The sequence below is a fragment of the Paracoccus methylovorus genome (genome assembly GCF_016919705.1).
In the GTDB taxonomy this organism is placed as follows: Bacteria; Pseudomonadota; Alphaproteobacteria; order Rhodobacterales; family Rhodobacteraceae; genus Paracoccus; species Paracoccus methylovorus.
Genome location: NZ_CP070368.1, coordinates 724519 through 779843 on the forward strand (window position 1 = coordinate 724519; position 55325 = coordinate 779843).

A 55325-nucleotide genomic window follows, 5' to 3' on the forward strand; every position below is an offset into this window, starting at 1 on the left:
TTGATGGCCGATGACGTGGGCGACGTGATCTGGCGGGTCAGTGCGGCCTGATCGCGGCTTGCCGGGTCAGAACCACTGGCCCGGCTCCATCAGCCCGAACTCCATAAGCTGCTGCGAATCCCAGCGGAAGGGATGTGAATTGCGCCAGTGAAAGCTGCGGATATGCTCGCGCGAGCCGGGGTTCTTCGCCAGCGCCTTGGCGACCCGGAAGGATGCGATGGCAGCGGTCAGATTGTTGTGCCAGGGGCAGGCATAGGTGTTGTATTCCTCGACGTTGAAGCGGTGATCGGGCAAAAGCCGCAACCCCGGCTGGCTACGAAACAGGGCGATACGGTCGATCCGGCGGCGGTCGGGGGGCAAATGTTCTTCAAAGCGCCAGCGCAACCCGCCATGAAAATCCAACTGCCGCTCTTTGTAGCAGCCATCGGGTCCCATGCGGCCAAGTGCGTAATAGCCGGTGCGGTCGAACATCGCCTCGTTCATGCTGACTGCGTCGGGAAAACGCTCCAGATCAGGGGCATAAAGATCGACCACATAGGCCAGCATGGCGCGCCGGCGTTCCTCGGCGTGAAAGGCCAGCATCTCGCCCACCGTCCGGCTTTCCGAGAAGGGATAGAACAGGAATTCGGTATTATAGCCGTAGTAAAGCCAGGTCTCGGCGGGTGCTGCCTCGATCACCGCATTGACGGCATCGACATGCGCGCGGGCGCGGCGGGAATCGTGGCGCAGGTTGACGATGCGATTTGCACCCGATTCGGGGATGGAACGGGCAGGCAATGGCTCGGGCGACAGCGCCAGGATCAGCTTGAACCCGGCGCCCAAGTGATGCGCCAGTGTCTCGGGAACCGCGACCTCGTCCTCGATCAGCAAAAGCGCGATGGGTCCTTTTTCAAGCCGGTCGCTTGCGCCGCTGAGAAAGTTGCCCAGGGTGGGAAAGCTCATTGCAGGGCCGTCTTGATCTGCTCCAGTGCCTGTGCCCGCGCGGCAGGGTTCAGCGCCGCCTGATCGAGCAGTGCGGTCAGTTCGGATTTGAGTTCGGGCGAAAGGCTTGATCCGTCGATCATGCTGCGCACCTTTGCGGCGTCGAACCCCTCGGGGGTAAGGGCCGCATCGATTTCGACCGCTTCCGTAGCAGCGGCGCCGGCATCGCGCGTTGCGCTGGCGGCTTCGCGCGCGGCTGTGCCTGCGGCGATTGCGGCTGCCTCGGCTTGCTCAGGGGTGGTGTTGGCTGTTGCGGCGGCATCGGCGGCACGGTCGGCCGCAGCTATGGCGGCCTCGGCTGCAGCCTCGGCCTGATCGGCGGCAGAGCCCGCCGCACCGACCGCCGCCTGCCCAGCCGAGATCGAGGCATCTGCCGCCGCATCCGTCGCGATGGCCGCCGCATCGGCCGCGGCATCTGCCGCCGCATTGGCACTTTCTTGCGCCGGGGGCGTGGTCTCGGGGGCTGGCTGGATGGGGGCTGGTGTCGTGCTGCCGGTCAGCCGGGTCAGATCGCCCCCGCTCCACAGCCACACACCTCCGAATGCCACGGCAAGAATCACGATCACGGCCAGGAATTTCTGCATCGGTTTCTCCGTCGGGGCAGCGGCGTTTCAGTTCTTTTATGTCATGTTGAGGCAGGGGCGAAAAGCGCCCTGGCGACGCAGGGGTCTTATGTGCGCACACGCCTGCGTCAACGGCGTCGTGAAACGGGCGCAACCGCCGTCAAACCTTGGCCCCAAACGTCGAATCCGGTTGAAAATTTGCCCGCGCAGGACTATCTAACCGCGCGATAGACCGGCAATACAAGGATGACAGCCATAGCCCGCAGACCGCATAACGCTCCGCCCACTCGTGATACCGGCCCCCGCGTCAATGATCGCATCCGAGTCGCCGAAATCCGCCTGATCGGCCCCGAAGGCGAGAATGTCGGAGTTGTGACACCCGCCCGCGGTATGGAGCTAGCACGAGACGCAGGGCTGGACCTTGTCGAGATTTCCCCGAACGCCGTGCCCCCGGTCTGCAAGATCATGGATCTGGGCAAGTTCAAATACGAACAGCAAAAGCGCGAGGCCGAGGCCCGTAAGAAGCAGAAGATCATCGAGATCAAGGAGATCAAGTTCCGTCCCGGGACCGATACCCATGACTACGAGGTCAAGATGCGCTCGGTCATGAAATTCCTGGCCGAAGGCGACAAGGTCAAGATCACCTTGCGTTTCCGTGGCCGCGAGATGGCGCACCAACAACTTGGCGTCGAACTTTTGAACCGCGTTGCCGCCGAAGTCGGCGAGGCGGGCAAGGTCGAATCGATGCCCAAGCTGGAAGGGCGCCAGATGGTCATGATGATCTCGCCGAAATAAGGGGCTTTGGGGATGGCGGCCGAGGTGACGATTCTGGTTCTGCGCGAACCGGGCGCCGACCCGGCGCTGCCCCTGCCCGAATACCAGACCGCGGGCTCGGCCGGCGCCGACCTACGCGCCGATCTGGGCGGGGATGAGCTGTTGCTTGATCCCGGCCAGATCCGCCTGGTACCCACCGGGCTGCGCGTGCAGATCCCCCCGGGTTATGAGATGCAGATCCGCCCCCGCTCCAGCCTTGCGCTGAAGCATGGGGTGACCTTGCCCAACACCCCCGGCACCATAGACAGCGATTATCGCGGTCCGCTGGGGGTGATCATGATTAACTTGGGGTCGCAGCCCTATACCATCCACCATGGCGAACGTATCGCTCAGGCCGTGGTCGCCCCTGTGACCCGCGTCGCCTATGTCATGGCCGGAGAGCTGGACCAGACGGCGCGCGGAGAAGGCGGATTCGGTTCGACCGGGCGGGCGTGAGCCCGTGCTGATTCTTGTCCTCATGCTCGCCATGCTGGTCGCGGCGCGTTTGCTCGGCTGGCCGGAATGGCGGGGCTGGGCCGGCGTCGCGGCGCTTTGGCTTGCCGCCATCGCTGCCTTGGTTCTGGCCCCGGGCAGTGCTGCTGCACGGCTTGTTGGCGGCGATGCCCGTGTCTGGACGCTGGCGGGCGGCGTGGTTGCGCTTGTCCTCGGCTACCGCCTGCTGTTGCGCCAGATGCATCGCAGATCCGTTCCCTTGCCCGAAGCGTCCAATATCCCGAACCCGCCCCAGCTCTCCGGACCGCTTTCGGACGCCGAGCTTGACCGCTATGCCCGCCATATCGTGCTGCGCGAGTTGGGCGGGCCGGGGCAGGCGGCGCTGCGGCGTGCGCGGGTGCTGGTGGTGGGGGCAGGCGGGCTTGGCGCGCCGGTCTGTCTTTATCTGGCCGGTGCTGGTATCGGACGCATCACCATCGCCGACGAGGACCGGGTCAGCCTGTCGAACCTGCAACGCCAGGTGATCTTTCGCAGTGCCGATGATGGCCGCCCCAAGGCCGAGGCAGCGCGCGACGCCATGCAGGCGTTGAACCCCCATGTCGAAATCACCGCGCTGAACCGGCGTATTGCCGAGGATGACGCCGCGCTGATCGCCGAACACGATCTGGTGCTGGACGGCACCGATACATTCGCCGCGCGCCATGCGGTGAATGCCGCCTGCGTGGCGGCGGGTGTGCCGCTGATTGCCGGCGCCATCGCGCAATGGGAAGGGCAGGTCACCGTCTGGGACCCGCGCCATGATGCGCCCTGCATGGCCTGCCTTTTCCCGCAGGCCCCGGCGCCGGGGCTTGCGCCGGCCTGTGCCGAGGCGGGCGTCGTCGGTCCGCTGCCCGGCGTCATCGGCAGCATGATGGCGCTGGAGGCGATCAAGCTGATTGCCGGGACCGGAGAGCCGCTGCGCGGTCGGATGCTGATCTTTGACGGGCTTTATGGCGAGAATCGGGTGATGAAAATCTCGCGCCGCGCCGATTGCCCGGTCTGTGGCTCTGGACATTTCCGCGCAGGCTGAAACACTCGCGGCCAACCGGAAAAGGAGGCTCGCATGAACCCCGAACTGACCCATTGGACCGGCCCGCTGGGGCTGCCGCGTTTCGACCTGATCCGCGACGAGGATTTCCCGCCCGCTTTCGATGCCTGCCTGCAACTGGCCGGACAAGCGGTCGAGGCGATTGCCGCCAACCCCGCTCCGCCCAGCTTCGACAATACCGTCGCGGCGCTGGAAAGCGCCGAGGAGCCGCTGAACCGGCTTTGCGCGATCTTCTACACCCTGACCGGGGTCGATTCGAACCCCGCGCGCGAAGACCAGCAACGTCAGATCGCCCCGCGTCTGGCCGCGCATGGCAGTAAGGTCAGTATGGACCCGCGGCTTTTCGACCGGGTCGAGGCGGTGATGCAGGATGCCGATGACCTTGCGCCCGAGGATCGGCGGCTGACCGAACTGACCCTGCGTGGTTTGCGCCGGGCGGGGGCGGGCCTGACTGGTGCGTCGCGTGAACGTATGGCCGAAATCCGCGAGCGGCTGGCGGTGCTTTCGAACGACTTCGCCCAGAACGTGCTGACCGACGAGCGCGACTTTACCATGGCCGTGTCGGACGACCAGCTTGCGGGCCTGCCCGAATGGCTGATCCGCGCCATGCGGGCGGCCGCGCGGGAACGCGGGCTTACCGGGCAGATCGTGACGCTCAACCGCTCATTGATCGTGCCATTTCTGGAATATGCAGCCGATCGCGGGCTGCGCGAGGCGGCATGGCGCGCCTGGACCGCCCGTGGCTCGGGGCAGGGTGCCGGCGGCGCTGCGACCGACAACCGCCAGGTCGCCGCCGAGATCCTGAGCCTGCGGCACGAACGCGCCCGGTTGCTGGGTTACGAGGATTTCGCCAGCTACAAGCTGGAGCCCGAGATGGCCAGAACCGCCGCGAATGTCGAGGCGCTGCTGACCGAGGTCTGGGCCGCTGCGAAGACCCGCGCCGATGCGGATGCCGCGCGTCTGGCCGAAATGCTGCATGAGGATGGCGTGAACGGCGCGCTGGAGCCTTGGGACTGGCGCTTTTACGCGGGGCGTCGACGCAAGGCCGAACACGATCTGGACGAGGCCGAGGTCAAGCCTTACCTGACGCTTGAGGCCATGCTGGGTGCGGTCTTCGATACCGCGCAGCGGCTGTTCGGTATCGAGATGCGCGAATTTGTGGCACCGCTGTGGTCGCCCGATGCCCGTGCATGGGAAGTGACGCGAAACGACCAGCCTCTGGCGGTGTTTGTCGGCGATTATTTCGCCCGGCCCAGCAAGCGGTCGGGGGCGTGGTGTTCGTCCTTGCAGCAGCAGCACAAGATCGGGCAGGGGCAGCGGCCCATTGTTACCAATGTCTGCAATTTCACCCCGCCCGAGGCCGAGGGCGCGCCCGCCTATCTGTCGTGGGACGATGCGCATACGCTGTTCCACGAATTCGGTCATGCGCTGCATCATATCCTGTCGGATGTCAGTTGGCCCTCGATGTCGGGCACCTCGGTCGCACGGGATTTCGTTGAACTGCCAAGTCAGCTTTTCGAACATTGGCTGGAACAGCCGCAGGTGCTGGACCGCCATGCGCGCCATGCCGAAACCGGCGCGCCGTTGCCGGCCGGCCTGCGCGATCGCATCCTTGCGGCGGGCAATGCCGATCAGGGTTTCGCGACTACCGAATATCTGGAAAGCGCGCTGGTCGACCTGGCCTTTCACCGCGGGGCCCCGCCCGCCGATCCGATGGCGCGACAAGCCGAGGTTCTGGCTGGTTTGGGCGCACCTGCGGCCATTCCGATGCGCCATGCCACGCCGCATTTCGCGCATGTCTTTTCCGGCGACGGCTATTCCTCGGGTTATTACAGCTATATGTGGTCCGAGGTGATGGATGCCGACGCGTTCGAGGCCTTCGTGGAAAAAGGCGATGCCTTCGACCCGCAAACCGCGCGGCGGCTGGAGGAGTGGATTCTGTCCAAGGGCGATTCCCGTCCTGCCGATGAGCTTTGGCTGCAATTCAGGGGACGCAAGCCCGGAGTGCAGGCGCTGCTGAAAGGCCGTGGCCTTGTGACTGCCACCGACTGATACCCGTCGCGAATGTCAGGCCGGGGACAGCATTCGCCCTGTCCTTGGCGCGTCCGGTCGCCGATGTTGACCGGACGGGTATTTCTGGGCTTGGCTGGCTTTCCGGGGCCTTAGTCGCGCGTCTCGTCGGGATCGACGCCCCAGATCGTCGTCTTGGGCACCCAGCCCTTCTCTCCACCGCCCGAGACCCGGCACCAGTCGACGGTGCATTCATGCAGCCGCACGATGGCGCCCGCCTCGGCCCGGGCCACCACGTTTGCGCGCGGTTCGGGGCGGGACAGCAGGTCCAGCATGTCCTTGGTCACGATGGCGGTGCGAACGCCCGACAGCAGTGAGTAATGCACCCAGCCGCCGGCGCCGTCCTGATCCTCGACCCGGCGCCAATGGCCGAACTCGGCCACGACGCGCAGGGGCATGCCGGCATGGCGGAACACCCAGTCTATGCGATGCGACAGGCTTGGCCCCCGGCGGGCATTGCCCTCGCCGCCCTTCAGGCTGACAAAGCGCGGCAGCGGCAGGTTGGTCACGGTCCCCCGGTTCGGATCGCCCTTGCCGTCCTGATGGCGGCTGATTGTCGCATCCGCGGACAACCCGGGAATCTGCCGGGCATCCAGATTCTCACCCGGATTGGTGGCTTGCGCCAGCGCTGCCATTCCGAAACACGTCGCCGTCGCCAGTATCGCGGCGCCCAGCCAGACCTGTCCTTGCTTCATCTGCCCGTCCTGCTTGTTGGGGGTCTTGTGCCTGCCCCGCATCGCGGGCACTTTGCCAAAAGCCGCCCGGCTTTGGAAGAGAGGAGCGACCATGCCCGCCGTTCATGCGACCGATCCCACCCGTTCGCGCCTTAAAGTTACCGTGAGCAGGCGTCTGCCCGAGGCGGTCGAGACCCGGATGTCCGAACTTTTCGACGTTGCCCTGAACGCCGACGACCACAAGATGAGTCGCGACGAACTGGTGGCCGCCATGCGCATCTCGGATGTGCTGGTGCCGACGATCACCGACCATATCGACGCCGCCATGCTGGCTCAGGCCGGAGACAAGCTGAAACTGATCGCCAATTACGGCGCCGGGGTCGATCATATCGACGCCCATTCCGCGCGTCAGCGCGGCATTCTGGTCAGCAATACGCCGGGCGTGGTGACCGACGACACGGCAGACGTGGTCATGGCCCTGATCCTAGGCGTGACCCGCCGCATCCCCGAGGGCATGGCCGAAATGCAGGCCGGCCGTTGGCAGGGGTGGTCGCCCACGGCGCATCTGGGCGGCCGGCTGGGCGGTCGCCGTCTTGGCATCCTTGGCATGGGCCGTATCGGTCAGGCGGTGGCGCGGCGCGCCAATGTCTTTGGCATGCAGGTGCATTATCACAACCGCCGCCGGCTTCGCCCGGAAATCGAGGCCGAGTTGCAGGCGACCTATTGGGAAAGCCTGGATCAGATGCTGGCGCGTATGGATATCGTGTCGGTGAATGCGCCGCATACGCCCTCGACTTTTCACCTGCTGAGCGCGCGGCGGCTGAAGCTGCTGAAACCCAGCGCCGTGGTCATCAACACCTCGCGCGGCGAGGTGATCGACGAAAACGCCCTGACGCGGATGCTGCGCGCGGGCGAGATCGCGGGGGCAGGCTTGGACGTTTTTGAACATGGGCATGAGATCAACCCCCGGCTGCGAGAGCTGGCCAATGTGGTGCTGCTGCCGCATATGGGCTCGGCCACGATCGAGGGGCGGGTCGAGATGGGCGAGAAAGTCATCATAAATATCAAGACTTTCGCGGATGGTCATCGCCCGCCTGATCTGGTGGTGCCCTCGATGCTGTGACTGCCACGCCCGGTGTTCCGGGGCGTTTGCATCTGATGCCCTGCAAATGCCGCCCAAGTGTCGCCGTGTCGTTTTTTGCCAAGAACATGTCGCGGGAAATATCTGCACCGCTCCCGTTTCGGGCTCTAATCGCCATAATCAGCTAGAGCGCGAAACAGGGAGTCGCTTGCCATGAAAACCCATGTGAAGGCCCTTGTGGTCGGAGGCGGTGCCGTGGGCTGCGGCATCGCGTTGCATCTGGCCCGTGCGGGGTGGGAGACGATGCTGGTCGAGCGGGACGAACTGACCGCCGGATCGACCTGGCATGCGGCGGGTCTGCTGCCCCTGTTCAACATGGGCTATGCAACCACTCATATCCACGACTATTCGGTCAAGCTTTATGCCGGTCTTGAGGCCGAGACGGGGCTGAACGCCGGCTTTACCCGCTGCGGCAACCTGCGCATGGCGCAGACGCAGGCGCGGATGGACGAATACATGCTTTATTCCGCCACTGCAGAAACAGTGGGCATCGAACATGAATTCCTGACACCTGCCCAGATCAAGGAACGCTGGCCGCTGCTGCGCACCGAGGATCTGCAAGGCGCGCTGTTCCATCCGACTGATGGCTATATCAACCCCGCCGATGTGACGCAGGCCATGGCGCGGGCGGCGCGCATGGCGGGCGCGACCATCGAACGCAGGATCCAGGTCAACGGCTATGAATGGACCGGCGAGGAATGGATCGTCACCTGCGAGAAGATGATCGAAAAGGGCGGCAATCTGGTTCCCTCGGGCGAGCCGTTTCAGATCCGGGCCGAACATGTCGTGACCGCGACCGGCAACCATGCGCAGCGCACAGCCCGCCTTCTGGGCATCAAGATCCCGGCGATTCCCGTCGAGCACCAGTATATCGTGACCGAGCCCGATCCGGACCTTGCCGCCTGGCGCGCCGCCGGTAATCCCGAACACCCGGTCCTGCGCGATGCGGATGCCAAATGGTATGTGCGCGAGGAACGCGGCGGCTGGATCCTTGGTCCATATGAACGCAACGCTCCGGCGCGTTTCCTGTACGATGTGCCCGAAAGCTTCCGCGCCGATCTTTTCGCGTTGGATCTGGAACGGATCGAGCAGGAATACATGTCGATGATCCACCGGATTCCCAGCTCGGAAACTGTGGGTCTCAAGGACGATTTCAACGGCCCGATCTGCTACACGCCTGACGGCAACCCGCTGGTCGGCCCGGCACCCGGCCTGCGCAACATGTGGCTGGCCGAAGGCTTCAGCTTTGGTATCACCGCTGCGGGGGGCACGGGCCATTATCTGGCGCAGATGATGACCGAGGGCGAGGCCGAGATCGACATGGCCAGCCTTGACCCGCGCCGCTTCGGGCAGTGGATGACGACCGAATACGCGGCCCGGAAAAATGAAGAGGCCTATGAGCATGTCTTTGTCCTGCACCACCCCGATGAAGAACGCGAGGCCTGCCGCCCGCTGCGCACCACCCCGGCCTATGACCGCCAAAAGGCGGCGGGCGCGCAATTCGGGCAGGTGAACGGCTGGGAACGGCCGAACTATTACACGCCTGCCGGTTTCGACGACCATGCCGCGCGCAGTTTCCGCCGGGGCAGTTGGTGGCAATATGCCAAGGCCGAGGCCGAGGCGATTCGCAACGCCGCCGGTCTGATCGACGCCTCGGCCTTTGCCAAGCACCGCGTATCGGGCGAGGGGGCGACGGCGTTCCTTGACTGGTTCACCACCAACAAGCTGCCGAAAGTCGGTCGCATCAACCTGACCTATGCGCTGACCGAGACCGGCACGACGCGGACCGAATACACCATCGTCCGTCTGGCCGAGGATGACTACTACCTGATCTCGGCCGGCGCATGGGCGGATTACGACGGCGACCACCTGCGCAAGATGGCCGAGGAGATGGAGGGTGAATTCGGTCAGGTGATCGTGCAGGACATCACCACGCAATGGGGCGTCTTTGCCATTGCCGGCCCGAACAGCCGTGCGATCCTCAACGAACTGGTGCGCGATGCCGATCCCGCCTCGGTGCTGGGCAACAAGCGTTTCCCATGGCTGTCGATGCGCAATATCGAGCTGGGCATGTGCCCGGTCCGCGCCATCCGCGTCGCCTATACCGGCGAATTGGGGTGGGAGTTGCATCACCCCATCGAATTCGGCCGCTATCTTTGGGATCAACTGGTCGCTGCGGGTGAAAAACACGGCATGAAGTTGGTTGGTGCGCGGGCGCAGAACTGGTTGCGGCAGGAAAAAAGCTATCGCGCCTTCGGCACCGAACTGGGCCGCGATGCGACGCCGCTAGAGGCCGGGCTGGACCGATTTGTCGATCTGGACAAGGCGTTCAATGGCAAGCAGGCGATGCTGGACAAGGGTATTCGCAGCAAATGCGTCACCCTGCTGATCGACGGGCCGTCCGATGCCGATCCCTGGGGGCGCGAGGCGCTATATACCGCCGATGGCACCAAGGTCGGACGTCTGACCTCGGGCGGCTGGTCGGCGGCCTTTGGCAAATCCATCGGCATGGGCTATGTGCGCCCCGATCTGACCGAACCGGGAACCCGGCTCAAGGTTCGGATGCAACGCGAGTTGTGGGATGCGGTGGTGACCGAAGACAGCCCCTATGACCCCCAAAACAAGGTGATCCGTATCGACGGTTAAGCCGCTGAAAGAAGGCCCCGGGGCGCGGGGCCTTTTCCTTCATGCAGTGCCAAATTGGTGCCGCATTATCCCATAGCGATAAAACGGCTCGTCCTGCCGTAAACAGTTGATGAGACGCATTCCAACCTTGGCTGCCACGCGGATCGAGGCGAGGTTGTCGGGGTGGATGTCTGCAAACACCTGATGGACGCCCGAAAGGCGAAATGCGTGTTCCAGAACGGCTAGGGTCGCCTCGGTCGCATATCCTTTGCCCCATGCTGATCGGTTCAGTCGCCAGCCTGTCTCGAGTGCTGACTTTTGGGAGCCGTCAGCGGTCAGGAAGACCCAGCCGAGAAAACGATTGCCACCATCCTTGGGAAACAGCGACCAGTATCCCAGTCCCTCGCCCCAATTTGTCTGCATCCGTTCGCGAAGAAAGGCTTTATGTGCCTGCGGGTCTGTCCAAGGTCCGGGGATATATCTGGTGACCTCGGCATCGCAATCCATCGCCAGACAGGCGTCGAAATCGGCCAAAGAGCGCGGCCGCAGCTCAAGACGCTGCGTGGTGAACTGCGGCATGTTCCGGTCCATCGGAAAAAGACTCCGAAGACAGGAGCGTATTGCCGCGAGAATCGCAACCGGCGCGATGCATTCCTGCGGGGGTTTTCACCCAGTCGCTACCGACGCGCCGCCGCAAGCCGCCGATCCAGATCGTCGTGCAAGGCCTGGCGTTCCTCGGGCGCAAGGAATGCGCCCAGTTCGACCTCGCGCTTGCCGTCGGTCAGAACCAGATAATCCTTGACCGGGCCGTTCTGGCGCAGGGTGGCGCGCACCCAATAGGGGTTGGTCTGCCAGACCCGATCCGGCTGTCCGGGATCGCTGCGGATCAGGGTCAGGCGGTTCTGGTCAAGCCACATTACCTCATGCGCTGTGCCATAGCTGCGCTGAATGGCATGCCACAGCGCCCAGACCACCAGTGCGGCAAAGGGTAAAAGCCCCCAAAGCGCCGTCGAGCCGACCACTGCCAGCAGGGGTAACGCCAGTCCCGCTGTGGTCAGTCCGATCACCCAGACAAAGCCCTTACGGGACAATGAGCGGTGCGGCCAGATCTCAAGCCGAAAGCAAACGGCCCCGGAATCATCCGGGGCCGCGTCATGCCAAGTATAAGGCATCGCTGCTCAATGCGCGGGATTAATGCGCATGTGCGCGGTCCCAGTCCTCGCGCTTGGGCAGCGTCTCGAAAGTATGCTCCGGCGGCGGGGACGGCAGGGTCCATTCCAGCGTATCCGCATGCTCGTTCCAGTAGTTGGGAACGTTCACGCGCTTGCCGGCGAACAGCGTGTAGAAGACGATGCCGATGAACAGCAGGAACGAAGCGAACGAGATATAGGCCCCGATCGACGAGATGTTGTTCCAGTACGAGAACTCGACCGGATAGTCGATATAGCGGCGCGGCATGCCCTGACGGCCCAGGAAGTGCTGCGGGAAGAAGATCATGTTCGACCCGATGAACATCATCCAGAAATGCAGCTTGCCCGCCCATTCCGGGTATTGCCGGCCCGACATCTTGCCGATCCAGTAATAGACCCCGGCGAAGATCCCAAAGACCGCGCCCAGCGACATCACATAGTGGAAATGCGCCACGACGTAATAGGTGTCGTGATAGACCCGGTCCAGCGGCGCCTGGCTCAGCACCACGCCGGTCACGCCGCCGACGGTGAACAGGAACAGGAAGCCGAAGGCCCAGAGCATCGGCGTCTTGAACTCGATCGAGCCGCCCCACATCGTCGCGATCCACGAGAAGACCTTGATGCCGGTCGGCACCGCGATGGTCATGGTCGCCAGCATGAAATAGGCCTGCTGGGTCAGCGACATGCCAACCGTGTACATATGGTGCGCCCAGACCACGAAGCCCAGAATACCGATCGCGGCCATGGCCAGCACCATCGGCAGATAGCCGAAGATCGGCTTCTTGGAGAAGGTCGAAATCACATGGCTGATGATGCCGAAGCCCGGCAGGATGATGATATAGACCTCGGGGTGGCCAAAGAACCACAGGATGTGCTGGTAAAGCACCGGGTCGCCGCCACCGGCCGGGTCGAAGAAATGCGTGCCGAAGTTGCGGTCCATCAGCAGCATGGTGATCGCGCCCGCCAGAACCGGCAGCGACAGCAGGATCATCCATGCGGTGATGAAGACCGACCAGGCGAACAGCGGCACCTTGAACAGCGTCATGCCCGGGGCGCGCATGTTCAGGAAGGTGGTGATGATGTTGATCGCGCCCAGAATCGAGCTGGCACCCGAGACGTGGACGGCAAAGATCGCCAGATCCATGGAGTAGCCCGACTCGGTCGTCGAAAGCGGCGGGTAAAGCACCCAGCCCACGCCCGAGCCCGGCTGGTCGCTGCCGCCCGGCGCCAGAAGCGATGCGACACCCAGGGCCACGCCGCAGACATACATCCAGTAGGACAGGTTGTTCAGCCGCGGAAAGGCCATGTCCGGTGCGCCGATGTGCAACGGCATGAAATAGTTGCCGAAACCGCCGAACAGCGCCGGGATGACCACGAAGAACATCATGAGCACACCGTGATAGGTGATCATGACGTTCCACAGATGTCCGTTCGGGGTACATTCCGCCGCGGCGTTGGGGAAGAGACGCGCGCCTTCAAGGCACATGAACTGCACGCCGGGATGCTGCAGTTCCATCCGCATATAGACGGTGAAGCATACCGAGATCAGGCCGACGACGCCGGCCGTGAACAGGTAAAGGATACCGATATCCTTGTGGTTTGTTGACATGAACCAGCGGGTGAAAAACCCGCGGGTGTCATGATGGTCACCGTGGCCGTGAACGGCTGCGTCTGCCATGCGTGGACTCCCTAGACATGCGGCTGGCCGGCCATAGGCCGACGGACTCGCATGTTTCTAGCCCACAATCCTACCCCTCGCAATGCGAAGAAGGGACTAATAGTCGCGCCCCTGAGTGCTTTTGTCGCACGCAGGGGCGGGGTTATCCAGAATCATGATTGCCGTGTGGCGATCAGTTCGATTCGCCTTCGGCTGCGGCTTCACCGCCCGCGTCGGGCGAGTTCTGGGCCAGGAATGCCACTACGTCGGCCTGGTTCTTGCCCATCTTGAAAGTCATCTTGGTCTTGGCTGCCGAATCGTCGGTGTGCTTGATCAGCCAAGGCTTGGGATCGGTGACGTATTCGATCAACTCGGCCTCATCCCAGACCATGTCGGGGTTCTTTTCGGCGACCTCAAGAATGCCGTCGCCATATTTGAAGCCGTCTTCCGAGGCGATCTTGCGGCCGACGACCCCGTAGAGGTTCGGCCCGGTCTTGCCACCCTTGACGATGTCGGTGCCATCCGGCGCCTGGATCATGTGGCAAGCCTTGCACTTGTTGAACTCTTTCTCGCCTTTGGCCGCGTCGCCATCTTGAGCCGCAGCGGGCAGGGCGAGGGTGATGGCGGCGAGAGTGGCATAGATGCTGATCTTCATCGCGTTTCCTCTTGGGTATCGCACATTGTCTTGGGAAACGAACCTCTCCGCCTCCCGTTTGACAGGGCTATCATGCACCAAGCCGTCGGGACACAGGAAAAAGGTCGCAGGCCGGTACAGAGGAGAATATGTCGCAGGAACGAAATCAGCCGGCGAGAGGCGGAAAGTTCCGGGCAAAACTGCGATGCAGCGCCAGATCCAGATCGTTCATTCCAACCGGCAGGCCCATATCGACAAGGCTGGTGACGCCATGTCCGGAAATGCCGCAGGGCACAATGCCCGCGTAATGTTCCAGATCCGGCTCCACGTTGATGGAGATGCCGTGGAAGCTGACCCATTTGCGCAGTTTGATGCCGATGGCGGCGATCTTGTCCTCGCGCATGGATCCGTCGGGCAGCCGGGCCTTGTCGGGACGGGCGATCCAGACGCCGACGCGGCCTTCGCGGATCTCGCCTTTCAGGTTGAACTCGGCCAAGGCGTCGATGACCCAGCCCTCCAGCGCCTTGACAAAGGTGCGCACGTCGCGGCCGCGCCGGTTCAGATCCAGCATGACATAGACCACGCGCTGCCCCGGTCCGTGGTAAGTATACTGACCGCCGCGCCCGGCTGCATGCACCGGAAAGCGCGCGTGTAGCAGATCGGTGGGCTTGGCCGAGGTGCCGGCGGTATAAAGCGGCGCATGTTCGACCAGCCAGACCAGTTCCTCTGCCTCGCCGGCCGCAATGGCGGCTGCGCGCGCCTCCATGAAGGTGATCGCCTGCTGATAGTCGGTCAGGCCGGGGGCGGAAATCCATTCGGTCATACGCTTCTCTTGCATCAAGCGGCGCGACCGGGCAAGGGGCGGTGCTTAACATGAATATGCTGCATGATTATCGTGCGGATGTTGAATTTCACTAAATGCCCGACTGCCTGTATACAGGCGGTCTCATAACGCCCGGATTCTGTCATGACCTTGCCTTTTTCCCCTGTATTCGACGCCCTGCGCACGGCAGCCCGCCAACGCATTCTTATCCTCGACGGCGCGATGGGGACGCAGATTCAGCAACTTGGCATGACCGAGGCCGATTTCGCCGGTCATGGCGCGGGTTGCGCCTGCGGCTGCCATCCGCCCGCGCCGGGCGAACATCCGCAGCAGGGCAACAACGATCTGCTGAACCTGACCCAGCCGGTGGCGATCGAAGAGATCCATTACCGCTATGCCATGGCCGGTGCCGATATCGTCGAGACCAATACATTCTCTTCGACCACCATAGCGCAGGCCGATTATGGCTTGGAATCGGCGGTTTATGACCTGAACCTCCATGGCGCGCGCATTGCCCGCCGCGCCCTTGACCGCGCTACCGCCGAGGACGGGCGCCCACGTTGGGTGGCCGGCGCGCTGGGACCGACCAACCGAACCGCCTCGATCAGCCCGGATGTGAACAATCCCGGCTATCGGGCTGTTTCTTTTGACGATCTGCGCATCGCCTATTCCGAGCAGCTTCGCGGGCTGATCGATGGCGGTGCCGATCTGATCCTGATCGAAACCATCTTCGACACGCTGAATGCCAAAGCTGCCATCTTTGCCTGCGAGGAAGTGTTTCAGGACAAGGGGCTCCGCCTGCCGGTGATGATCTCGGGCACGATCACCGACCTGTCCGGGCGCACGCTGTCGGGCCAGACCCCGACGGCATTCTGGTATTCCATGTCCCACGCCGCGCCGATCACCGTGGGCCTGAATTGCGCGCTTGGCGCGGCCGCAATGCGTCCGCATCTGGCCGAACTGTCTTCGGTCGCGGATACGCTGATCTGCGCCTATCCCAATGCCGGCCTGCCGAACGAGATGGGCCAATACGACGAAACGCCCGAGGAGATGGCGGCGCAAGTGGCCGATTTCGCCCGCGAAGGGCTGGTGAACGTGGTCGGCGGCTGCTGCGGCTCGACGCCCGAGCATATCGCCGCCATCGCCCGTGCCGTGGCGGACCTGGCCCCGCGCGAGATCCCGCAGATCGAACCGCGCCTGCGCCTGTCCGGTCTTGAGCCCTTCATCAAGACCGATGACATCCCCTTCATGAATGTGGGCGAGCGCACGAACGTCACCGGCTCGGCCCGGTTCCGCAAGCTCGTGACCAATGGCGATTACGCCGCCGCGCTGGACGTGGCCCGCGATCAGGTCGAGAACGGTGCGCAGATCATCGACATCAACATGGATGAGGGGCTGATCGATTCCAAACAGGCGATGATCGACTACCTGAACCTGATCGCTGCCGAGCCCGACATCGCCCGCGTTCCGGTCATGATCGACAGCTCGAAATGGGAGGTGATCGAGGCCGGGCTGAAATGCGTGCAGGGCAAGGCCATCGTGAACTCGATCTCGCTGAAAGAGGGCGAGGAGGCGTTTCTGGAACACGCCACGCTTTGCCGCCGCTATGGCGCGGCCGTGGTGGTCATGGCCTTTGACGAAGCCGGTCAGGCCGATACCGAGAACCGCAAGGTCGAGATCTGCACCCGCGCCTATGACCTGCTGGTGAACAAGGTCGGTTTCCCGCCTCAGGACATCATCTTCGACCCCAACATCTTTGCCATCGCCACCGGTATCGAGGAACACGACAACTACGGCGTCGATTTCATCGGTGCGACGCGGCGCATCGTGCAATCGCTGCCGCATGTGCATATCTCGGGCGGGGTCTCGAACCTGTCCTTCAGCTTCCGCGGCAACGAGCCGGTGCGCGAGGCGATGCATGCCGTCTTTCTTTACCATGCCATTCAGGCGGGCATGGACATGGGCATCGTCAACGCCGGTCAACTCGCGGTCTATGATCAGATCGACGCCGAGTTGCGCGAGGCGTGCGAGGATGTGGTGCTGAATCGCAAACCCAAATCCGGTAGCTCCGCCACCGAGAACATGCTGGAGCTTGCCGAGCGTTATCGGGGCGAGGGCGGGGCAAAGGCGCGCGAAAAGGACCTGACCTGGCGCACCTGGCCGGTCGACAAGCGGCTTGAACATGCACTGGTCAACGGCATCACCGAATATATCGAAGAGGATACCGAAGAGGCGCGGCAAAATGCCGAACGCCCCCTGCACGTCATCGAAGGCCCGCTGATGTCCGGTATGAACGTGGTGGGCGATCTGTTCGGTGCGGGCAAGATGTTCCTGCCGCAGGTGGTGAAATCCGCCCGGGTGATGAAGCAGGCCGTGGCGCATCTGCTGCCCTTCATGGAGGAGGAAAAGGCCGGGCAGGGCGGCGGTTCTTCCAGCGCCGGCAAGGTGCTGATGGCGACCGTCAAGGGCGACGTCCACGACATCGGCAAGAATATCGTCGGCGTCGTGCTGGCCTGCAACAACTATGAAATCATCGATCTGGGCGTGATGGTTCCGGCCACCAAGATCCTTGAGACGGCCAAGGCCGAAAAGGTCGATATCATCGGCCTGTCCGGCCTGATCACCCCCTCGCTGGACGAGATGGTGCATGTGGCCTCGGAAATGGAGCGCGAGGGGTTCGATATTCCCCTGCTGATCGGCGGCGCGACGACCTCGCGGGTGCATACGGCGGTCAAAATCAATCCGCGCTACGGCCGCGGGCAGGCGGTCTATGTCACCGATGCCAGCCGAGCCGTGGGTGTGGTCAGCAGCCTGCTCTCGGGCCAGAAAACCGCCTATGTCGACAATATCCGCGCCGAATATCTGGAGGTCGCGAACAAGCACGCCCGCGCCGAGGCGGACAAGAAGCGCCTGCCGCTTGCCACGGCGCGCGACAACGCGCTGCGCATCGACTGGACGGGCTTTCAGGCCAAGACGCCGGAGTTTTTCGGCCCCCGCGTGATCGACGACTTTGATCTGGCCGAGATCGCCCGCTATATCGACTGGACCCCCTTCTTCCAGACTTGGGAACTGAAGGGCGTTTATCCGCGCATCCTTGAGGACGAGAAGCAGGGCGAGGTCGCGCGACAGCTTTTCGCAGACGCCCAGGCCATGCTGAAGCGCATCATCGACGAGCAATGGTTCAAGCCGCGCGCGGTGGTCGGTTTCTGGCCGGCAAACCGCGTCGGAGACGATATCCGGCTTTTCACCGACGAGAATCGCAAGGACGAACTGGCCAGTTTCTATACCCTGCGCCAGCAGGTAACCAAACGCGACGGCCGCCCGAACGTGGCGCTGGCCGATTTCGTCGCCCCCGAGGGGCACCGCGACTATGTCGGCGGCTTCGTGGTTACGGCCGGTGGCGAAGAGCAGCAGATTGCCGACCGTTTCAAGGCGGCGCACGACGATTTCTCGGCCATTCTGGTGCAGGCGCTGGCCGACCGTTTCGCCGAGGCGCTGGCCGAGATGATGCATGAACGCGCGCGCAGGCAATACTGGGGCTACTCCGACGAAAGCTTTGCCCCTGACGAGCTGATCGCCGAGCCTTATGCGGGCATCCGCCCCGCGCCCGGCTATCCGGCCCAGCCGGACCACACGGAAAAGGTGGCGCTGTTCCGGTTGCTGGATGCGACCGCCGCGACCGGGGTGGAGTTGACCGAATCGATGGCGATGTGGCCCGGCGCCTCGGTCTCGGGTCTCTATATCGGCCACCCCGAGGCCTATTATTTCGGCGTCGCCAAGGTCGAGCACGATCAGGTTCTGGACTATGCCGCCCGCAAGGGAATGCCGGTTGCCACGGTCGAACGCTGGCTGGCTCCGATCCTGAATTACATGCCGCAAGCGGCTGTCGCGGCCGAGTGAAAAGAAACGCGCAGCGGGTGCAAAAATGCCCTTTTCATCCGCTGCGCAAGCGTCTAGAAGCCGGCTTGCTACGGATGCGGTCGTGGCGGAATTGGTAGACGCGCAGCGTTGAGGTCGCTGTTCCTTAACCGGAGTGGAAGTTCGAGTCTTCTCGACCGCACCATTTATCCCCAAAATTCAAAGGCGAATGGCGCTGCCCCCCTTGCCGGGGTGCCCGGCGATCGGGTTGGCATGCGCGGTTTTCCTCCGTCGGGCGACGGCGTTTCCCTTGTCGCGCCCGTGGGATTCCTATGGCATTTCCGGTTCGCTTGCGCCTAGTCTTCGCACCGAACCAAGGGAGAGTTTCCATGTCCGAGAATTGGGGTTTCGACACCACCGCCATCCACGCAGGCAGCGCGCCCGACCCGGCCACCGGGGCGCGGCAGGTGCCAATCTATCAGACCACGGCCTATGTCTTTAAGGACGCCGCCCACGCCGCCCGACTGTTTGGCCTGCAAGAGGTGGGCTATATCTATTCGCGCCTGACCAACCCGACGGTTGCCGCACTGCAGGCGCGGGTGGCCCAGCTTGAAGGCGGGGCCGGGGCGGTTTGCTGCTCTTCGGGCCATGCGGCGCAGATCATGTCGCTGTTCCCGCTGATGGGGCCGGGCAAGAACCTGGTCGCCTCGACCCGGCTTTACGGCGGCACCATTACCCAGTTCAGCCAGACCATCAAACGCTTCGGCTGGGGCGTGAAATTCGTCGATCTGGACGATCTGGACGCGCTGAGGGCGGCGGCCGACGACGATACCCGCGCGATTTTCTGCGAATCGATCTCGAACCCCGGCGGCTATGTCACCGACATTCCGGCAGTGGCCAAGGTCGCGGACGAGGTCGGCCTGCCGCTGATCGTCGATAACACGCTGGCCACGCCCTATCTGTGCAAGCCCATCGAGATGGGTGCGACGCTGGTCGTCCACAGCCTGACGAAATACATGACCGGCAACGGCACGGTGACCGGCGGCGTGGTTGTGGATTCGGGCAAGTTCGACTGGTCGGCTTCGGGCAAGTTCCCCAGCCTTTCGGAACCCGAGCCCGCCTATCACGGGATGAAATTCCACGAAACCTTCGGTGCGCTGGCCTATACGTTCCACGGCATTGCCATCGGTCTGCGCGATCTGGGCATGACCATGAATCCGCAAGCCGCGCATTACACGCTGATGGGGATCGAGACGCTGGGCCTGCGCATGGGCCGGCATGTCGAAAATGCCCAGAAGGTTGCTGAGTGGCTTGAGGCCGATTCGCGTGTAACTTCGGTTACTTATGCGGGGCTTGCCTCTTCGCCGTGGAACGCGACGGCGCAGCGGGTCTATCCCAAGGGGGCGGGTGCGCTTTTCTCGTTCGGTATCAAGGGCGGCTATGACGCGGCGGTGAAGCTGGTCGACAGCCTCAAGCTGTTTAGCCATGTGGCCAATCTGGGGGATGCGCGTTCGTTGGTGATCCATTCCGCCTCGACCACGCACAGCCAGTTGACCGACGAACAAAAGATCGCCGCAGGTGCAGGGCCGGACGTGGTGCGGCTGTCCATCGGCATCGAGGATGCGGCCGACATCATCGCCGATCTAGATCAGGCGCTGGCCGCAGCCACCGCCTGAAATGAAAAGGGCGGCGAGGTTTTCGCCGCCCTCTCATGATCAGTTCGCCGGAGCGGCGGGGGTTGCCTCGCCTTCGGGTGCCGGGGGCTCGCCGTTCTCTGCCGCGCGCATGGCGAAGACCGCCGTGACATTGGCACTTACACCCAATTCACCGGCTTCGATCGGCGTGGCGCTGGCCACTTCGGCGCGCATGGCCATCATCGGCCGCGGCCCGCCACCCATCTGCGCCTCGGACAGCGAGATCAGCCGACCAAGCTCCATGCCTGCCGCCTGGGCCATCACCTCGGCGCGTCGGCGCGCGTCGGCCACGGCCTCGGTGCGGGCCTGATCCTCGGCCCCTGTCATGTCGTCGCGGGAAAAGGCGATGCCGCTGATTTCATTGGCGCCCGAGGCGACCAGCTTGTCCAATACCGCGCCCAGCCCCGCCAGATCGCGCACCCGCACGGTTACGCTGTTTTGCGCGCCATAGCCCACCAGCTTGGGCGGCTGACCCTGATCCGAGAAATCCATCACCGGCGACAGGTTCAGTCCCGAGGTCTGGATATCGCGAGCCTCGACCCCCTCGGCTTTCAACGTCTCGATGACCTTGCTTTGCTGCTCGGCATTTTGCGCCATCGCGTCGGCGGCGGTGGTGGCGCGGGTGCTGACGCCCAGCGTGATGGTGGCCATGTCGGGCTGTGCCGTGGCCTGTCCGGTACCGGTGACCGTCACTCGGGCAAAGGGGGCGGGGTGTTTCATGGCGTGATGTCCCATCTGTGCGGGCGGCGGCGCGTCCGCTGGGGCAGGCTGGGCCATCAGCGGGGTTGCGCCCAGCACCATCAGCGTCGCGGCAGCCATCAGGGGTCGGAATTGGGGCATCGGGTCTTTCTCCTTGGGACGGCGGAAGTCTTCCGCACGCAGTTGTATTCACGAGCCCATATAACGCCAGAAAAGCGCCAGAGGATGCCTCACATTCCGGTGTTCGGCTTTTCACGGATCGCGTTCTGGGTTAGTTCAGAAGGATCAATCACGAAGATGCGCCCAAGGATGCCCCGGGTGCCCGGAACCGAAAGCAAAGCCCGTCGATGTCGCTTGATTCCGTTACTGAATACGCTCTTTCCTTCAGCGAGGACGCCGTGCATGTCGAACGGCGCGAACGGGGACAGGGCGGCACCGCCCCGGCGGCTTGGCGGCATATGGGCTCGGTCGATTTCGCATCGCCCGGCTTTCACGAGGAACTGGCCCAGCTACGCGCCATGGCGACCGGCGCAGGACCCGAGGTGGCGCTGCCTGTCACCTTGATCATTCCCGACGACCAGATCCTTTATACGACACTGACCGTCGCGCCGGGCGCGGATCGCGAACATGCCGTGGGCCGGGCGCTGGACGGGCTGACCCCCTATGCGATCGAGGATCTGGCCTTCGATTGGGAGGGCGATGGCGACAGCGTGCGCGTCGCCGCCGTGGCCCGCCAGACCCTGCGCGAGGCCCGCGACTTCGCCGAACAATACGGTTTCGACGGGCAGGCCTATTGCGCGTCCCCTGCCGCCGGGGTCTATCCGGGCGAGCCGGTCTTTTCGCTGCGACCGGCCTCGCGCGTCCGCACCCAGGTCGATCCGGCGCAGGCCGCCGTCACCGCCTCGGCCTTGCTGATCGAGGAAGAGGACCCCGAGGACGCGGCGGAACAAGAGGCGCTGGATCTTGACGCCGACCGGCCAGAAGCGACCGAGGGCGAGGCTGTCGATAGCTTTTCCGACGCAGATGCTGGACAGGCAGAGCCGCTGTCCGAGGAATCCGCCCCGGCAGAAGTGGGTGAGGCGGAGGAGCCAAAGGAAAACACCGGCCCGATTTTTGCGCCGGAAGCTGCCGCAGAAAATATCGAAGATATCGGCGTAGGCTCAGAAAATTCCGAAGAAATTTTGGATAAGACGGTGGGAGAGGCCTTGGCCGAGGAAACGCTGCAGGATGAAGGGGCTGCGGTTTCTGAGGGGGCGTTTGAGGATCCCGCCGAAACCCTTGCTGCCGAGGCCGCTGGGATTCCGACTGAAGCCACCGCAGCTATGGGCGGCGCTGCACCTACTGCGGGGCCGAAATCCGCGCCTCGGGCGTCGAACGAGTTGAACCCGCGTGCCCGCGCCTTGCATGAGCGTGCGGCCAGTGCCCGCCAGACTCGCCCTGCAGGCAGTGCGCCGCCCCAGCAGCCGAAGCGTGTGGGCCAACGTGGCGGTCTTGCCGGATTGGTCACCATGCTGGGTGCGCTGGTCGTGGGGTTGATTCTGATCTGGGCCTTTCTGGTGCCGAACCGAGAGCCCGCGCAGATTGCAGCGGTTGCCCCCGTTGAACGGGCCGCCGTCCCGCACCCTGCCGAACCCGCCCCGGCGCAAACGGCTAATCCCGCTGTCGCTGCCCCGGTCGAACCCACGCCCGCGCCGGCTATCGCCGAGCCAGTTCAATCCACTGATCCAGCCACTGATCCAGCCACTGATCCAGCCACTGATCCGGCCACTGATCCGGTTGCGGCCGAACCCGCCGCGATTGCGCCCCAACAGCCTGCAGCGGTGAACCCGGCAGCTACCGCCACCCCGCCGGTCTCGGCCCTGACCGAGGAAGAGCAGCGCCGCGTCATCGTTGCTGCCGCCGCCGTCGCCGCCGCCGTGGTGCCTCCGGTTCAGGCAACTGTCGCGACAGAACCTCAACCCCAGCAGCAGGCCCAGGAAACGTCGCCGCGGTCCGCCGCTGAAACGCCGCAGCCTGCTGCTGTGCCCCGGCCTGCGGCCGTGGCTGCTCCGGCCCCTGCGCCAGCGCAAGCTCGCCCTGCCGGACCTGCACCCGCTGCCACCCGGCTGACCAGTTCGGCGCGGCCGCAATTGGCGCCACGCCGCAGCACACCGCAAACCACGGTGCCGCGTGCAGATACCGCGCCCCGCTTGCCCTCGGACCCGCTGCCTTTCGAGGCCAGTCAGCGCCGTGCCGACCCCGTCGCCAGCGCCCGGCCGCCCGCTCGCAGCCGTCCTGCCGCTCCGGCTGCGACCCCGGCGGTGGTCCCGGCGCAAGCTCAGGCTCAAGTTCAGTCCGCCACGACGACCAGCAACGCGGTCATGCGCGGCTCTGCCCGGCCGCCGTCGCGGCCCGAGGGTTCGACCCCCGAGCTTTCGGGGGCAGACCTGTCTGTCGACAGCCTGACCCCGGCCGAACAACAGCATTTGCGTGACCTTATCGGAGATATTGGACGCAGCGGGCTGGTTTCGCTTGATCCCATGCCGCGCGGCGAGCGGCTGGCGCAGGCCCGCCCTCAGCGCAAGCCGGGCGCCAGTCCCCCGGCAACCGCCAGCGATGTCGTTAGCCCCTCGGCCATAGATGCCGCGCTGAGTTCTGCAACCACGCCGCCACCAGACAAGCCGGCCCGCACGGAAACCGCCGCTGCGCCCGCCCGGGATTCGGGCGGGCTTTTGCGTGGCTCGTCACGTCCGCGCGCCCGTCCCGGCACGGCTGCTGCCGCCGCGGTTTCCGGTGAGGCTGTCGAGGCGGCCCTCTCCGCCGCGGTCGCGGCTTCGCCTGCGTCGCCGGGTGGGGTGCAGCTTTCTGCGCTTGCCTCGTCCCCCTTGCCGCCCCGGCGCGGCGACCGGCCCGCTGCGTCGCCCGAGGCGGCTGCCAATCCCGCGCCTGCCGAGGCGGCTGCCGCTGCCGCAGCGCCCGGCGTCGGCGAGGCTGAACTGGACGCCCGCCGCAAGCTTGACGAACAGTTGCAGGCACAGGCCGAGGCCCGCATCCGTGCCCGCGCCGCTGCCGATGCCAAGGCCGAGGCGCAGGCCCGCGCTCAGGCCGAGGCCCGCGCCCGCGCCCAAGCGGATGCCGAGGAACGCGCGGCCCGCGCCAAAAGTCAGGAATACAAGCCGCCCGAGATCGACAACGAGCCCGAGATCGCCGCCAGCGCCCTGACCGGGGGGGCGACCTCGGCCTCGGTGGCCAAATCCGCGACTCAGGCCCGCGCCATCGACCTGGGCCGCACCACGGTCATCGGCATCATCGGCGCCGGCAAGGCCAGCCGTGCGCTGATCCGGCTGCGCAACGGCAAGGTGGTGACCGTCCGCCTGGGCGACCGCATCGACGGCGGCACAATCAACTCGATCGGCGATGGACGGCTGACCTATGTCAAGGCCGGCCGCACCCACGAATTGCGGATGCTGGACGGGCGCTGATGGAGACATTCCTGCTGATCGCCACTGTCTACCTGACGACAATGGTGATCGCTGTGCCGCTGTCCGCCCGACTGGGTTTGGGCTCGGTCCTTGGCTATCTGATCGCGGGCATCGTCATCGGTCCGGTGCTGGGTATTGCCGGCACGCCGGGCGAGATGGCGGACTTGCAGCATTTCGCCGAATTCGGCGTGGTGATGATGCTGTTCCTGATCGGGCTGGAGTTGGAGCCGCAGGCACTGTGGCAGATGCGCAAGCGCCTGCTGGGGCTGGCGAGCATGCAGATTCTTGGCACGGTCGCGCTTTTGGCGCTGGTTGGTATGGCACTGGGGCAGGACTGGCATATCGCGGTTACGCTGGGCATGATCCTGTCGCTGAGTTCCACCGCCATCGTGCTGCAGACGCTGACCGAGAAGTCGCTGATGCACACTCCGGGCGGTCGCAGCGCCTTTGCGATTTTGCTGACGCAGGACATCGCGGTGATCCCGATGCTGGCGCTGATGCCGCTGCTGGCCACCCGCGCGCCCTTGCAGCAGGCCGAGGATCATATCGGCGAAGCCTTCATGCATTCTCTGCCCGGCTGGGGGGCGGCGCTGGTCACCTTGGGGGCGGTGGCGGCGGTGGTGCTGATGGGGCAATACCTGATCCGGCCGCTGTTTCGCTATGTCTATTCCGCCCGCCTGAACGAACTGGATACCGCCGTTGCGCTGCTGATCGTGGTCGGTATCGCCTCGCTGATGGAGTTCGTGGGCCTGTCGCCGGCGCTTGGCACCTTTCTGGCCGGGGTGATGCTGGCCGGGTCGGAATTCCGTCACGAGCTGGAAGGCCAGATCGCGCCTTTCAAAGGTCTGCTGCTGGGGCTGTTCTTCATCACCGTTGGCGCGGGGATGAATTTCCAGTTGCTCTTCGAATATCCGGCGACGGTGCTGGGCATCACCGTGACGATGATCGCCATCAAGGCGCTGGTGCTGCACCTGATCGCGCGGCTTACCGGGTTACGGGGCAGGGACCGCACACTGTTCACCCTGTCGCTTGCGCAGGCGGGGGAGTTCGGCTTTGTGCTGATCTCCTATGCCGTATCTCTGGCGATTCTGCCGCGGCTCGTGGCGCAGGGCTTTTTGTTGGTGATCGCGCTTTCCATGCTGGCGACACCCCTGCTGTTCATTCTGTCCGACTTCATCTCGCGCCGCATTGCCGAGGAACGTGCCAGCGACATTGCCGACGAGATATCGGAACAGCAGCCGATCATCATTGCCGGGGTGGGGCGCTTTGGTCAGGTGCTGAACCGGCTCGTCACCATGTCGGGCTACAAGACCACCGTGCTGGATCACGATCTCGAGGTGATCCAACTGATGCGCCGCTTTGGCTTCAAGGGCTATTTCGGCGATCCGACGCGCCCCGAGATCCTGGCCGCTGCGGGCCTCGACAAGGCGCGGGTGCTGGTCGCTGCGCTCGACGACCCCGAGGCGAACCTGCGCCTGATCCGCTATGCCAAGGAAAAACGCCCCGACATCGTGATCATCGCCCGGGCGCGCGACCGGGTGGATGTGTTCCGCCTTTATGCCGCCCGCGCCGACCATATCGTGCGCGAGACATTCGACAGTTCGCTGCGCGCGGGGCGCTATGTGCTGGAGCATCTGGGGCTTTCGCCCTACGAGGCGTCCGAGTTGGAGCGGATCTTCTATCGCATGGACCGCGCCCATATGCGCGAACTGGCCGAGGTCTGGAAACCGGGCGTTCCGGTCGATGAGAACGGCGAATACATGCAGTTGAGCCGCGACCTGAACCGACAGCTTGAAAACGCGCTGATGCAACGCTTTGCCGACGGCCCCAGCGCCGCCCCCATCGCTGCCGAGCCGGACGAGGCACCCGAACATGGGCTGGCACGACCCGGCCGTCCCGGTGGACGCTGATCGCGCCTTGCAACAGTGCGGGGGTGGCGTGCGACACTTGCGAGCCGCGCGCCAAGCGCCTAGAAGGCGGGGCAACCTCGCCAAGGGAAATGCCATGCTTGACCATCTGACCTATACCGCCCCCGAACCGAAAGTCATCCAGGGTGCGAAACAGGACTGGGAACTGGTCATCGGGCTGGAAGTCCATGCCCAGGTCGCCTCGAACGCCAAGCTGTTTTCGGGCGCCTCGACCGGCTTCGGGGCCGAGCCGAACAGCCATGTCGCCTTCGTCGATGCCGCCATGCCCGGCATGCTGCCGGTAATCAACGAATTCTGCGTGGCTCAGGCGGTCAAGACCGGCCTTGGTCTGAACGCTGCGATCAATCTGTTCTCGGCCTTTGACCGCAAGAACTATTTCTATCCCGACCTGCCGCAAGGCTATCAGATCAGCCAACTCTATCACCCCATCGTGGGCGAGGGCGAGGTGATCGTGGACATGGCCCCCGGCGTTGCCCGTCGCGTCCGCATCGAACGCATCCACCTGGAACAGGACGCCGGCAAGTCGATCCATGACATGGACCCGAACATGTCCTTCGTGGACCTGAACCGCACCGGCGTGGCGCTGATGGAGATCGTCAGCCGCCCCGACATCCGCGGCCCCGAAGAGGCGGCGGCCTATGTCGCCAAGCTGCGCCAGATCATGCGCTATCTGGGCACCTGCGACGGCAACATGCAAAACGGCAACCTGCGCGCCGACGTGAACGTCTCGATCTGCGCGCCCGGCGCATATGAACGCTATCAGGAAACCGGCGATTTCAGCCATCTGGGCACCCGTTGCGAGATCAAGAACATGAACTCGCTGCGCTTCATCCAGGCCGCCATCGAATACGAGGCCCGCCGCCAGATCGCTATCGTCGAGGATGGCGGCAAGGTCGTGCAGGAAACCCGGCTCTACGATCCCGACCGGGGCGAGACCCGCTCGATGCGCTCCAAGGAAGAGGCGCACGACTATCGCTATTTCCCCGATCCCGACCTTTTGCCGCTCGAGATCGAACAGGGCTGGGTGGACGAAATCGCCGCCGTCATGCCGGAACTGCCCGATGAGAAAAAGGCGCGTTTCGTCACCGGGCTGGGCCTGTCCGAATATGACGCCGGCGTGCTGACCGCCGAGGTCGAGAATGCCGATTACTTCGAAAAGGTCGCAGCCGGCCGCGATGGCAAGCAGGCCGCGAACTGGGTCATCAACGAACTCTTCGGCCGCCTGAACAAAGAGGGGCTGACGGTGGAAACCTCGCCCGTCTCGGCCGAACAGCTTGGCGGGGTGATCGACCTGATCGCCGGTGGCGCCATCTCGGGCAAGATTGCCAAGGACCTGTTCGAGATCCTCTGGACCGAAGGCGGCGATCCCGCCCAGATCGTCGAGGCGCGGGGCATGAAGCAGGTCACCGATCTGGGCGCCATCGAAAAGGCGGTGGACGAGATCATCGCCGCGAATCCGGCGCAGGTGGAAAAAGCCCGCGCCAATCCCAAGCTGGCGGGCTGGTTCGTCGGCCAGGTGCTGAAGGCGACGGGCGGCAAGGCCAACCCGGCTGCCGTGAACGAACTGGTCGCCAGGAAACTCGGCCAATAACCTGCATGTCGGCCCCGACGAATATCGGGGCCGCGTCGGGAACCGCCCGGATCGGGTATCTTCGCCCTAATCGGCCATCCTGCCGTTCTGGTCATGCCCGCCGCCGATCTCGTGATCGGCCTTGGCAGCCACCCGGACGACCCGGATGCCGTCGCGCCTCGCCGGCGATTCCTTGCTGCGCCCGTCTGGCAGGGCGGCCCGGCTCAAGCTGCCGCTTCCCTTGCCGCCGCATCTCGCCTAACTTGCGGGGCAAACGAAAGGCCCAAGCATGAGCTACGAATACACCGTCATCCCCGCCCCGGCGCGCGGCGAAAAGGCCAAGGGCGCCCGCAGCGGGATCGAGCGTTTTGCAGCGACCCTGACCGACCTCATGAACGATATGGCCCGCGACGGCTGGGACTATGTCCGCGCCGAAACCCTGCCCGCCGAGGAACGCTCGGGCCTGACCAGCCGCACCACGGTTTATCATAACCTGCTGATTTTCCGGCGCGCTCTCAACCAACCCGAAGTTCCGCAAGCGGTCGTTCAGCAGCCCCAGCCGGTCACTCCCGCCTACGAACCCGAACCCCACCAGCCAGAGCCCGAGGCATCGACGCCCGCCCGTGGCCCCTTCAGCCAGCCGATGCTGGCCGCATCGAAGCCCGTCGCATCCGGCGCGCCGCCCCGCGTTTCTGAGCCACCGCTGACCGCGCCGCAAGCATCAGTGCCCAATGGTCCGCGTTTGGGCCCGGCCAGCCGCTGAATTCTTTCGTGTCCAAATATCCCGGGGTGAGCCCCCGGCACGGGGGCGAGGGGCAGCGCCCCTGACCCCTTACCAATGCGGCGGACGCTGATCCGCCAACGGAATCGTCCCGGTTTCGGCCTCGCGTTCCGCTTCGCGCTCCATCAGCAGGCCGATGCGTCGCGCCAGCCGGGCGATCTCGCCTTCCTGCCGTGCTACGATCCCTGACAGATCGTCCGTCTGCCGGGTCAGATGTGCCACGGCCACCTCCAGCCGTTCGATCCGTTCCTGCGTCTGCTTGTCCATCCATCCTCCATCCGTTAGACCGCCGCATGGAAAAGCCCGAGGCAAACCATGGCGAAAGATCAGAAGAAACAGCCCCGTCCCAAGGCCGAGACGCCCAAGGGGTTCCGTGACTATTTCGGCGCCGATGTGACCGAACGCAAGCAGATGCTCGACCGTATCGCCGAAATCTATCATCGCCACGGTTTCGAGCCTCTGGAAACCAGCGCCGTCGAAACCGTCGAGGCGTTGGGAAAATTCCTGCCCGACGTGGATCGGCCCAATGCCGGCGTCTTTGCCTGGCAAGAGGCCGAGGTCCCGGGCGGCGGCACTGGCGACTGGCTGGCGCTGCGCTATGACCTGACCGCGCCGCTGGCGCGCGTCGCGGCGCAGTTTCGCAACGACCTGCCCAGCCCCTATCGCCGCTATGCCATGGGGCCGGTCTGGCGCAACGAAAAGCCAGGGCCCGGCCGTTTCAGGCAGTTCTATCAATGCGACGCCGATACCGTGGGCGCGGCCTCGGTCGCGGCGGATGCCGAAATCTGCGCCATGCTGGCTGCTGCGCTGGAACATGCCGGCATCGCCCGCGGCGATTACCTGATCCGCATCAACAACCGCAAGGTGTTGAACGGCATTCTTGAATCGATGGGCGTGGATCATGGCAAGCCCGCCGACGACGTGCTGCGCACCATCGACAAGTTCGACAAGGTCGGCGAACAGGGCGTGCGCCAGCTTCTGACGACCGGGCGCAAGGACGATTCGGGCGCTTTCATCGACGGGGTGGGTCTCAGCCCCGAACAGGCCGAGCCGGTAATCGCCTTCCTGACCTCGAAGGGCACGGACAATACGCAAACGCTGGCCAATCTGCGCGCTGCCGTGGGCACCTCGGAAGCCGGTGCCGAGGGGGTCGAGGAGCTGGCCCAGATCGCGGCGATGCTTGCCGCCATGGGTGTCGGAGAGGACCGCGCGGTCATCGACCCCTCGATCGTGCGCGGCCTTGGCTATTATACCGGCCCGGTTTTCGAGGCCGAACTGACCTTTGAAATTCTGGACGAGAAAGGCCGCAAGCGCCAGTTCGGCTCGGTTGCGGGCGGCGGGCGCTATGACGGGCTGGTCGAACGGTTTACCGGCCAGAAGGTGCCGGCCACCGGCGTTTCCATTGGCGTGGACCGGCTTCTGGCCGCGCTGCGCGCCAAAGGGCTGATGGGTGGGGCCGAACAGGGTCCGGTCGTCGTCACCGTCATGGACCGTGAACGCATGGCCGATTATCAGGCCATGGCCGCCGAGTTGCGCGCAGCCGGCATTCGGGCCGAGGTTTATCTGGGCAATCCCAAGAACTTTGGCAACCAGTTGAAATACGCTGACAAGCGCGACGCCCCGGTCGCCATCATTCAAGGCACGGACGAAGCGCAGCGCGGCGTGGTGCAGGTCAAGGACCTGATCCTGGGGGCAAAAATCGCCGCAGAGGCCAGCCATGACGAATGGAAGGCCCAGCCCGCCCAGACCGAGGTGCCGCGTCAGGATCTGATCGCGGAAGTGCGGCGCATTCTGGGATGAGCAAGCGCGAGAAACAGGCGATCGGCCAGCAGATACTGAGCGCCTTTCGTGCTGCAGGGGCCGAGGAAGTCGCACCAGACATCCTGCTGGAGGCAGAAACGCTGCTGGATCTTTACGGCGAGGATATCCGCGCCCGCGCCTATGTCACGCAGGACCCGATCCGGGGCGAGATGATGCTGCGCCCCGATTTCACCGTGCCGGTGGTGCAGATGCACATGGCCAACGGTGCCGAACCGGCGCGCTATTGCTATCTGGGCGAGGTCTTTCGCAAGCAGGATCATGGCGAGACCCGGCCGGACCATCCGCGCGACAACGAATATCTGCAAGCGGGGTTCGAGCTTTTCGCCCGCGATCCCGATGCCGATGCCGAGGTCTTTGCGCTGTTCCACCAGATCCTTGCCCCCCTGAGACTGCAAGCCAGCATGGGCGATATGGACCTGTTGATGGATGCAGTACGCGCTTTGCCGCTGTCGGGCGCCCGTCGCGCCGCGCTTTTGCATCATATCTGGCGGCCCAAACGCTTTGCGCGGCTGCTTGCGCGATTTTCCGCGCCGACCTTGACCCGCAGCTTTCCCGAAAGCGATGCGCCTTGGACCGGGCTGCGTTCGCCCGACGAGATGCAGGCCCGGATCGACCGCTTGCGGACCGATGCGGCCGAGGCACCGCTGGCGCCGCAATGGGTCGAGAGGCTGGAGCGGTTGTTCACGATCCGCGCCCCGGCCCCCGAGGCGTTGCGACAGTTGCGCGCGCTTGCCGCCGAGATCCCCGACATCGCCGAAGCCGTGGACCGGCTGGAGCGCAACCTCTCCGCTTTGGCGGCGCGCGGCATCGATGTGGAGGCCATCCATTTCGACGCCAGCCACGGTCGCCACACGATGGAATATTACGACGGCATGACCTTCAGCTTTGCAGCAGCGGGGCATGAAGACTGGCCGCCGGTCGCCTCGGGCGGGCGCTATGATGCCTTGGCTGCCGTGCTGGGGCAGGCGCGCGGGCGCTCGATCCCGGCGGTTGGGGGGGTCATTCGCCCGGGCCTCGTCCATGAACTGGGGGGCTTTGAATGATCCGGCTGGGCGTGCCGTCCAAGGGGCGGCTGATGGAACAGACCTTCGACTGGTTCGCCGCACGCGGTGTGCGGCTGTCGCGCGCTGGATCCGAACGTGAATATGCCGGCCGTGTTGACGGGGCCGGGAACGTGGCGCTGGTCCTGCTTTCGGCCGGCGAGATCCCGCGCGAATTGCAGGCCGGCCGCATCCATCTGGGCGTGACGGGCACCGACCTGATCCGCGAGAAGCTGGCCGGCTGGCGCAGCCAGGTTGAGGAGGTGGCACCCATGGGCTTTGGCCATGCCGACCTGATCCTGGCCGTTCCCGCCTGTTGGAGCGATTGCGACGATCTGGACGATTTCGCGACCATCGCGCGCGATTTTCGCGCCGAGCACGGCTTTCGGCTGCGTATCGCGACGAAATACCACCGCCTCGTCAGGGCCTGGCTTTCGGCCGAAGAGGTCGCGGATTACCAGCTTGTGGACAGCCAGGGCGCGACCGAGGGCACGGTGGCGAACCTGACCGCCGAGGCGGTTGCCGACATCACCTCATCGGGCGAGACGCTGCGCGCCAACCATCTCAAGATTCTGGGTTGCGAGCCGATCCTGCGCTCGCAGGCGACACTTTTGCGGTCGCTTTCGGCGGGGGATGATGCCGAGGTGCGTGCTTTCGCGGCGCGGCTGGGGTTATAGAAACCATTGGCGGGGCAGGGGCGTTGACTTCCTGCGCCGCTTATGGAGAACGACGATGCGCCTGCCGGTCCTGATGCTGTTTTTGTCCGCAAGCCCCTTGCCGGCCTCGTCCGAGGAGGCTTGGCAGCAGTTTCGCGAGGATGTCGAGACCGCCTGCACGACGCTTGCGCCCCAAGAGGGGGAGACGGCGATCGAGGTGAATCCCTTTGGATCGGAAAGCTATGGCGCGGCGCTGCTGATCACCACGCTCGCCGATGGTGGGGCGGATCGCTATGTCTGCATCTATGACAAACAGGCAGGCACCGCCGAACTGACCGCCCCCTTTACGCCGCCGCAAGAGGTGACCGAGCCACAGGCCGATGCGGATGGCACCGTCGCGCCCGATGTGAATGCCAGGACCGACGCGCATCTCGTCAAACCCTGACGCCGCGCCGGCTAGTCAGGTCGCAGGGGGTATTTGGGCAACGAAGAAGCGGCTTGGGTCAGTCCCCCAGGCCGACCAGAGCCCGGGCAAATTCGCGGGCATCGAAGGCGTCGAGGTCGTCGATCTGTTCGCCAACGCCGATGGCATGGATTGGCAGGCCGAAACGGTCGGCCAGTGCCACCAGCACCCCGCCGCGGGCAGTGCCGTCCAGCTTGGTCATCACAAGGCCCGAGACATCGGCCAGTTTCTGAAAGGTCTCAACCTGGCTCAGCGCATTCTGACCGGTAGTGGCGTCCAGCACCAGCAGGGTGTTATGTGGTGCGGAAGGGTCCTTTTTGCGGATTACCCGGACGATCTTGGCCAGTTCCTCCATCAGGTCCTGGCGGTTTTGCAACCGGCCCGCGGTGTCGATCATCAACAGATCCGCGCCCTCGGCCTCGGCCCGGATCATGGCGTCGAAGGCCAGGCTGGCGGGGTCGGCACCTTCGGGCGCCGTCATCACCGGCACACCCGCACGTCTGCCCCAGACCTGCAACTGCTCGACGGCTGCGGCGCGGAACGTGTCCCCGGCGGCAATCACCACGTTTTTGCCCGCCGCCTTGAACTGGCTGGCAAGCTTGCCGATGGTCGTGGTCTTGCCCGAGCCGTTTACACCGACGACCAGCACCACCTGCGGGCGTTTGGGATAAAGCGGCAGGGGTTTGGCGACCGGGGTCATGATGCGGGCGATCTCGTCAGCCAACAGTTCTTTCAGTTCGGTGGCCGAGACGCGGCGGCCCATGCGCCCTTCGGCGATATTTGCGGTGACGCGCAGTGCGGTCTCGACGCCCATGTCGGCCTGGATCAGCATTTCCTCCAGTTCCTCCAGCATCACATCGTCCAGCTCGCGGCGCGGTTCGGCGATGGTGGGCGTACTGCTGAAAAGCCGCCCCAGCATACCCGTACGCGCGACTTGTGCGGCCGGATCCGCAGAAGACCGGATCTCAGAGGCTTGTTCTGGCGTTGAAGCAGGTGTGCTGCCCGCAGTTACGTGCGCCCAGTCCTGTTCTGTCTCCGGCGCTTTCTCGCTTGCGCCCTCAGTGACGATATCCTCCAGCCCCGCGCCAATCTTCGACGACGAGCGTGTCAGCCGGTCGCGCAGCTTTGAGAAAAACGACATGCACCCATCCTTCTGTCTGTCGCGCAGAACCTAGGCAATCTTGGGCAAAAGGAAAAGGGCGCCCCGAAACGGACGCCCTTTCTTTCGTGCCTAAATATCCCGGGGTGTGGGGCAGAGCCCCACGAATCCGCGATCAGGCCTTGCCCAGATAGATATCGACCAGCTTTTGCAACATTTCCAGCGCATCCTCGCGCGAACGCTGGAAGCTGTTGCGACCGATGATCGAGCCGTTGCCGCCGCCATCGCGGATGGCGCGGGCGTCGTCATAGACCGCATCCGCGCCTTTGGCGGCGCCGCCCGAGAACACGACGATACGGCGGCCGCTAAAGGCCGACTGCATGCAATGCTCGACGCGCTTGGCCTGGGTCGAAACGTCGATGGCCTTAGCTTCGTAAACCTTTTTCGCCTCGGGCAGTTCAAGGTGATCGGTCGACAGCTTGATCTTGATGATATGTGCACCGATCAGCGCGGCGATCTGGGCGGCATAGGCGGCGATGTCGATAGCGGTCTCGCCGTCCTTCGAAATCGCTTCGCCGCGCGGATAGGACCAGATCACGGTGGCTACGCCCTTGGCGGCGGCTTCCTTGCGCATCTCGACGATCTCTTCGATCATGTCCAGCGCCATGTCCGAGCCCGGATAGATGGTGAAGCCGACGGCCGAGCAGCCCAGCCGCAGCGCGTCATCGACCGAAGCGGTGATCGCCTGGTTCTTGCCGGCAGTATCCGACATCAGCGAATTGGCCGAGTTCACCTTGAGGATGGTCGGGATCTGGCCGGCAAAAGTGTCGGCACCTGCCTCGATCATGCCCAGCGGGGCCGCAAAGGCATTCAGCCCGGCGTCGATGGCCAGTTGATAGTGATAGTGGGGGTCATAGCCGGCCGGGTTCGGCGCGAAGCTGCGCGCGGGTCCATGCTCGAACCCTTGGTCCACGGGCAGGATGATCATTTTGCCGGTGCCGGCCAGCTTGCCGGTCATCAGCATGCGGGCCAGTTGTGCCTTCACACCCGGCGCTTCGCCCTCGTAATTGGCGAGGATCTTGCGGACGGTATCGGTCATCTGCATCGGGGAACTCCATGTCTGAATGGGGGCTGATTAGCAGACCCGCCGACAAGGGCAATCGCGGTTGCGCTAACGGAACCCGTTGCCGTCGTCCAGCGTTGTTTCTGGGTCAGAATCGGGGGGATTCCCATGGCAAACGAAGATCCCGGCGACATTCCCGAACAAATCCGCCAGAACCGGCCCTTTTTCCTGGTGCTGGGTTTGGCCTTCGTGGTCTCGATCGGGGCTTTTCTCTACATCCTGTTCCTTGACACCGAGTCGCGCGATATCGAGCGCAATGCGCCGCCCGCCGTGACTGCGCCGGCAGCGCCTTCGGGCGAGACCGCACCGGCAGAGGGGAACTGATCTTGCACCGAACCGGGGACGACTGCGCCCCCGGTCATGCAACCTTGGCGGGAACCGTCCGCGGGGATATGGGTTACCTCGACAAACCGGAGATACTCATGTCGCCCAGCAAGCGACCGCAACGACGGGCCCGCCATTTCGCGCCGATTATCGCCATGACGCTCGCGCTGTCCGTGGCTGCTGTAGCGATTGCCTTGTTTGTTGCAGCCGAGCCCCCGAAACAGGGCGCTGTGTCCCATGGCAAGGTATCGGCACCCGGCATTTCCACGGCAGGGAATTAACGCTTTCCCGCATGAAAAAAGGGGCCGTTATGGCCCCTTCTGTGTTGCTGTACCTTGGCTTAGCGTTTCTGCAATGCCGCCACGCCGGGCAGTTCCTTGCCTTCCATCCATTCCAGAAAGGCGCCGCCGGCGGTCGAGATAAAGGTGAAATCGCCAGAAACGCCGGCCTTGTTCAATGCCGCCACCGTATCGCCGCCACCGGCGACCGAGATCAGCTTGCCGTCGCGCGTCAGGCTTGCCGCCTCTTGTGCGGCGGCGTTGGTCGCGGTGTCGAAGGGCGGGATTTCAAAGGCGCCGAGCGGGCCGTTCCAGATCAGCGTGCGGCTGCTTTCAAAGACCTCGCGGATTTTTGCCACCGTGGCGGGTCCGGCATCAAGGATCATGGCATCGACAGGACAGGCGTCCGCCGCAACCGTTTCGCTTTCGGCACCTGCCTTGAATTCGCAGGCCACGACCACATCCACCGGCAGGTGAATGGTGCAGCCGCATTTTTCGGCCTTGGCCAGAATCTCGCGCGCGGTATCCGCCATGTCGCGTTCGGCCAGCGACTTGCCGACTTCGATACCTTGGGCGACCAGAAAAGTGTTGGCCATGCCGCCGCCGATCACCAAGTGATCCACCTTTTCGATCAGGTTGCCCAGCAGGTCCAGCTTGGTCGAAACCTTGGCCCCGCCCACGACCGCCACCACTGGGCGCTGCGGGGTGCCAAGCGCCGCGTCCAGCGCCTTGAGCTCTGCCTCCATCAGCCGGCCGGCAGCGGCGGGCAGCAGCCGCGCGATGCCTTCGGTCGAGGCATGGGCGCGATGCGCGGCCGAGAATGCGTCGTTCACATAGACCTGACCCAAGGCGGCCAACGAGGCGGCAAAGGTCGCGTCATTGCTTTCCTCGCCCGGATAGAAGCGGGTGTTTTCCAACAGCAGCACGTCGCCCGGCACGAGGTCCGCCACGGCGCGCTTGGCCGGCCCCCCGATGGCCTCGTCCGAGAACTTCACGCTTTGGCCAAGCGCCTTTTCCAGTGCCGGCACCACCACTTTCAGGCTCATGCTGTCCACGCGCTGGCCCTTTGGGCGGTCGAAATGCGCCAGAAGCACCGGGATGCCGCCCTTGGCTTGAATATCCTTGACGGTCGGCACGATCTTTTCGATCCGCGTGGCATCGGTGACCTGACCATTCTCGACAGGGACGTTCACGTCCACGCGGACAAGCGCCACCTTGCCGTCAAGATCCAGATCGTCGATCGTGTTGAAATCCGCCATGCTCCGGTCCCTTTCATATTGGGCTACGCGCCCCCGCGGGTTTTCCCGCATCATGACATTTTCGTCAACCTGCGCCTGAATCCTTGTTCGCGGCGAACTGGCCTGCAAGGGCGGCGTTGTATGGATCGGACGAAATGCTTATGCCTTTGTCCAAGCCATCAGAAGGAGACCCCCATGGCCGAGATCAAGGATCCCGAGAACACGGTCATCATCGAGCTGAAGGACGGCCCGGTGGTGATCGAGCTGCTGTCCGACGTTGCCCCCAAGCACGCCGAGCGCATGAAGGAACTGGCCCGTGCCGGGAAATACGACAACGTCGCATTCCATCGCGTGATCGAGGGCTTCATGGCCCAGACCGGCGATGTCGAGCATGCCAATATGGAAAATAACTACAATCCGGGCCGCGCCGGCACGGGGGGTTCGGACCTGCCGGACCTGCCGGCCGAGTTCTCGCGCCTGCCGCATGATCGCGGCACGCTGGGCGCGGCGCGGTCGATGAACCCGAACTCGGCCAACAGCCAGTTCTTCATCAACTTCAAGGACAACCATTTCCTGAACGGGCAATACACCGTCTATGGCCGGGTGATCGAGGGGATGGAGCATGTCGACAAGATCGCGCGCGGCGAGCCGCCGGCCGATCCCGACCGGATGATCTCGGTAAAGGTGGCAGCCGATGTTGCATAAAGCGCTGATCCCCGCATTGCTGATGGCGGCCGGTGCGGCTCATGCTCAGGGCCTGCCCGGTGTGACGGATGGGCCCGGCCCGAACCTCGTCATCGAGGTTGCCGATTCCAAGGGCACGGCCAAGGGCAAGATCGTGCTGGACCTTTACAGCGACAAGGCGCCCAAGCATGTCGAGCGACTGACGGCGCTGGCGAAATCCGGCGCCTATGACGGCGTGGTGTTTCACCGTGTGATCGACGGTTTCATGGCCCAGACTGGCGATGTGCAGTTTGGCAAACAGGACGGCGATACCGCGCGGGCGGGCATGGGCGGCTCGGACCTGCCGGACCTCGCGGCCGAGTTCAACGATGTCAGCTTCCAGGCGGGCACGGTGGGCATGGCGCGCTCGCAGGATCCGAATTCGGCCAACAGCCAGTTCTTCATCGACCTGGCGCCCGCCACTTTTCTGGACGGGCAATATACGGTCGTTGGCCAGTTGGTCGATGGCTGGGACGTTCTGAACGCGATCAATAAGGGCGACCCGGCCGCCAATGGCGCAGTGTCGGACCCGGATTACATGGTCAAGGTGACGGTCGAGGAGTAATTTCCGACCCTTTCCATCAAAGGCCCCGCCGTCGTGCGGGGCCTTTTTTGTGGCGCCGGGCGGAATACCCATGGACAGCGCCGCGCGGTGATGATCTCTCGGCAGGTCATGTTTACGCGCAGAACCGCCCCTTACTGGGCCACCTTTTTCATTATCCTTTTGACCGCGGGCTGGCTGCTTTGGATCGGGCGCGAGCCGATCTGCAAATGCGGCTATATCAAGCTGTGGCACGGGCAGACGGCCAGTTCGGAAAATTCGCAGCATATCGCGGATTGGTATACGCCGTCGCATATCATCCACGGGCTGCTGTTTTACGCGGCGTTGTGGCTGGTGGCGCCCCGGCTGAGCTTTGGCTGGCGGCTGGCGATTGCCACGCTGATCGAATCCGCATGGGAGATCGTCGAGAATTCGGCCGCGATCATCGAGCGCTATCGTGCCGTCACCATCTCGCTGGATTATTACGGCGACAGTGTGCTGAACTCGGTCGCCGACATTATTGCGATGATGCTGGGTTTCGTCCTTGCCTCGCGGCTGCCGGTCTGGGCGTCGGTGGCCCTTGCGCTGGGGCTGGAACTGCTGACGATCTGGCTGATCCGGGACGGTCTTTTGCTGAATGTGCTGATGCTGATCTGGCCGTTGGAGGCGGTGCGGGACTGGCAGGGCGCGTTGTGAAAAAGGCCGGGGATCAACCCGGCCTTTCGCTTATCCCAGTTGCACCATCCGGTGCTTTTTCTTGCCGACCGAGACCTTGAGCCCGTCTCCGATCAGCGTCGCATCAACGGCCAGCTGCGGGTCCGAGACGGCTTCGTTGTTCAGCCGCAACCCACCCTCGGCGATCAGACGCTTGGCCTCTTTGCCCGAGGCGGTGATGCCGGTCTGCGCCAGCAGTTGCACGACCGTCAGACCTGCGGTCAGCGCATCGGCGGCGATGGTCACCACCTCCAGGTCGCCGCCTGCGCCGCCCTGTTCAAAGACCTCGCGTGCGGTGGCTTCGGCGCTGGCGGCGGCATCGCGCCCGTGCAGCAGCGTCGTCACCTCATTGGCCAGAATGATCTTGGCGGCGTTGATCTCGGACCCGGCCAGCGCACCCAAACGGTCGCATTCCTCGACCGGCAGTTCGGTATAAAGCTTGAGGAAACGGCCGACGTCGGCGTCGGTGGTATTGCGCCAGAACTGCCAGAACTCGTAAGCGCTCAGCATAGCCCCGCTGAGCCAGACCGCGCCCCCCGCAGACTTGCCCATCTTGCGCCCGTCCGACGTGGTCAGGAGCGGCGAGGTCAGACCCCAGATCTCGGCATCCAGTACCCGACGCGTGAGGTCGATGCCGTTGACGATATTGCCCCATTGATCCGAGCCGCCCATCTGCAAGCGGCAACCATAGCGCCGATGAAGTTCCAGGAAATCATAGGCCTGCAGGATCATATAGTTGAATTCAAGAAAGGACAGAGACTGCTCGCGGTCCAGCCGCGACTTGACGCTTTCGAAAGACAGCATCCGGTTGACGCTGAAATGCCGGCCGATGTCGCGCAGGAAGTCCAGATAGTTCAGGTTGTCCAGCCATTCGGCGTTGTTCAGCATCATCGCCTTGTCCCCGGTGTAATCGAGGTAGCGGGCAAAGACCTGCTTCATGCCGGCAATGTTTTCGTCGATCTTGTCGGGCGTCAGCAGCGGACGCTCTTCGCTGCGAAACGATGGATCGCCGACCTTGGTCGTGCCGCCGCCCATCAGCGTGATCGGGCGGTTGCCGGTTTTCTGGAACCAGCGCAGCATCATGATGTTCAGCAGGTGCCCGACATGCAGGCTGGCCGCCGTCGCGTCATAGCCGATATATGCCGTCACCGGGCCCTCGATCAGGGCTTCGTCCAGGGCCTGCAGATCGGTGCAGTCCGCCAGATAGCCACGTTCGATCATCACGTTCAGGAAATCGGATTTGGCACGGTAGGTCATGGGCTTTTCCTTTCGACTGGCGCGGATATACCGGGGGAAAAGGCGAAGGGAAAGCATGCGAATGATCCGGGCGCTGGGGATGATGTCGGGCACCTCTCTGGATGGGGTGGATGCGGCGATGATCGAAACGGACGGCACACGCATCGCGGGTTTCGGGCGCAGCGCCTATCGCGCCTATTCCGGCAATGAATCGGGGCTGCTGCACGCGGCGCTGGGGCAATGGCCCGGTGGGCCGGACGTATCCGAGGCCGCCGCGCTGTCTGTCGCCGCCCATGCCGCGCTGGCCGAAGGCTTTGCCGAGGCGGAAGTGGTCGGCTATCACGGCCAGACGCTGGCGCATGACCCCAAGGGGCGCGGCACGCATCAGGCCGGCGACGGGGCGGCACTGGCGCGCAGGCTGGGTCGCCCGGTGGTATGGGACTTCCGCAGCGAGGACGTGCGACAGGGTGGCGAAGGCGCGCCGCTGGCGCCGTTCTTTCACTGGGCCTGCGCGGATTGGGCCATGGGGCAGGGGGTTTTGCCGCGCGCGCCGGTCGCTTTCCTCAATCTGGGTGGTGTGGGCAACCTGACCTTTGTCGATCCGGCCGCCGCCGCGCCCGAGGCGCCGGGCGCCTGTATCGCCTTTGACACCGGCCCGGCCAATGCGCCGCTCAACGACCTGATGCGTGCCCGACGGGGGCTGGCGCGGGACGAGGGTGGCCGGCTTGCGGCGCAAGGCTGCCCGGACGAGGCGGTAATCGCCCGCTTTCTGCGCCATCCGCATTTTGTCCGGCCGGTGCCGAAATCTCTGGACCGCGATGCCTTCCCGGATCTTTCCACTGAGGTTGCGGGGCTGTCGGATGCTGATGCGGCCGCCACGCTGACCCATGCGGCCGCCGCGGCGGTGGCTGCGGGGGTGGCACTGCTGCGGCAGCCGCCGGAACTGATCCTGATTTGCGGCGGCGGCCGGCACAACGCCGCGATGATGGCGGCGTTGACGCAGCGGCTGCCTGTCCGCGTCGCCCCTGTCGAAGAGGCGGGACTGGACGGCGATATGCTGGAGGCGCAGGCATTCGGCTGGCTGGCGGTGCGGGTGTTGCGCGGGCTGCCGACCTCGGGCTCCGGTACGACGGGCGCGCCCGCCCCGGTCTGCGGGGGTCGGATCAGTTATCCGCCGCGGCACTGACCCGGCTGCAGACCGGGGCGAATTCACAGGCGGATTTCCGCCTTGTGATTGTTTCGTGGGCCTTTAGCGGGAACGATGAGGCGAAAGGGACGTTCTACGACCATACGACGGCACCCTGCCGTCCGTGACAACGACAACCGGAAAGGACATCGTCCATGAAACCTCTTGTCATCGCTGCCACCACCCTGGCCCTTGCAAGCCCCGTCTTTGCCCAGACCGAAACCACGCCACCACCCGAAATGCCGGTCGAGCAGGTCGAGGATGCCGCCACCGCGGCCGAAAACGCCGCCGATCAGGCCGAGCAGGCCGCCGATCAGGCGGAACAGGCTGCCGAGCAGGCCGCTGACGAAACCGGCGCTGCTGCGACAGACGCTGCCAATGACGCCGCCAAAGCCGCCGACGCGGCTGGCGATGCCGCCAGCGATGCAACCGGCGCTGCTGCCGGCATAGGCGTCGCTCCCGACGCGCCTGCCGGTGACGCGGTGCCCGATGCGGCCACCGATGCGGCTGATGCCGCTGCCGATGCTGCCGACGACGCGGCTGCTGCCGCGAACGATGCCGCCGATGCTGCGGCGGATGTAGCGGCCGAAGCGCCGGTCACGCCCCCCGATGTCAACCCGCCCGCGATCTCTGAGGCTGATCCGGGTGTGCTGAGCAGCTGGCTGACCAGCCGCCGTATCTGGACCACCAATGAGCCGTCGAGCACCGAATGGGTCGATCCCGCGGTCGAGGAACGTCCCGCCGAGTGGCAGGACATCGCCAAGGTGAACGATATCGTGCTGGATGATTCGGGACAGGTCGTCGGCTATGTCGCCGATATCGGCGGTTTTCTTGGCATCGGCGCCAAGAAGGTCCTGCTGGGGGTCGATGCCATCCATCTGGTGACCATCGGCAACGATACCTTCTTTGCCACCAATTACACCAAGGCCGAACTGGAAGCCCTGCCGGACTTCGACTCGAAAACCGTACGCCAATAAGGCCCGGAACCATTTTCGGACCTAAGCGGGGCGCCTTTCGGGGCGCCCTTGCGTTTTTTGCGCAATATCGGCCTTGACGCCATCCGCCGCCGTGCGTAAACCCCCTCGCACCCCGGACGGCGATCCGGGGGAAGTGGTCTGCGCGGTTGTAGCTCAGTTGGTTAGAGTACCGGCCTGTCACGCCGGGGGTCGCGGGTTCGAGCCCCGTCAACCGCGCCACCACCACTATATATCGCCGAAAAGATGCGCGGTTGTAGCTCAGTTGGTTAGAGTACCGGCCTGTCACGCCGGGGGTCGCGGGTTCGAGCCCCGTCAACCGCGCCATCTTTCCCATTTGCTTTTCATGGCTTTGCAGCCGCGCTTTCAGCGCGGTTTTTTGGGTATTTCAGCAACGAAGAAATGCACGGATGTGTGCCCGATTTTGACTGGCGGGCTTCTGCGCTAGGGGCTTTTCAAGCCGCTTCAATTCCCTATGCTGGCCCCCGATCAAGACGGAGGACGCCATGGCACGCGGAATAGATTACGGCGGAATGATGCACCGGGCCATGCAGCGGCTTATTGCGGATGTGCTGCAGACGGTGGCGCAAGAGGGGCTGCCGGGCGACCATCATTTTTTCATCACCTTCGACACCCGCGATTCGGACGTGGAGATGGCCGATTGGCTGCGCGAGCGTTATCCCGAGGAAATGACCATCGTCATCCAGCACTGGTTCGACGATCTGGTGATTACCCCCGAGGGATTCCGCATCACGCTGAATTTCGGCAATTCGCCCGAGCCGCTTTATATTCCCTTTGATGCATTGCGCACCTTTGTAGACCCATCGGTCGAGTTCGGCCTGCGCTTCGAGAATCACGAAGAAGACGAAGAGGACGAGCCGGAAGAGGACCCGGCGGAGCCCGAAGATCCCGGCGAGGGCGGTCCTGCGGGCGGGGCCGAGGTGGTCAGTCTGGACAAATGGCGTAAATGACGCGGGACGAGGCGCGGCATACCACGGCATGCCGATTGCGAATCCCCGTCATCGGGCCTAGAACCCCCGCAACATCGTGAGGGAGCATGCCATGACCAAGACCACCCGCACCGAAACCGACAGCTTCGGCCCGCTGGAGGTGCCTGCTGACAAGTATTGGGGCGCCCAGACCCAGCGCTCGATCCAGAACTTCCCGATCGGCTGGGAAAAGCAGCCTGTGCCGATCATCCGCGCGCTGGGCGTGATCAAGCAGGCGGCGGCCGAGGTGAACATGGCCTCGGGCAAGCTGGATCCGGCCATCGGCAAGGCGATGGTGCAGGCGGCCTCGGAAGTTGTGGCGGGCAAGTTCGATGACAACTTTCCGCTGGTGGTCTGGCAGACCGGTTCGGGCACCCAGTCGAACATGAACGCCAACGAGGTGATCTCGAACCGCGCCATCGAGATTCTGGGCGGTGAGATGGGTTCGAAAAAGCCGGTCCATCCGAATGACCATGTGAACATGGGCCAGTCCTCGAACGACACTTTCCCCACCGCCATGCATGTCGCCATCGCCATGCATGCGCGCGACGTGCTGATTCCGGGGCTGGAAAAGCTGCACAAGGCGCTGGTGGCCAAGGCAGAAGAATTCAAGGATATCATCAAGATCGGCCGAACCCATACGCAGGACGCCACGCCCCTGACTCTGGGGCAGGAGTTCGGCGGCTATGCCCATCAGGTCGCCAAGGGCATCGAGCGCGTCAAGCTGGCGCTGGGGGACATTTATGAGCTGGCGCAGGGCGGCACCGCCGTCGGCACCGGGCTGAACACGAAGAAGGGCTGGGACACCGCCATCGCGGGCAAGATCGCCGAGATCGCCGGCCTGCCGTTCGTCACCGCCCCCAACAAATTCGAGGCGCTGGCCGCGCATGACGCGATGGTCATGTTCTCGGGCGCGCTGAAGACGGTGGCGGCGTCGCTGTTCAAGATCGCCAATGACATGCGGTTGCTGGGCTCGGGTCCGCGTTCGGGTCTGGGCGAGTTGATCCTGCCGGAAAACGAACCCGGCTCCTCGATCATGCCGGGCAAGGTGAACCCTACACAGGCCGAGGCGCTGACCATGGTCTGCGCCCATGTCATGGGCAACGACGCCGCGGTCGGTTTCGCCGGGTCTCAGGGCCATTTCGAGCTGAACGTCTATAACCCGATGATGTCCTATAACGTACTGCAATCCATGCAGCTTCTGGGAGATGCGGCGGGGTCGTTCACCGACAATATGGTCGTCGGCACCCAGGCGAACGTCGCGCGCATCGACAAGCTGATGAAGGAATCGCTGATGCTGGTGACGGCTCTGGCGCCGACCATCGGCTATGACAATGCGACCAAGGTGGCCAAGACCGCGCATAAGAACGGCACCACTTTGCGCGAAGAAGCCATCGCCCTTGGTCTGGTTGATGGCGAGACCTTCGACAGCATTGTCCGCCCCGAACAGATGATCGGCCCGGAAGACTGAATGTGACCGGGACCGGATCAGAGAAGGTCATCAACCTGCGGGCGGCGCGTAAAGCCGCCGCCCGCGACGCCGCCCGCAGGCAGGGCGATGAGAATGCCGCGAAATTCGGCCGCAGCAAGGCCCGCAAGCGCGCCGACGACGATGCCGCCGTGCGTGCCGCCCGCCATCTGGACCAGCATTTGCGCCAGCCTTCCGAGCCGGGCGATGAGTGACCGGCCGTCCCTGTCGCTGCCGCCGATGAGCGCGCCGGTGAAACGATCGGTGACCATCGGCGGGCATCGCACCTCGGTCAGTCTGGAGGATGCGTTTTGGCGCGAGCTGCGCGACATGGCGGGGACCGACGGGCGCACCACCGCCGCGCTGATCGCCGAGATCGACAGCGCCCGCCCGCCCGAGGTCGGGTTGGCCACCGCATTGCGGCTGTATGTGTTGGCCGGGATCGTCAAGAATCGGGCGTAATGCTTGCGGCCCGGGCCTTGGCTGACTAAAAGCCGCTGCACATATCCAAATTCTGGGAAATACCATGGCAGGCCATTCCAAATGGGCCAATATCCAGCATCGCAAGGGCAAGCAGGACAAGCTGCGCTCGAAGCTGTTTTCGAAACTGGCCAAAGAAATCACCGTCGCCGCCAAGATGGGCGATCCTGACCCCGAGAAGAATCCGCGTCTGCGGCTTGCGGTAAAGGAAGCCAAGTCGAACTCGATGCCGAAGGACGTGATCGACCGCGCCATCAAGAAATCGCAGGGCGGCGATGCCGATAACTATGACGAGATCCGCTATGAGGGCTATGGCCCCAACGGCATCGCGATCATTGTCGAGGCGATGACGGACAATCGCAACCGCACGGCGTCCAACGTGCGCAGCTATTTCACCAAATACGGCGGCGATCTGGGCCAGACCGGCTCGGTCAGCTTCATGTTCGATCGCAAGGGCGAGATCCTGTATGGTGTCGCGGCCGGCGACGCCGACACGGTGATGATGGCCGCGATCGAGGCCGGGGCCGAGGATGTCGAAAGCGACGAGGACGGCCACTGGATCTATACCTCGGACAGCGACCTGGCCGAGGTTTCCACCGCGCTGGAAGCATCCTTGGGCGAATCCGAGCACGCCAAGCTGATCTGGAAGCCGCAGGCAGCGACCGAGATCGACCTTGAAACCGCGCTGAAGCTGATGAAGTTGATCGATGCGCTGGAAGAGGACGACGACGTGCAAAACGTCACCGGGAATTTCGACATTCCCGAGGATGTAGCTGCGCAGCTTTGATGTCCGCCGCCTCCGGCGGGGGTATTTGGGCAACGAAGAAATCAGGGTCGCAGCTCGGCTGCGGCCCTTTTTTTGATTGCGGCGGTAAGAGGAGCGAGTGCGGGCGCCATGGCGCGCTGCACATGCCAGTAAAGCGTCACGTCCAGCGGCAGGTCGGGGATCAGCGGTTGCAGGCGGCCTTGCCGTTGCGCCGGGGCTGCCATGCTGTCGGGAATCATGCCCCAGCCGAGGCCGAGTTCCGCCGCACGCGCAAAGGGTTCCGATGCCGGGATCATATGGCCGGGCAGGTGCAGGCGCTTGCCGGTGGCCTTTTGCGCCCATCGCGATTGCAGCGCATCCTTGGCATTGAAGATGAGCGCCGGCGCGGCCCGCAGCGTGTCCTCGGTCACGCCGTCTGGAAAGTGCCGGGCAATGAAATCGGGCGAGGCGAGGGCATGATAGCGCATCGCCCCCAAGGGCAGGACGTCGCAACCCGGCACCGGGTTGGGGTCCGAACTGATCGCCCCCGAGACCTGGCCTTGCCGCAGCCAGTCGCGGGCGTGGTCCTGATCGTCCAACAGCAGATCGTAGAGCACCGGCAGCGCCGTCATTACAGGCGGAAACCAGGTGGCCAGACTGTCGGCGTTGATGGCCAGCCGCAGCACCGCCGCAATGCCCGAGGGCCGCAGGCTGGTCGCAAGGCTGGCCTCGAGTAGCCGCACCTGATCGAGATGCTGCATCAGCCTGAGCCCGGTTTCGGTGCCGGTGGCGGGCGGGCCGCGATGGATCAGCACTTGGCCCATCCGCTCTTCAAGACCCTTAATGCGTTGCGAGACTGCCGAGGGGGTGACGCCAAGCGCGGCAGCGGCGGCCTCGAAGCTGCCACGGCGGATGATCTCGGCAAGTGCGGCAAGGGCGGCATAGTCCAGCATTAAGGCAGCCTTCATCGAAGTAATGATTTTGAATTTGCCTGAAGCACGGCAGATCGGCAAGACGGTGGTGAAGGAGAGCCTCATGCATGCTTATTTCGCCGGCCTTGGCACGGGTTTGTCGTTGATCGTCGCCATCGGGGCGCAGAACGCCTTTGTGCTGAAGCAGGGGCTTTTGCGTCGCCATGTTCTTGCGACCTGCGCCTTTTGCGCGATCTCGGACGCGGTGCTGATCACCGCGGGGGTCCTGGGCGCCGGCGCCTTGGCTGCCCGTGCGCCCTGGTTTCTGGAGGCGATGCGCTGGGGTGGCGCGATCTTTCTGCTTGTCTATGGCGCGCGGGCCCTTGCGGCGGCATGGCGGGGCGGCGAAGCATTGCGGGCAGGGCAAGGGGCAACGGCGGGGCTGGGCGCGACATTGGCGGTGCTGGCCGCGTTGACCTGGCTTAACCCGCATGTCTGGTTGGATACGGTGGTGCTGATCGGTTCGGTCTCGGCCGGGTGGGACGATAAGTCGGGGTTCGTCGCCGGTGCGGTATCGGGCTCGGTGCTGTTCTTTTTTGCGCTGGGATATGGCGCGCGATGGCTGTCGCCGCTGTTTGCGCGGCCGGGGGCATGGCGGGTGCTGGACGCGCTGGTCGGGGTGGTGATGTGGTCCATCGCGCTGGGGCTGGTGCTGAACGGCTGAGCCTTGCGTTGCAGATGTCGGCAGGGCATGGCTGGCGGATGAGCAAGGTTTCCCATTCGGCGCGCAGCGAACTGTCGGGCATCCTGTGGATGCTGGCGGCGGGGCTGTGTTTCGTCGCGGTCAACGGCACGGTGCGCTGGCTGGGTCAGGCCCTGCCTGCGGCCCAGGGCGCATTCATCCGCTTTGCCTTTGGTCTGTTGTTCCTGATCCCCGCGCTGGCTCCGGCATTGCGGCGGGGGTTTGCGCCACGGATCTGGGCCTTGTTCATGCTGCGCGGCGGGCTGCATGTGGTGGCGGTGATCCTTTGGTTCTTTGCCATGGCGCGCATCACTGTGGCCGAGGTCACCGCCATCGGCTTTCTCAACCCCATTGTGGTCACGTTGGGTGCCGCGCTGTTGATGGGCGAGCGGATCTCGTGGCGGCGGGCGCTGGCCATTGTCGTGGCGCTGACCGGGGCCATGATCGTGCTGCGACCCGGTATCCGGGTGCTTGAGCCGGGCCATATCGCCCAGCTGGGTGCCTCGGTGACGTTCGGCGCGTCTTATCTGCTGGCCAAGCGCCTGTCGGAACTGGTGCCGGCCTCGGTCGTGGTGGCAATGATGTCGCTGACCGTTTGCATGGGGCTGGCGCCTGTCGCGGCTTTGGTCTGGGTTCCGCCGACCCTGCTGCAATGCGCGGTACTGGCCTGCACGGCGTTTTTCGCCACTGCGGGACATTACGCCATGACGCGGGCTTTCGCGGCGGCGCCTTTGACGGTGACGCAGCCGGTGACCTTTCTGCAGTTGATCTGGGCCAGCCTTCTGGGGGCGCTGGTCTTTGCCGAGCCGGTGGATCTGTGGGTGCTGGTCGGCGGCGCGATCATGATCGGGGCGATCAGTTATATCACCTGGCGCGAGGCCAGATATCGGCATCGCACCATCACGCCGCCGGCGGGTGCGACCCGCGAGAACTAAGGGGTCGTGCCGGTCGGGGTCTGGTGTTCGCCGCCAGCCTGACGGGGCTGGGCGACAAGATGGGTCATGATGCTTTGTCGTGTCACACGGCCGCCGCCTTGCAGGGCCAGCACCTCGGCCCCGGTCAGGGTCATGATCTGGATGACCTTGCGCACCGGTGTCCTGCGGTCGATCGGGGTGCCCGTCGCCTCGCCCGGCTCGGCCATGTCCTCGGCGGTCAGCACGGCGAGCGGGTTCATATGGGCGACGAAATCCTCGACATAGGCGTTGACCGGGTTCGCGATGATCTCGCGCGCGGTGCCGATCTGGACGATACGGCCGCCTTCCATCAGCGCGATGCGATTGCCGATGCGAAAGGCCTCGTCCAGATCATGGCTGACGAAGATGATGGTGCGGCGGTATCGGTCCTGCAATTCCAGCAATTCGTCCTGCAGGCGGTTGCGGATCAGCGGGTCCAGCGCCGAAAAGGGTTCGTCCATCAGCAGGATCGGCGCCTCGGTGGCGAAGGCGCGGGCCAATCCCACGCGCTGCTGCATGCCGCCCGAAAGATCGCCCACCTTGCGCTCTGCCCATTCGCTTAGCCCGACCGTGGCCAGTTGCGCATCGACACGCCGGCGGCGCTCGGCTGCCGGAACACCCGCAAGCTCAAGCCCCAACCCGACATTTTCGCGCACCGAGCGCCAGGGCAGCAGGCCGAACTGCTGGAACACCATGGCGATGCGTTCGCGCCGCAGGCGGCGCAGTTCGGCACCCGACGCCTTGGTGACCGAGGCCATGCGCCCGCCGTCCCAGATCCGCACCTCGCCCCGGCAGACCGGATTGAGGCCGTTCACCGCCCGCAAAAGCGTGGACTTGCCCGAGCCGGACAGGCCCATCAGCACCAGAATCTCGCCCTCGTGCACGGTCAGAGAACAGTTGTGCACGCCAAGCACCTGTCCGGTTTCGGCCTTGATCGGGCCCCGGTCCAACCCCTGATCCATCAGCCGCAGCGCGGCCTTGGGCGCGTCGCCAAAGACGATGTTCACATTGTCGAACTCGACCGCGTTACGCGGGGCTTGGATGTGTTCAGTCATTGCGCCCCCTTACCCGCAGCATCCGGTCCAGCATGATTGCAACCACCACGATGATGATGCCGCTTTCGAAACCGAGTGCCGTGTTCACGCTGTTCAGCGCGCGCACCACGGGCACGCCAAGTCCCGATGCGCCGACCAGCGCCGCGATAACCACCATGGACAGCGACAGCATGATGGTCTGGTTCATCCCCGCCATGATCTGCGGGGTGGCCGACGGCAGCTCGACTTTCCACAAAAGCTGGCGCGGCGTGGCGCCAAAGGCGATAGCGGCCTCGACCAGCGCGGTGGGGGTGGAGCTGATGCCCAGATGCGTCAGCCGGATCGGTGCGGGCAGCACGAAGATGACGGTGGCAATCAGGCCGGGCACCATGCCGATGCCGAAAAAGACGATGGCCGGGATCAGATAGACAAAGGTCGGCAGTGTCTGCATCAGGTCCAGCACTGGCCGCATCCATGCGTAAAGCCGGGGCCGGTGCGCGGCGGCGATGCCCACGGGCACCCCGATCGCCATGCAGACCACGCAGGCCGACAGCACCAGCGTCAGCGATTGCATGGTCTCGTCCCAATAGCCCTGATTGAGGATGAACAGGAAACCCAGAGCCACCAGAAGACAGGTTTTCCAACTGCGTTGCAGCACCCAGGTCAGGGCCACGGCCAAGAGCGTGAAGACCAGCGGGTGCGGAAACTCCAGCATCTTCAGAATGCCGCCGATCAGCCCCTCCATCACCTTCGAGATGAAGTTGAAGACAACCGAAGCATGGGCATTCAGCCAGTCGAAGATCGCCTTGGCCGTCCGGCCCACCGGGATCTTCGTCTCGGTCAGAAGTGCGGTCAGTTGATCCATGCGTCCCTTTCTTTCTGCCGTTCGGGATGATCGGGCGCCCGGGCGGAGGCATGCGCCCTAGGGGCGCGGCTGCACGGCCCGGACGCATATCCCGGCTAGGGTAGAGGAAAATGCCCCGATGAGCAAAGCAGCGGGCCGGAGGTGGTGCCCCCGACCCGCGCGGGGCTTTATTTGGACAGGGCGGTGCTCAGGGCCGCGGCGGCGTCGCCGCCATCGACGGTGGTTACGCCGGCAAGCCAGGGCGTCGCCGCGTCGGGATGGGCCTTCAGCCACTTCAGCGCCGCATCCGCTGGCGATTCGCCATCATTCAGGATCAGGCCCATGACCTCGTTCTCCATCGGCAGGGTGAATTCGAGGTTTTGCAGGAACTTGCCGATGTTGGGACATTGTTCGGCATAACCGGCGCGCACGTTGGTATCGACCCTTGCGCCGCCGAAATCGGGGCCGAAAATATCGTCGCCGCCAGACAGATAAGTCATCTGGAACTGGCTGTTCATCGGGTGCGGCTCCCAGCCAAGAAAGACCACCGGTTGTCCGGCATTGTCGGCCCGCGCGACCTGCGCCAACATACCTTGTTCGCTGCTTTCGACGATCTCGAAAGTGCCAAGGTCGAACTTGTTTTCGGCTACCATCTCCAGCAGCAGGCGGTTGCCGTCATTGCCCGGCTCGATGGCATAGATCTTGCCGCTCAGTGCAGCCTTTTGCGCGGCGATCTTGCCGAAATCGTCGATGCCCAGTTCCGCTCCGGCCTTGTTGGTCGCCAGCGTGTATTTCGCCCCGGTCAGGTTGGTGCGCAGCACCTCGACCGTTCCGGCGTCGCGATAGGGGCGGATGTCGTTTTCCTGCGTGGGCATCCAGTTGCCCAGAAAGACATCCACGTCGTCCTTGGCCATGGCGGTATAGGTCACGGGCAGGGACAGGATCTTGGTTTCGGGCTGGTACCCCAGCGCCTGCAGCACGGTCGAGGCCAGTGCGGTGGTGGCGCTGATGTCAGTCCAGCCGACATCCGAGAAGATGACCTTGCGGCACTCCATCGGCTCTTCTGCCGCAGCAATGCCGGCCGTGGCGAACGAGGCGACCAACCCGGCGGCAAGAGCTGCGGCGGTGCGGCGAAATGTCATCTTGATCTCCTTGGTTTATTGGCGGGTAAACTAGCTAAGGCTTTTCTTGATTGACGAGTCAATCAAAAATGTGTCAGATGCGGCTCTCTCGCGCGAATTCTCCAACGAAACTGCACAGATTGGTATCCTGTTATGCCCAAGCTTGGCGCCGAACCTATCCGAAAGGCAGCATTAATCAACGCTGCGATCGTCACGGTGGGGCGCGCGGGGTCGCTTGACGTCACCGTAGCGCAGATCGCCCGCGAGGCCGGGATGTCGTCGGCGCTGGCGCATCACTATTTCGGCTCGAAAGAGCGGATTTTTCTTGCGGCGATGCGGCACATCCTGACGCAATACGGGGACACCACCCGCGCGGCGCTGCGCGGAACGGAACTGCCGCGTGACCGGCTGCGCGCCATCATCAGCGCCAGCTTCGACAGCGTGAATTTCGAGCATAATACCATTGCCGCCTGGCTGAATTTCTATGCGCTGGCAGTCGTCGAACCTCAGGCGGCGCGGCTGTTGCGGGTCTATCACCGCCGGCTTGCTTCGAATCTGCTGGCGGCGCTGCGACCCTTGGCGGGTCCCGATGCCGAACAGATCGCCGGCACGCTGGGGGCGCTGATCGACGGGCTTTACCTGCGCGCGGCACTGTCGGATACGGCCGATGCCGCAGCAGCCGAATGCATGACACTGGATTATCTGGAGAAGGTGCTGCCATGAGCCATGACGCGCAACCACAGGCCAGCCTTTATATCGACGGCGGTTTCGTCGAGGGCGAGGGCGAGGCGCTGGCCGTGCGTTATCCCTTTACCGGCGAGGTGATCGCGCGGCTGCACGAGGCGAGCGGCGACCAGATCGCCCAAGCCACTGCCGCAGCCGCTGCGGCCCAGCCGGCCTGGGCTGCGGCCCGACCGGTTGAACGCGGCCGGGTGCTGATCCGCGCGGCGCAGATCATCCGCGAGCGTGCCGAGGAACTGGCCCGGCTGGAAACACTGGATACCGGCAAGCCGATTCAGGAAACGCGAGTTGCTGATTGGCCCTCGGGCGCGGAGGCGCTGGAATATTTCGGCGGGCTTGCACCGACGGTCACCGGGCAGATGATCCCGCTGGGCGGTGATTTCGTCTATACCATTCGCGAGGCGCTGGGGGTTTGCGCGGGGATCGGTGCCTGGAACTATCCCAGTCAGATCGCCTGCTGGAAGGCCGCGCCTGCGCTGGCCATGGGCAATGCCATGGTATTCAAGCCAAGCGAGGAAACGCCGCTCGGTGCCTTGAAACTGGCCGAGATCCTGACCGAAGCCGGTTTGCCCGCAGGTATCTTCAACGTCGTGCAGGGGCGCGGCGAGGTCGGGGCGTCGCTGGTGACCGACCCACGGGTGGCCAAGGTTTCGCTGACCGGCTCGGTCGCCACCGGGCAAAAGGTGTATGCTGCGGCGGCCGGGGGGATGCGCCATGTCACCATGGAATTGGGCGGTAAATCGCCGCTGATCGTGTTCGATGACGCCAGCCTTGAGGATGCGGTCGGTGCTGCGGTGCTGGCGAATTTCTATTCCTCCGGCCAGATCTGCTCGAACGGAACGCGGGTTTTCGTGCAAGAGGGCATCCGGCAGCAATTCCTTGACCGGCTGGCCGAAAGGCTTGCCGGGGTCAGGATCGGCGATCCGCTGGACGAGACCACCCAACACGGGCCCATCGTCAGCCCGGCGCAGGCGGCCAAGATCCGCACCGCCATCGCGCGCGGCATGGCCGAGGGCGCGCGGCTGGTTTGCGGCGGTCCGGGCGAGGGGGCATTTGTGCCGCCGACCGTCTTTGCCGACACCTCGGACGAGATGTGGATCGTGCGCGAAGAGATTTTCGGTCCGGTCATGTCGGTTCTGGGTTTCGTCACCGAGGCCGAGGTCGTGGCCCGCGCCAACGCCACGCCTTATGGGCTGGCGGCAGGGGTCTTCACCCGCGATCTGGCGCGCGGTCACCGGGTCGCGGCCGCGCTGCAGGCGGGGACCACCTGGATCAACGCCTATAACCTGACCCCGGTCGAGGCGCCCTTTGGCGGAGTGAAGCTGTCGGGGATCGGGCGTGAAAACTCGGCCGCTGCCATCGAGCATTATTCGCAGCTGAAATCGGTCTATGTCGGCATGGGAGGGGTCGATGCGCCCTATTGATCGGCGTTGCGCGGGCGGCGCGGGGGAAATGGGTATTTGGGCAACGAAGAAGGCCGCAGGCGCGGCGCGGAGAGGGCTGGCGTGACCCCGGATTATGTGATCGTGGGCGCAGGTTCCGCCGGTTGCGCGCTGGCTTATCGGCTGGTGATGGCCGGCAAGCGTGTCGATATCATCGAATATGGCGGCAGCGATGTCGGGCCCTTCATCCAGATGCCGGCGGCGCTGAGCTATCCGATGAACATGCGTCGTTACGACTGGGGTTTTTCCTCGGAACCGGAACCTCATCTGGGTGGGCGGAGGCTGGTCACACCGCGGGGCAAGGTGGTCGGCGGCTCGTCCTCGATCAACGGGATGGTGTTTGTGCGCGGCCATGCCAGGGATTTCGATTTCTGGGCCGAGAGCGGGGCGTCCGGCTGGGCCTATGCCGATGTGCTGCCCTATTTCAAGCGGATGGAAAGCTCGCATGGGGCGGTCAGCGACTATCGCGGCACCGAAGGGCCTTTGCATGTGACGCGCGGTTCGCGCAAGAATCCCCTGTTCAACGCCTTTATCCGGGCCGGGCGGGAATCCGGCTATCCCACCACCGAGGATTACAACGGTGCCCGGCAGGAGGGATTCGGCGCCATGGAGGCGACGATCTGGGAGGGGCGGCGTTGGTCTGCCGCCAATGCCTATCTGCGTCCCGCGCAGGCGACGGGGTTGTTGCGGTTACGGCGCGGGCTGGCGCAGCGCGTGGTGTTCGAAGACGGCCGCGCCGTGGGCGTCGAGGTCAGGAATACACGTGGTGTCAACGTGTTCCGCGCCAAGACCGAGGTGATTCTTTCGGCCAGTTCGATCAATACGCCCAAGCTTTTGATGCTGTCGGGTATCGGCCCGGCCGGGCATCTGCGCGAGCATGGCATCGAGGTTCTGGCGGATCGGCCCGGCGTGGGTGCGAACCTGCAAGACCACCTTGAAGTCTATATGCAATATACCGCGACCAAGCCGGTCACGCTTTACAAGCATTGGAATCTCTGGGGAAAAGGCTCCATCGGGGCGCAATGGCTGGCGACCGGAACCGGGCTTGGGGCCTCGAACCAGTTCGAAAGCTGCGGCTTTATCCGCTCGGCTGCGGGCGTCGAATATCCTGACATCCAGTATCATTTTCTGCCGCTTGCGGTTCGCTATGACGGCAAGGCAGCGGCTGAAGGGCATGGTTTTCAGGTCCATGTCGGGCCGATGCGGTCGAAATCGCGCGGCACGGTGCGGTTGAAATCGACCGATCCCAAGGCGGCGCCCGAGATTCGCTTTAACTATATGTCGCACCCCGACGACTGGGCCGAGTTCCGCGCCTGCGTGCGACTGACGCGCGAGATATTCGGGCAGCCCGCCTTTGCCCAGTACAAGGGGTATGAGATCCAGCCGGGCGAGGGTGTGGTCACCGACACCGAGATCGACGGCTTTATCCGCGACCATGCCGAGTCGGCCTTTCATCCCTGTGGCACGGCGCGCATGGGCGGGGAAGACGATCCCATGGCGGTGGTCGATCCCGAGCTGCGGGTGATCGGGGTCGAGGGATTGCGCGTCGCGGACAGTTCGGTTTTTCCGCGCATCACCAACGGCAACCTGAACGCGCCCTCGATCATGACCGGCGAAAAGGCCGCCGATCATATTTTGGGTCTGGGGATGCTCGCGCCGCTGAACCTGGGGCCGGAGCTTTCACCGGATTGGGAAAAACTCCAGAGATCTCTATAGGTTATTCGCTATTATTCGGGT

Annotated in this window: 53 protein-coding genes and 3 tRNA genes (2 of these 56 only partly in view); 36 read left to right on the plus strand and 20 right to left on the minus strand. The window is 64.3% G+C overall.

Annotated elements, in window-relative coordinates; all coding sequences use genetic code 11:
• On the plus strand, positions 1 to 51 hold the 3' end of the coding sequence (locus tag JWJ88_RS03675) for a PQQ-dependent sugar dehydrogenase (RefSeq protein ID WP_205294758.1). The gene continues 1239 nt to the left of window position 1, outside the view; 51 of the gene's 1290 nt are visible here — the last part of the coding sequence; the start codon falls outside the window, past its left edge; the stop codon is at positions 49 to 51.
• Between the two features lie 15 nt (positions 52 to 66).
• Here JWJ88_RS03675 and JWJ88_RS03680 read toward each other — a convergent pair whose 3' ends face one another.
• Together JWJ88_RS03680 and JWJ88_RS03685 are read right to left on the minus strand one after the other, a co-directional pair.
• The gene (locus JWJ88_RS03680; RefSeq protein ID WP_205294759.1) at positions 67 to 942 is read right to left on the minus strand and encodes a glycosyltransferase family 2 protein; all 876 of its coding nucleotides are present in this window, start codon (positions 940 to 942) and stop codon (positions 67 to 69) included.
• The gene (locus tag JWJ88_RS03685) at positions 939 to 1565 is read right to left on the minus strand and encodes a hypothetical protein (RefSeq protein ID WP_205294760.1); all 627 of its coding nucleotides are present in this window, start codon (positions 1563 to 1565) and stop codon (positions 939 to 941) included. Before JWJ88_RS03685 ends, JWJ88_RS03680 begins: the two co-directional genes overlap by 4 nt.
• A 225-nt stretch (positions 1566 to 1790) precedes the next feature.
• Here JWJ88_RS03685 and infC point away from each other — a divergent pair, with 225 nt between their 5' ends.
• The 4 genes from infC to JWJ88_RS03705 are packed head-to-tail and all read left to right on the plus strand — an operon-like array spanning position 1791 to position 5949.
• The gene (infC, locus tag JWJ88_RS03690; protein WP_205294761.1) at positions 1791 to 2339 is read left to right on the plus strand and encodes a translation initiation factor IF-3; all 549 of its coding nucleotides are present in this window, start codon (positions 1791 to 1793) and stop codon (positions 2337 to 2339) included.
• A gap of 12 nt (positions 2340 to 2351) precedes the next feature.
• Complete coding sequence (gene dut, locus JWJ88_RS03695; RefSeq protein ID WP_205294762.1) at positions 2352 to 2813, plus strand: dUTP diphosphatase; 462 nt, start codon at positions 2352 to 2354, stop codon at positions 2811 to 2813.
• A gap of 22 nt (positions 2814 to 2835) precedes the next feature.
• Positions 2836 to 3879, plus strand: a complete 1044-nt coding sequence (locus tag JWJ88_RS03700) for a HesA/MoeB/ThiF family protein (RefSeq protein WP_205295108.1) — start codon at positions 2836 to 2838, stop codon at positions 3877 to 3879.
• A 33-nt stretch (positions 3880 to 3912) separates the two neighbouring features.
• The gene (locus tag JWJ88_RS03705) at positions 3913 to 5949 is read left to right on the plus strand and encodes a M3 family metallopeptidase (RefSeq protein WP_205294763.1); all 2037 of its coding nucleotides are present in this window, start codon (positions 3913 to 3915) and stop codon (positions 5947 to 5949) included.
• Between the two features lie 110 nt (positions 5950 to 6059).
• Here the strand turns inward: JWJ88_RS03705 and JWJ88_RS03710 are convergent, their stop codons facing one another.
• Positions 6060 to 6662: an SH3 domain-containing protein gene (locus JWJ88_RS03710; RefSeq protein WP_407673899.1), complete on the minus strand. Its 603-nt coding sequence runs from the start codon at positions 6660 to 6662 to the stop codon at positions 6060 to 6062.
• A gap of 91 nt (positions 6663 to 6753) precedes the next feature.
• Between JWJ88_RS03710 and JWJ88_RS03715 the strand changes: the two genes are divergently transcribed.
• Positions 6754 to 7764, plus strand: a complete 1011-nt coding sequence (locus JWJ88_RS03715) for a 2-hydroxyacid dehydrogenase (protein WP_205294764.1) — start codon at positions 6754 to 6756, stop codon at positions 7762 to 7764.
• A 171-nt stretch (positions 7765 to 7935) separates the two neighbouring features.
• Positions 7936 to 10428 (plus strand): GcvT family protein, encoded by a 2493-nt coding sequence (locus tag JWJ88_RS03720; RefSeq protein WP_205294765.1) that lies wholly within the window; start codon positions 7936 to 7938, stop codon positions 10426 to 10428.
• Positions 10429 to 10467: 39 nt separating this feature from the next.
• On the opposite strand, the gene JWJ88_RS03725 is transcribed toward JWJ88_RS03720, so the two are convergent.
• From JWJ88_RS03725 to lipB, 5 genes are all read right to left on the minus strand, one after another.
• Complete coding sequence (locus JWJ88_RS03725; RefSeq protein WP_205294766.1) at positions 10468 to 10986, minus strand: GNAT family N-acetyltransferase; 519 nt, start codon at positions 10984 to 10986, stop codon at positions 10468 to 10470.
• Between the two features lie 98 nt (positions 10987 to 11084).
• A complete protein-coding gene (locus JWJ88_RS03730) occupies positions 11085 to 11579 on the minus strand; it encodes a DUF2244 domain-containing protein (protein WP_205294767.1) in 495 nt (164 codons plus the stop codon).
• Between the two features lie 19 nt (positions 11580 to 11598).
• A complete protein-coding gene (gene ctaD / locus JWJ88_RS03735) occupies positions 11599 to 13275 on the minus strand; it encodes a cytochrome c oxidase subunit I (RefSeq protein ID WP_205294768.1) in 1677 nt (558 codons plus the stop codon).
• A 172-nt stretch (positions 13276 to 13447) separates the two neighbouring features.
• Entirely contained in the window at positions 13448 to 13909 is a 462-nt protein-coding gene (locus JWJ88_RS03740; protein WP_205294769.1) for a c-type cytochrome, read from the minus strand.
• Between the two features lie 145 nt (positions 13910 to 14054).
• Entirely contained in the window at positions 14055 to 14711 is a 657-nt protein-coding gene (gene lipB / locus JWJ88_RS03745; protein WP_240200191.1) for a lipoyl(octanoyl) transferase LipB, read from the minus strand.
• Positions 14712 to 14855: 144 nt separating this feature from the next.
• On the opposite strand from lipB, the gene metH reads away from it, so the two are divergent.
• The 3 genes from metH to JWJ88_RS03760 all read left to right on the plus strand — a co-directional run bounded on the left by metH (position 14856) and on the right by JWJ88_RS03760 (position 20245).
• Positions 14856 to 18611, plus strand: a complete 3756-nt coding sequence (metH, locus tag JWJ88_RS03750; RefSeq protein WP_205294771.1) for a methionine synthase — start codon at positions 14856 to 14858, stop codon at positions 18609 to 18611.
• Between the two features lie 76 nt (positions 18612 to 18687).
• Positions 18688 to 18774 (plus strand) — tRNA-Leu (locus JWJ88_RS03755).
• A gap of 184 nt (positions 18775 to 18958) precedes the next feature.
• Positions 18959 to 20245 (plus strand): O-acetylhomoserine aminocarboxypropyltransferase/cysteine synthase family protein, encoded by a 1287-nt coding sequence (locus JWJ88_RS03760; protein WP_205294772.1) that lies wholly within the window; start codon positions 18959 to 18961, stop codon positions 20243 to 20245.
• Between the two features lie 39 nt (positions 20246 to 20284).
• Here JWJ88_RS03760 and JWJ88_RS03765 read toward each other — a convergent pair whose 3' ends face one another.
• Entirely contained in the window at positions 20285 to 21103 is an 819-nt protein-coding gene (locus JWJ88_RS03765) for an SIMPL domain-containing protein (protein WP_205294773.1), read from the minus strand.
• Positions 21104 to 21309: 206 nt separating this feature from the next.
• Here JWJ88_RS03765 and JWJ88_RS03770 point away from each other — a divergent pair, with 206 nt between their 5' ends.
• The 3 genes from JWJ88_RS03770 to gatB all read left to right on the plus strand — a co-directional run bounded on the left by JWJ88_RS03770 (position 21310) and on the right by gatB (position 27942).
• The gene (locus tag JWJ88_RS03770; protein WP_205294774.1) at positions 21310 to 24423 is read left to right on the plus strand and encodes a hypothetical protein; all 3114 of its coding nucleotides are present in this window, start codon (positions 21310 to 21312) and stop codon (positions 24421 to 24423) included.
• Complete coding sequence (locus JWJ88_RS03775) at positions 24423 to 26333, plus strand: monovalent cation:proton antiporter-2 (CPA2) family protein (RefSeq protein WP_205294775.1); 1911 nt, start codon at positions 24423 to 24425, stop codon at positions 26331 to 26333. The genes JWJ88_RS03770 and JWJ88_RS03775 overlap by 1 nt, the downstream gene beginning before the upstream one ends.
• Before the next feature lie 94 nt (positions 26334 to 26427).
• A complete protein-coding gene (gatB, locus tag JWJ88_RS03780) occupies positions 26428 to 27942 on the plus strand; it encodes an Asp-tRNA(Asn)/Glu-tRNA(Gln) amidotransferase subunit GatB (protein WP_205294776.1) in 1515 nt (504 codons plus the stop codon).
• A 66-nt stretch (positions 27943 to 28008) separates the two neighbouring features.
• Here the strand turns inward: gatB and JWJ88_RS03785 are convergent, their stop codons facing one another.
• Positions 28009 to 28149 (minus strand): hypothetical protein, encoded by a 141-nt coding sequence (locus JWJ88_RS03785; protein WP_205294777.1) that lies wholly within the window; start codon positions 28147 to 28149, stop codon positions 28009 to 28011.
• 61 nt (positions 28150 to 28210) lie between these two features.
• Here JWJ88_RS03785 and JWJ88_RS03790 point away from each other — a divergent pair, with 61 nt between their 5' ends.
• Positions 28211 to 28684 carry a DUF4177 domain-containing protein gene (locus JWJ88_RS03790; RefSeq protein WP_205294778.1) on the plus strand — a complete coding sequence of 158 codons (474 nt, stop codon included), beginning with the start codon at positions 28211 to 28213 and terminating at the stop codon, positions 28682 to 28684.
• A gap of 69 nt (positions 28685 to 28753) precedes the next feature.
• Here the strand turns inward: JWJ88_RS03790 and JWJ88_RS03795 are convergent, their stop codons facing one another.
• Positions 28754 to 28969: a SlyX family protein gene (locus tag JWJ88_RS03795; RefSeq protein WP_205294779.1), complete on the minus strand. Its 216-nt coding sequence runs from the start codon at positions 28967 to 28969 to the stop codon at positions 28754 to 28756.
• Positions 28970 to 29017: 48 nt separating this feature from the next.
• Here JWJ88_RS03795 and hisS point away from each other — a divergent pair, with 48 nt between their 5' ends.
• Genes hisS through JWJ88_RS03815 form a run of 4 tightly spaced genes read left to right on the plus strand, consistent with a single transcriptional unit; the run spans position 29018 to position 32664 of the window.
• A complete protein-coding gene (gene hisS, locus JWJ88_RS03800) occupies positions 29018 to 30502 on the plus strand; it encodes a histidine--tRNA ligase (protein WP_205294780.1) in 1485 nt (494 codons plus the stop codon).
• Positions 30499 to 31566 carry an ATP phosphoribosyltransferase regulatory subunit gene (locus JWJ88_RS03805; RefSeq protein WP_205294781.1) on the plus strand — a complete coding sequence of 356 codons (1068 nt, stop codon included), beginning with the start codon at positions 30499 to 30501 and terminating at the stop codon, positions 31564 to 31566. The genes hisS and JWJ88_RS03805 overlap by 4 nt, the downstream gene beginning before the upstream one ends.
• Positions 31563 to 32240 carry an ATP phosphoribosyltransferase gene (hisG, locus tag JWJ88_RS03810; RefSeq protein WP_205294782.1) on the plus strand — a complete coding sequence of 226 codons (678 nt, stop codon included), beginning with the start codon at positions 31563 to 31565 and terminating at the stop codon, positions 32238 to 32240. Before JWJ88_RS03805 ends, hisG begins: the two co-directional genes overlap by 4 nt.
• 55 nt (positions 32241 to 32295) lie before the next feature.
• Positions 32296 to 32664: a hypothetical protein gene (locus tag JWJ88_RS03815; RefSeq protein ID WP_205294783.1), complete on the plus strand. Its 369-nt coding sequence runs from the start codon at positions 32296 to 32298 to the stop codon at positions 32662 to 32664.
• Positions 32665 to 32722: 58 nt separating this feature from the next.
• Here JWJ88_RS03815 and ftsY read toward each other — a convergent pair whose 3' ends face one another.
• Positions 32723 to 33823 (minus strand): signal recognition particle-docking protein FtsY, encoded by a 1101-nt coding sequence (ftsY, locus tag JWJ88_RS03820; RefSeq protein WP_205294784.1) that lies wholly within the window; start codon positions 33821 to 33823, stop codon positions 32723 to 32725.
• 133 nt (positions 33824 to 33956) lie between these two features.
• Complete coding sequence (locus JWJ88_RS03825; protein WP_205294785.1) at positions 33957 to 34886, minus strand: class I fructose-bisphosphate aldolase; 930 nt, start codon at positions 34884 to 34886, stop codon at positions 33957 to 33959.
• Positions 34887 to 35012: 126 nt separating this feature from the next.
• Here JWJ88_RS03825 and JWJ88_RS03830 point away from each other — a divergent pair, with 126 nt between their 5' ends.
• Positions 35013 to 35228: a hypothetical protein gene (locus tag JWJ88_RS03830; protein WP_205294786.1), complete on the plus strand. Its 216-nt coding sequence runs from the start codon at positions 35013 to 35015 to the stop codon at positions 35226 to 35228.
• A 340-nt stretch (positions 35229 to 35568) separates the two neighbouring features.
• Here the strand turns inward: JWJ88_RS03830 and JWJ88_RS03835 are convergent, their stop codons facing one another.
• Complete coding sequence (locus tag JWJ88_RS03835) at positions 35569 to 36765, minus strand: phosphoglycerate kinase (RefSeq protein WP_205294787.1); 1197 nt, start codon at positions 36763 to 36765, stop codon at positions 35569 to 35571.
• Positions 36766 to 36939: 174 nt separating this feature from the next.
• Here JWJ88_RS03835 and JWJ88_RS03840 point away from each other — a divergent pair, with 174 nt between their 5' ends.
• From JWJ88_RS03840 to JWJ88_RS03850, 3 genes are all read left to right on the plus strand, one after another.
• Complete coding sequence (locus tag JWJ88_RS03840; RefSeq protein WP_205294788.1) at positions 36940 to 37449, plus strand: peptidylprolyl isomerase; 510 nt, start codon at positions 36940 to 36942, stop codon at positions 37447 to 37449.
• Positions 37439 to 38032: a peptidylprolyl isomerase gene (locus tag JWJ88_RS03845; protein WP_205294789.1), complete on the plus strand. Its 594-nt coding sequence runs from the start codon at positions 37439 to 37441 to the stop codon at positions 38030 to 38032. The genes JWJ88_RS03840 and JWJ88_RS03845 overlap by 11 nt, the downstream gene beginning before the upstream one ends.
• A gap of 108 nt (positions 38033 to 38140) precedes the next feature.
• Positions 38141 to 38704, plus strand: a complete 564-nt coding sequence (locus JWJ88_RS03850; protein ID WP_240200192.1) for a DUF2585 domain-containing protein — start codon at positions 38141 to 38143, stop codon at positions 38702 to 38704.
• Positions 38705 to 38734: 30 nt separating this feature from the next.
• Here the strand turns inward: JWJ88_RS03850 and tyrS are convergent, their stop codons facing one another.
• The gene (tyrS, locus tag JWJ88_RS03855; RefSeq protein WP_205294790.1) at positions 38735 to 39979 is read right to left on the minus strand and encodes a tyrosine--tRNA ligase; all 1245 of its coding nucleotides are present in this window, start codon (positions 39977 to 39979) and stop codon (positions 38735 to 38737) included.
• A gap of 55 nt (positions 39980 to 40034) precedes the next feature.
• On the opposite strand from tyrS, the gene JWJ88_RS03860 reads away from it, so the two are divergent.
• From JWJ88_RS03860 to JWJ88_RS03900, 9 genes are all read left to right on the plus strand, one after another.
• The gene (locus tag JWJ88_RS03860; protein WP_407673886.1) at positions 40035 to 41144 is read left to right on the plus strand and encodes an anhydro-N-acetylmuramic acid kinase; all 1110 of its coding nucleotides are present in this window, start codon (positions 40035 to 40037) and stop codon (positions 41142 to 41144) included.
• Between the two features lie 155 nt (positions 41145 to 41299).
• A complete protein-coding gene (locus JWJ88_RS03865; protein ID WP_205294792.1) occupies positions 41300 to 42121 on the plus strand; it encodes a PRC-barrel domain-containing protein in 822 nt (273 codons plus the stop codon).
• Between the two features lie 142 nt (positions 42122 to 42263).
• Positions 42264 to 42340: transfer RNA gene (locus tag JWJ88_RS03870), tRNA-Asp, on the plus strand.
• Positions 42341 to 42368: 28 nt separating this feature from the next.
• A tRNA-Asp gene (locus JWJ88_RS03875) sits at positions 42369 to 42445 on the plus strand.
• 179 nt (positions 42446 to 42624) lie between these two features.
• Positions 42625 to 43089, plus strand: a complete 465-nt coding sequence (locus tag JWJ88_RS03880; RefSeq protein ID WP_205294793.1) for an SspB family protein — start codon at positions 42625 to 42627, stop codon at positions 43087 to 43089.
• Between the two features lie 91 nt (positions 43090 to 43180).
• The gene (gene fumC, locus JWJ88_RS03885) at positions 43181 to 44578 is read left to right on the plus strand and encodes a class II fumarate hydratase (RefSeq protein ID WP_205294794.1); all 1398 of its coding nucleotides are present in this window, start codon (positions 43181 to 43183) and stop codon (positions 44576 to 44578) included.
• A 2-nt stretch (positions 44579 to 44580) separates the two neighbouring features.
• The gene (locus JWJ88_RS03890) at positions 44581 to 44790 is read left to right on the plus strand and encodes a DUF4169 family protein (RefSeq protein WP_205294795.1); all 210 of its coding nucleotides are present in this window, start codon (positions 44581 to 44583) and stop codon (positions 44788 to 44790) included.
• Positions 44783 to 45037 (plus strand): ribbon-helix-helix domain-containing protein, encoded by a 255-nt coding sequence (locus JWJ88_RS03895; protein ID WP_205294796.1) that lies wholly within the window; start codon positions 44783 to 44785, stop codon positions 45035 to 45037. The genes JWJ88_RS03890 and JWJ88_RS03895 overlap by 8 nt, the downstream gene beginning before the upstream one ends.
• 64 nt (positions 45038 to 45101) lie before the next feature.
• Positions 45102 to 45842 (plus strand): YebC/PmpR family DNA-binding transcriptional regulator, encoded by a 741-nt coding sequence (locus JWJ88_RS03900; protein WP_205294797.1) that lies wholly within the window; start codon positions 45102 to 45104, stop codon positions 45840 to 45842.
• Between the two features lie 41 nt (positions 45843 to 45883).
• Here JWJ88_RS03900 and JWJ88_RS03905 read toward each other — a convergent pair whose 3' ends face one another.
• Positions 45884 to 46753, minus strand: a complete 870-nt coding sequence (locus JWJ88_RS03905) for a LysR family transcriptional regulator ArgP (RefSeq protein WP_205294798.1) — start codon at positions 46751 to 46753, stop codon at positions 45884 to 45886.
• A gap of 82 nt (positions 46754 to 46835) precedes the next feature.
• Here JWJ88_RS03905 and JWJ88_RS03910 point away from each other — a divergent pair, with 82 nt between their 5' ends.
• Positions 46836 to 47435 carry a LysE/ArgO family amino acid transporter gene (locus JWJ88_RS03910; protein ID WP_205294799.1) on the plus strand — a complete coding sequence of 200 codons (600 nt, stop codon included), beginning with the start codon at positions 46836 to 46838 and terminating at the stop codon, positions 47433 to 47435.
• A gap of 38 nt (positions 47436 to 47473) precedes the next feature.
• Entirely contained in the window at positions 47474 to 48388 is a 915-nt protein-coding gene (locus JWJ88_RS03915; protein ID WP_240200193.1) for a DMT family transporter, read from the plus strand.
• On the opposite strand, the gene choV is transcribed toward JWJ88_RS03915, so the two are convergent.
• The 3 genes from choV to choX all read right to left on the minus strand — a co-directional run bounded on the left by choV (position 48385) and on the right by choX (position 51426).
• The gene (choV, locus tag JWJ88_RS03920; RefSeq protein ID WP_205294800.1) at positions 48385 to 49461 is read right to left on the minus strand and encodes a choline ABC transporter ATP-binding protein; all 1077 of its coding nucleotides are present in this window, start codon (positions 49459 to 49461) and stop codon (positions 48385 to 48387) included. The two genes, JWJ88_RS03915 and choV, sit on opposite strands and share 4 nt — an antisense overlap.
• Positions 49454 to 50305, minus strand: coding sequence for a choline ABC transporter permease subunit (gene choW, locus JWJ88_RS03925; protein ID WP_205294801.1), 852 nt, complete (start codon positions 50303 to 50305; stop codon positions 49454 to 49456). Before choW ends, choV begins: the two co-directional genes overlap by 8 nt.
• Before the next feature lie 167 nt (positions 50306 to 50472).
• On the minus strand, positions 50473 to 51426 hold the full coding sequence (gene choX, locus JWJ88_RS03930) for a choline ABC transporter substrate-binding protein (protein WP_205294802.1): 954 nt from the start codon (positions 51424 to 51426) through the stop codon (positions 50473 to 50475).
• A gap of 132 nt (positions 51427 to 51558) precedes the next feature.
• Between choX and betI the strand changes: the two genes are divergently transcribed.
• The 3 genes from betI (at position 51559) to betA (ending at position 55304) form a co-directional block, all read left to right on the plus strand.
• The gene (betI, locus tag JWJ88_RS03935; protein WP_205294803.1) at positions 51559 to 52128 is read left to right on the plus strand and encodes a choline-binding transcriptional repressor BetI; all 570 of its coding nucleotides are present in this window, start codon (positions 51559 to 51561) and stop codon (positions 52126 to 52128) included.
• Positions 52125 to 53570: a betaine-aldehyde dehydrogenase gene (betB, locus tag JWJ88_RS03940; RefSeq protein ID WP_205294804.1), complete on the plus strand. Its 1446-nt coding sequence runs from the start codon at positions 52125 to 52127 to the stop codon at positions 53568 to 53570. Before betI ends, betB begins: the two co-directional genes overlap by 4 nt.
• Positions 53571 to 53651: 81 nt before the next feature.
• Positions 53652 to 55304 carry a choline dehydrogenase gene (gene betA, locus JWJ88_RS03945; protein WP_205294805.1) on the plus strand — a complete coding sequence of 551 codons (1653 nt, stop codon included), beginning with the start codon at positions 53652 to 53654 and terminating at the stop codon, positions 55302 to 55304.
• A gap of 1 nt (position 55305) precedes the next feature.
• Here the strand turns inward: betA and JWJ88_RS03950 are convergent, their stop codons facing one another.
• Positions 55306 to 55325, minus strand: the 3' end of a protein-coding gene (locus tag JWJ88_RS03950; RefSeq protein WP_205294806.1) for a YceD family protein. 508 nt of this gene lie beyond the right edge of the window; the window shows 20 of its 528 coding nt (coding positions 509-528); the start codon falls outside the window, past its right edge — the gene reads right to left on this strand; the stop codon is at positions 55306 to 55308.

Coding starts and splice junctions, on each gene's coding strand:
- JWJ88_RS03680 (WP_205294759.1), bottom strand. CDS start 942: ATGAGCTTTCCCACCCTGGGCAACTTTCTCAGCGGCGCAAGCGACCGG.
- JWJ88_RS03685 (WP_205294760.1), bottom strand. CDS start 1,565: ATGCAGAAATTCCTGGCCGTGATCGTGATTCTTGCCGTGGCATTCGGA.
- infC (WP_205294761.1), top strand. CDS start 1,791: ATGACAGCCATAGCCCGCAGACCGCATAACGCTCCGCCCACTCGTGAT.
- dut (WP_205294762.1), top strand. CDS start 2,352: ATGGCGGCCGAGGTGACGATTCTGGTTCTGCGCGAACCGGGCGCCGAC.
- JWJ88_RS03700 (WP_205295108.1), top strand. CDS start 2,836: ATGCTCGCCATGCTGGTCGCGGCGCGTTTGCTCGGCTGGCCGGAATGG.
- JWJ88_RS03705 (WP_205294763.1), top strand. CDS start 3,913: ATGAACCCCGAACTGACCCATTGGACCGGCCCGCTGGGGCTGCCGCGT.
- JWJ88_RS03710 (WP_407673899.1), bottom strand. CDS start 6,662: ATGAAGCAAGGACAGGTCTGGCTGGGCGCCGCGATACTGGCGACGGCG.
- JWJ88_RS03715 (WP_205294764.1), top strand. CDS start 6,754: ATGCCCGCCGTTCATGCGACCGATCCCACCCGTTCGCGCCTTAAAGTT.
- JWJ88_RS03720 (WP_205294765.1), top strand. CDS start 7,936: ATGAAAACCCATGTGAAGGCCCTTGTGGTCGGAGGCGGTGCCGTGGGC.
- JWJ88_RS03725 (WP_205294766.1), bottom strand. CDS start 10,986: ATGCCGCAGTTCACCACGCAGCGTCTTGAGCTGCGGCCGCGCTCTTTG.
- JWJ88_RS03730 (WP_205294767.1), bottom strand. CDS start 11,579: ATGCCTTATACTTGGCATGACGCGGCCCCGGATGATTCCGGGGCCGTT.
- ctaD (WP_205294768.1), bottom strand. CDS start 13,275: ATGGCAGACGCAGCCGTTCACGGCCACGGTGACCATCATGACACCCGC.
- JWJ88_RS03740 (WP_205294769.1), bottom strand. CDS start 13,909: ATGAAGATCAGCATCTATGCCACTCTCGCCGCCATCACCCTCGCCCTG.
- lipB (WP_240200191.1), bottom strand. CDS start 14,711: ATGACCGAATGGATTTCCGCCCCCGGCCTGACCGACTATCAGCAGGCG.
- metH (WP_205294771.1), top strand. CDS start 14,856: ATGACCTTGCCTTTTTCCCCTGTATTCGACGCCCTGCGCACGGCAGCC.
- JWJ88_RS03760 (WP_205294772.1), top strand. CDS start 18,959: ATGTCCGAGAATTGGGGTTTCGACACCACCGCCATCCACGCAGGCAGC.
- JWJ88_RS03765 (WP_205294773.1), bottom strand. CDS start 21,103: ATGCCCCAATTCCGACCCCTGATGGCTGCCGCGACGCTGATGGTGCTG.
- JWJ88_RS03770 (WP_205294774.1), top strand. CDS start 21,310: ATGTCGCTTGATTCCGTTACTGAATACGCTCTTTCCTTCAGCGAGGAC.
- JWJ88_RS03775 (WP_205294775.1), top strand. CDS start 24,423: ATGGAGACATTCCTGCTGATCGCCACTGTCTACCTGACGACAATGGTG.
- gatB (WP_205294776.1), top strand. CDS start 26,428: ATGCTTGACCATCTGACCTATACCGCCCCCGAACCGAAAGTCATCCAG.
- JWJ88_RS03790 (WP_205294778.1), top strand. CDS start 28,211: ATGAGCTACGAATACACCGTCATCCCCGCCCCGGCGCGCGGCGAAAAG.
- JWJ88_RS03795 (WP_205294779.1), bottom strand. CDS start 28,969: ATGGACAAGCAGACGCAGGAACGGATCGAACGGCTGGAGGTGGCCGTG.
- hisS (WP_205294780.1), top strand. CDS start 29,018: ATGGCGAAAGATCAGAAGAAACAGCCCCGTCCCAAGGCCGAGACGCCC.
- JWJ88_RS03805 (WP_205294781.1), top strand. CDS start 30,499: ATGAGCAAGCGCGAGAAACAGGCGATCGGCCAGCAGATACTGAGCGCC.
- hisG (WP_205294782.1), top strand. CDS start 31,563: ATGATCCGGCTGGGCGTGCCGTCCAAGGGGCGGCTGATGGAACAGACC.
- JWJ88_RS03815 (WP_205294783.1), top strand. CDS start 32,296: ATGCGCCTGCCGGTCCTGATGCTGTTTTTGTCCGCAAGCCCCTTGCCG.
- ftsY (WP_205294784.1), bottom strand. CDS start 33,823: ATGTCGTTTTTCTCAAAGCTGCGCGACCGGCTGACACGCTCGTCGTCG.
- JWJ88_RS03825 (WP_205294785.1), bottom strand. CDS start 34,886: ATGCAGATGACCGATACCGTCCGCAAGATCCTCGCCAATTACGAGGGC.
- JWJ88_RS03830 (WP_205294786.1), top strand. CDS start 35,013: ATGGCAAACGAAGATCCCGGCGACATTCCCGAACAAATCCGCCAGAAC.
- JWJ88_RS03835 (WP_205294787.1), bottom strand. CDS start 36,765: ATGGCGGATTTCAACACGATCGACGATCTGGATCTTGACGGCAAGGTG.
- JWJ88_RS03840 (WP_205294788.1), top strand. CDS start 36,940: ATGGCCGAGATCAAGGATCCCGAGAACACGGTCATCATCGAGCTGAAG.
- JWJ88_RS03845 (WP_205294789.1), top strand. CDS start 37,439: ATGTTGCATAAAGCGCTGATCCCCGCATTGCTGATGGCGGCCGGTGCG.
- JWJ88_RS03850 (WP_240200192.1), top strand. CDS start 38,141: ATGTTTACGCGCAGAACCGCCCCTTACTGGGCCACCTTTTTCATTATC.
- tyrS (WP_205294790.1), bottom strand. CDS start 39,979: ATGACCTACCGTGCCAAATCCGATTTCCTGAACGTGATGATCGAACGT.
- JWJ88_RS03860 (WP_407673886.1), top strand. CDS start 40,035: ATGCGAATGATCCGGGCGCTGGGGATGATGTCGGGCACCTCTCTGGAT.
- JWJ88_RS03865 (WP_205294792.1), top strand. CDS start 41,300: ATGAAACCTCTTGTCATCGCTGCCACCACCCTGGCCCTTGCAAGCCCC.
- JWJ88_RS03880 (WP_205294793.1), top strand. CDS start 42,625: ATGGCACGCGGAATAGATTACGGCGGAATGATGCACCGGGCCATGCAG.
- fumC (WP_205294794.1), top strand. CDS start 43,181: ATGACCAAGACCACCCGCACCGAAACCGACAGCTTCGGCCCGCTGGAG.
- JWJ88_RS03895 (WP_205294796.1), top strand. CDS start 44,783: ATGAGTGACCGGCCGTCCCTGTCGCTGCCGCCGATGAGCGCGCCGGTG.
- JWJ88_RS03900 (WP_205294797.1), top strand. CDS start 45,102: ATGGCAGGCCATTCCAAATGGGCCAATATCCAGCATCGCAAGGGCAAG.
- JWJ88_RS03905 (WP_205294798.1), bottom strand. CDS start 46,753: ATGCTGGACTATGCCGCCCTTGCCGCACTTGCCGAGATCATCCGCCGT.
- JWJ88_RS03910 (WP_205294799.1), top strand. CDS start 46,836: ATGCATGCTTATTTCGCCGGCCTTGGCACGGGTTTGTCGTTGATCGTC.
- JWJ88_RS03915 (WP_240200193.1), top strand. CDS start 47,474: ATGAGCAAGGTTTCCCATTCGGCGCGCAGCGAACTGTCGGGCATCCTG.
- choV (WP_205294800.1), bottom strand. CDS start 49,461: ATGACTGAACACATCCAAGCCCCGCGTAACGCGGTCGAGTTCGACAAT.
- choW (WP_205294801.1), bottom strand. CDS start 50,305: ATGGATCAACTGACCGCACTTCTGACCGAGACGAAGATCCCGGTGGGC.
- choX (WP_205294802.1), bottom strand. CDS start 51,426: ATGACATTTCGCCGCACCGCCGCAGCTCTTGCCGCCGGGTTGGTCGCC.
- betI (WP_205294803.1), top strand. CDS start 51,559: ATGCCCAAGCTTGGCGCCGAACCTATCCGAAAGGCAGCATTAATCAAC.
- betB (WP_205294804.1), top strand. CDS start 52,125: ATGAGCCATGACGCGCAACCACAGGCCAGCCTTTATATCGACGGCGGT.